The following is a 54920-nucleotide window of genomic DNA, read 5'->3' as shown; positions in this document are numbered from 1 at the left end:
CGGTCCGCGATGTAGCCAAACATCAGGTAGCCCACCGCCGTGACCAGCATGCCGCCGAACACCGCCTCCATCCCCGACGCATACAGCGCGTAGAAGCTGTAGGCCATGGCGACCAGCAACGCCGCCACGTTGCGGTGGTGCGCGTAACCGGTCACGCCGGCTTTCTGCATGATCACCAGCAACGCCGACAGCGCGGTGATGTAAGGCACGATGTTGGTCACCGCCGCCAGGCTGACCAGCTTGCCGAACTGCTCCGACGCGTTGGGAGAAATGGTCGATACCGCCATCGCGCTCTGCAGCGCAGCGTTGGCCACCAGACCGAGGATCGGCGCGCCAAGCAGCGTCACTTTACTGAACAGACGCGGGAACATGCGCCGGTCGGCGGTGACCTTGGCGGTCTGCGCCAGGGTGAACTGCCAGCCCAGCAGCGAGCCCACGCAGGCCATCACCGCCAGCGCCATGATGATGTTGCCCACCATCGGATTGAACATCTGTGCGTAGACGTAGGCGAACGGCGCGCTGGAATTGGCCAGCTCGGCATTCGGCACGATACCCATGATCACCGTTGTCGACAGCACGTAGACCACCGCCGCGCCCAGGGTGCCCAGCAGACAGGCCAGCGGCACGTTGCGCTTGGGATTCTCCACGGCGTCGGAGTTCTGTGCCGCCGACTCCATGCCGAGGAAGGCCCAGAGAGTCAGCGGGATGCTCTGGGTGATGGCGTCGTTCATGGCGATGTTGTTCGGGTTCCAGGCGGCGTCGAACACCTCTTTGTCGAACCAGAACCAGCCGATGATCGACAGCCCCGCGACCGGGATGATCACACCCCACACGGTGATCGAGCCGATCTGCCCAGTCACCTTCGGCCCGCCGAAGTTGGCCAGGGTGGTCAGCCAGATCAGCGCTACGCTGCCGATGAACAGCGGCATGGCGCCGGTGCCCAGCCAGGGAATGAAGGGCGTCAGGTATCCCACGGCAGAGATGGCGATGGCCACGTTGCCGATGGCCAGCGACAGGAAGTACAGGTAGGAGCAGAGGAAGAACGCCGACTTGCCGTGGGCCTCCTCGGTGTAGGCCGACATCCCGCCCGAGCGTGGGCAGTAGATGCCGCACTGGGCGAAGCAGTAGGCAATGGCCATCGAGCCGACGGCGGTGATGATCCACGACAGCAGGGAGATCGCCCCCAACTGGGCCATGCTGGTGGGCAGCATGATGATGCCCGAGCCCATCATGTTGACCGCGACCAGGGTGGTGAGCCCGGTCAGGGTCATTTTCTTGCCGGATGCTTCCATGAAGGCACTCTTTTGCAGGAAATATCTTCAGAAGATAGGAGCAGTCCGTCGTTGTTGCCGGTGTGCCGGGCATTAAATTTTTACTGGCGCCACCGCCGCGTTGCCGGCGGCCTCGCACCGCCGAGCCAATGCGCCAGGGTCGGGCCTCCCCTCGCGCCCCTGCTTGTTTTCCAGATCGCCGCCTGGATCTCCGGCACTGCCTCGAACAGATCGGCAACCAGGCCGTAGTCGGCGACCTGGAAGATCGGCGTCTCTTCGTCCTTGCTGATCGCAACGATCACTTTCGAATCATTCATGCCCGCCAGGTGCTGGATGGCGCTGCAGATACCGACGAAGACGGACTTGCCGGCGCCGTCGGCGAAGGCCTGACCACCCGCGAGATCCAGATGATCTGCCCGCTGGCCGCCGGACACTGGAACAAGGTGATCGCCGAGAAGATGTTCCTCTCCGCGTTCACCGCGAAGTCGCACCTGCGCAACATAAACGCCAAGCTCGGTGCGCAGGGGCGCACCGAGGTGGTGGTGAATGCCAGGGCACGGGGTTTGCTCGACTGAAAGCCCAACGTCGAGCGCCGCGCGCACGTTTCTGTGTTTTCGCATCCCGATCTTGCCGGAGACATCTATCGCGAAGAGCTCAATTGCCGAAACGGACTACTTCCCGACGCCAGCTATTAGTCCTGCCGGCATGGGAATAGCACTGCCGACCGCTCGGCGGAAAGTCCACCTGTATTTTGCAAATGGCGCGTGATCCGTGGTCCATCACTCAACCCCTGCCGCCTGGCGGCAGGGCATCGTGCAACCTGCAAAGGAGACCGCGGATGAGCGACGACCCGGAGAGTTTCTCCAGTGCCTACCAAAGCGCCCTGGTGGAGGTGGCCCTGCCAGCCTTTGCCCGCGCCAGCGAATTCGCCCGCCAGCACGGCCTGGAATGCAGCGTGGAGCTGTTGGAGGGCCGCCGCGACCTGCCGGAGTTGCGCCTGAAGGCCCGCCACTCGTGCTACGACGCCGAATGCATCTGCCGTATCAGCGCCGACCCGCAGACCCAGCGCCTGTGCCACGAGAACCGCTGCGGCGAGACCGAAGCCGACGTGCAGCAGGTGATCGGATCGCTCGCTTCACTCAACGAAATGGTGCTGGATACCCGGCTGCTGGAGTTCTTCCAGAGCTCCTTCGCCCTGCACCTGGACTACGCGTCCAGCCGGCATGCCGGGGGGTTCTGGTAGCCATCGAGCCGGTACAACGAAGCCCCTTGTCCGTCACCGGGCAAGGGGCTTTTTTACGGGGCGCGCACAGCCTTCGAGCTTCTGCTTCCGATTCCAGCTCACGAATGAAAGCCGGATTACTTATCTGGATGTAGAAAAACCTTCAGCCCTGGCTGGCGATGGCCTGGGCCAGCTGCAAGTCACTCAAGGGCGATTGCGGGTGCTCGCTTCGGTACAGGCGAAGGGCCTGCTCGAACTGAGCACCATGGATGTATCCAGCGGAGGCGACATAGGCCAGCGCGTCATCATGGGCCTGCTGATAGGCGCGCGGCGCCTGACTGCTGGACTCGCTGATAGCGGCCGTACCGAGGCTGGTGCCGACGGTGAAGTGATCGGAAGCGTTGCCCTTGCCATCCATGGCAAGGACTGGGCCGGCAATGGCCAGCAACAAAACGGCAGCGGCTTTCTTCAGCATCCGCACACCGCCGGACGCGCCGTCCAGCACATGCGTTTCTCAGGATGCCCGGTGTGTTCGTCCTCGCGTTCCTCCAGCACCTCGAATCCGTGCCGCTGGTAGAACGCCACCGCACCGGCATTGGCCGAATAGACCGCGGTTTCCAGCATCGGCAAGTGAACCTTGGCGTCGCTCAGCAGGTGCGACCCGAGCCCCTTGCCCTGGCATTCCGGGGCGACGAACAGCGCTGCCAACGCGCCGTCGTGCAGGCTGTAGAAACCAATCACGCAGCCGTCGCTCTCGACGACGCGCGAGGCGGCGGCAGGCAGGTAGACATCGCGCATGTCCTGCAAACGCTGCTGCCAGAAATCGGTATCGATGAAGTTGTGGGCCTGCTGCGAAGCTCGCAGCCAGATATCCAGCACCCGGTCCATGTCGTCATCACGAAAGTCACGGATCTGCATCGGAGTCGTCTCCCGGTCTTTTGAAGTGCTCATGGCGTGGCGGGCGGCATCCTCGCATAAGCGAACGTCCCTGCGCTCCCCCGCGCACTGCCACCAATCGTCGCACCTGCACAGCCTCCAACAACGGCAAAAAAGAGCCGGCGAGCGACCTTTGCACTCAAGCACGCTCGAAGCGAACCGTCAGGTTCCACTCATCAGAATCAGTGAACGACCGGCGGTATGCACGCTCTCTCGAAGGGACCGGCAGATCCGCCAACGCGCGGGGCAGCGCGCCCCGACGCCAATGGCGGATCGATGGCCGAATGCACAACCGGTCCCCGAATTTCAACCAGAAACAATCAAGGAGACAATCAATGGGCAGCTATCGATGGTTCCCCTCTACCCGCAACAGTGGCGTGCAGGAGCTGCAATCCCTGGTGAACGACCTGGAATCCCTGCTGACCAGCAGCCGGGACCTGACGGCAGAACAGCTCCCAGCGTTCAAGACGAGGCTTCGGGACCTGGTGGACAACAGCCGCGAAACCAGCGATCACCTGATTCAACGTAGCCGCCGAGCCATTCGGGCGGGCGGCGAGTATGCCGGTGAGCACCCCTGGCAAACCGTCGCAGTGCTGGCCACCGCCGCGGGACTGCTCGCAGCGGTCTGCGCCTTGAGCCGAAATCAGCAATGACGCCCGGACGGTGACCGGCGGCAGCTGCGCCGGTCGCCGTGCACAGCGGTACAGCCTAATCGATAAAGCTGTCGATCAGCTCCAGGCCAAGACTACGCACCCGCCTGGCGCTGCTCAGCTCGTCACCGTGAATGCCGACCACGGTGGTAGAGGGCATGTCTGCCAGCTGGCTGCTGAAGCGGATTGAATAGCGGCCACCCTCCTCCCGGTAACAAGAGAAGTTGAACAGTGGATAGGCTTCGTGGAGCACCGCCTCCACGTCCAGGCGTCGGAACTGCGTCATGGCCACCTCCTTTCCCTGGCTCAACCCTGCCCGCTGACTTGTCCGAGGGAAATGCTGGCGATTGGCCCAGGCAACGCGGTGCACCGGCAATGCCACGCGCATCGCCAGCGCTGGCGGCGCCGGTGGCGAGACGGCACCCTTCGGACCCGACGAGTGTTTCTGACGGAAGGCCTGTCAGCGTAGCGAGAAAGGCGGCGACGCACCTGGCCGTGCATTTTCCAGCCCCTTGGCAGTGCGACCGTGCATCCTGCAAGCAGCCAAAGGCCAGTACGCCGTGGCGATCTCCAGCAATAACAACCTGTTAAGCGGATGAAACAGTCGCCCCGGGCCTGGCACGGCTGATGCGAGGTTCCTGGCTCAAGCCAGGTCCTGGCTTTTGCCTACCATCGGGAGGGATCGACATGTCCAGCTGCCGCGACACTGCCATCGAACACCTGAGCCACCTGTTCAGCGACTACCGCCCACAGTTCACGACCAGGCCCGATGGCACACTGCTGATCAACCTGCGCAATGCCAGGGGCAAGCCGCTGATCTCCCGTGTTATCCAGCAGGAAGAACAGTCCAACGCCGTGTTGCTGAATAACCTTGTGGAGCGCATCCGTCGCGACCTGATGACCGTCGAAGGGCCGCTGGAGGAGGACAACGTCGACTGGTTCCTCAAGCGCATCGAAATGCAGACTTTCGTCCCGGTGAACCCGACCCACCGGCCGCGCAAGGTGGTGGTCGCCGGTGCACGTCTGCGCGCACTGGCCGGCAAGCAGGCCTGACAAGCGAGGTGAGCATGAAAACCCCCTTGGATACCCCCGACCCCGATCCCAGAGTGACCCGCGAGGAGTCACTGGAAGAACTGGTGGACATCGAACCGGAGGACAGCCGGCAGGAACCCCACCTGTCCGCCGCCCAACAGGAGGGCCTCAAGGACGGGCCGACATGAGCCGATAGGGACATGAGCCGATAAGATAGACGGCCAGCGTCGCCAAGCCGACGGAAAGTGCATTCCGGTGGCCGCCGTCAGTCCGAGCAGTCGGGCGGCCGCCGGTTCTCTTCCCAAAAGAAGGTGCGAGGGAGCGCTGTGAAGCTCGCTGTCAGCGCGCCAGGAACGGTGGCGGCGCGTCGATCACACCGGTCTCGTTGACATACTGCTTGTAGTGCTCGATCAGGGCCTCAAGCTTCGCCGGCTCGCTCTTGGCCAGATCCTGCGTTTCGCCCGGGTCGCTGGCCAGGTCGTAGAGCTGCCACGTGGCAGGGCCGACCGGCGCGGGCAAATACACAGCCTTCCAGGCGCCTTGGCGTATGGCGCGCATGCCGAACAGCTCCCAACCGGTGACAGTCTTCTCGTCGTGGGCCTGTTCTGTTTCGCCGGAGAGCCAGCCAAGCCAGGACTTGCCACGCACCTCGGCCACCTCTCGACCATGCCACTGCTTGCCCGGATGGCGCACGCCGGCCAGGTCGAGGATAGTCGGGGTGATGTCCATCACCGTGGAGAACGAATGGCTGATCTCGCCCTGGCGCTGCAGCGCCGGGTAGCGCACCAGCGCCGGCACACGAATGCCGCCCTCGGTGGTGAAGGCCTTGTACAGCCGCGACGGCGCCGTGGCCGCCTGCGCCCAGCGCGGGCCGTACCAGATGTAGGAGTTGGCGCGGCCAATATTCTCAAGGCTGTTGTCGTAGTGCTGATCGAGGAAGCTCAGCAGGTCCGGGCCAAAGCGCGGGAAGGCTTCCAGCAGCGCTCCCTCGGCGCCGTTATCTGACATGAACAGGACGAAGGTGTTGTCCAGCTCGCCCTGCTGGCGCAGGTATTCCACGACGCGGCCGACGTTCCAGTCCAGGCGCTCGACCATCGCTGCGTAGACCTCCATGGCCCTCGCCGATTTCGCCTTCTCGTCGTCGGTGAGACGCGCCCACTCCTTGCTGATCGCCAGGACCGGATGCGCCTTCACGTCGGCGTCGATCAGACCCAGTTGCTTGAGCCGCTCCAGGCGTTCCAGGCGCAGCGCCTCCGGGCCGGCGTCATAGCGCCCCCTGTACTTGTCCACCACGTCCTTGGGCGCCTGCAGCGGCCAGTGCGGCGCGGAGAACGGCAGGTAGGCGAAGAATGGTCGGTTCTGGTCGCGTTCCTTCAGGTACTGGATCAGCTTGTCGCCGAAAGCGTCGGAGGAATAGAAGTCCGCCGGCAACTCGTCGATGAATTGGTCGTCCTCGACGTACAGCGCAGGCGTGCCCTTGAGGATGCGCGGGGTGGTTTCGTCATAGGGGGGCTCGAAACCGTAATGGTTGGCCGCGCCCGGCAGCAGCGAGAAGGAGCGCTCGAAGCCGCGCGCGTGGGGTGCTTGCTCCAGTTTCAGGCCCAGGTGCCATTTGCCCGAGAGCAGGGTCTGGTAACCCGCCTCGCGCAGCAGCTCTGGCAGCGCCACCACGCGATCGTTCAGGTAGCCCTCGTAGCCCGGCTTGCCCTCCAGCTCCGGGGTTAGCGCCTCGGCCATGGTGCCGATGCCGGCGATGTGGTGGTCGGTGCCAGTGAGCAGCATCGAACGCGTTGGCGAACAGGTCGGCGCGGTGTGGAAATCGGTCAGACGCAGGCCTTCGATAGCCAGGGCGTCCAGGTGCGGCGTGGCGATCTCGCCACCGAAGGCGCCGAGGTCGGAGAAGCCGAGGTCGTCGGCGACGATGACGAGGAAGTTGGGGCGTTTGCTCATGGTCGGACTCGGTAGGTTGGCTTTTCGTAGGAGCGAACTTGCTCGCGAATATTCCAGAGTGGCCTGGTCGAAGAGCTTCGCGAGCAAGCTCGCTCCTACAAGGGTGGGTTGTTTGGATCAGCAGGCAATGAACTCGAACGGCAGGTCTTCCACCCGTTTGAGCTGAGGCGCGACATAGTCACCTTCGCCCGTCAGCTCGTGCAGCAGCGCCTCGCGTTGGCGCAGGAAGTCGTAGCCGCCGCGCTCGCGGGGATGCACCAGCGGCACTTCGACGATGCGTTTGATGCGCCCCGGCCGCGGCGCCATCACCACCACGCGGTCAGCCAGGAACAGCGCCTCCTCCACGTCGTGGGTCACCAGCACCGTGGTGATCCGCTCGCGCTGGCGGATGCGCAGCAGCTCTTCCTGCAACTGCTGACGAGTCAGCGCGTCCAGCGCGCCGAAGGGTTCGTCCAGAAGCAGAATGCGCGGGCTCGCGACCAGGCCACGGGCAATCGCCACTCGTTGTGCCATGCCGCCGGACAGCTGGTGCGGATAGGCGCGGGCGAACGCCGTCAGACCCACCAGTTGCAGGTAATCGGCAACCTTGGCGGCCTTGCCGGTCTCGCTCAGTGGTTCGTTGACCAGGCCGAGGGCGACGTTCTGCTCCACGCTCAGCCAGGGGAAAAGACGGTGCTCCTGGAAGACGATGCCCCGCTCGCCGCCGATGCCATCGATGAGCGCGCCGTCGATGCGGATCTCACCCTGGAATTCGCGATCCAGCCCCACCAGCAGGCGCAGCAGCGTGGACTTGCCACAGCCGCTGGCGCCGACGATGGCGATGAATTCGCCGTCGGCGATCTCCAGGTCGAAACGTTCGATGGCCTGCAGCTCGCGGCCATCCACGGGGAAGCTCTTGGCGACCTGGCGAAAGCTCACCAGCGCCTGGGATGCGAATGCGTTCATGCGTGTCTCCAGCGCGTCACCCGCGCTTCGATGCGCTGGCCGAGAGCGGCCAGCAAGGCTCCAGTAAGGCCGACCAGCAACATGCCGGCGCCGACCAGGTCCATGCGGAAGAGTTGTTGCGCGCCGATCATCAGGCTGCCGATGCCGCCGTCCGAAGGCATGAAGTACTCAGCGCCGATGGTTCCGAGCCAGGCATAGATCAGCGCCAGGCGCACCCCGGCGAACACCGAGGGCGCGGCACCCGGCAACACCAGCCGGCGCAGGCGTTGCCAGGGCGAAAGGCGCAACGCGATCGCCGCCTCGCTCAGCTGCGGCGGCAGGCTGGCGATGCCGCGCTGGGTCGCCAGCAGCAACGGGAAGAAGGCGGCGAGACCGACGAACACGACTTTCGCGAGTTCACCCAAGCCGAACCAGGCCGTGAGCAGTGGAACCCAGGCAAAGATCGCCACTTGCCGCAGTGCCGCGAAGGACGGGCCAAGCAGTCGTTCCGCCGGGCGCCACAAGCCCAGGCCGAGGCCGAGCAAGAAGCCCAGCGAACCGCCCAGCAGCAAGCCGGCGAGCGTGCGTTGCAGACTGGCAAGCAGTGCGACGGTCAGGCTGTTGTCCAGCAGGCCATCCCACAACGCGACAGCCACCGACGCGGGGCTGGCAAGAATCGCCGGATCGACCCATTCCAGGGTGCTCGCCGCCTGCCAGATCGCCAACAGGGCCAATGGCAGCAGCCATGGCTCAAGGCGCTCCCACCCTTGCCCCGCGCCACTACGTCGGAACTCCCCTGCGGCCTGCTGCGGCCAGTGCACCAGACGTCGGTCCAGTGCCTGGATGCCACGGTCCATAGCCGCGCCTACCAGGCCGATGACCAGGATGCAGACGAACACGATGTCGAGCATGAACAACTGGCGCGCCTGCACCATCAGGTAGCCGATACCTTCGCTGGAGGCCAGCAACTCCACCGCCAGCAAGGAGGTCCAGCCCTGCGCCAGTGCCAGGCGCACACCGGTGAGGAACGCCGGGAGCGCCGCTGGCAGGATCAGTCGCCACAGCAATAGCCTGCGCGGCAGGCGCAGCACGGCGGCGGCCTCGCGCAGACGCGGCTGGGAATCACGTACGCCGACCAGGGTGTGCAGCGTCACCGGCACGATGATGGCCTTGATCAGCACCACCAGCTTGAGCAGTTCGCCGATACCGAAGAACAGCATGAACAGCGGAATCCAGGCGAGGGTCGGAACCTGAGCCAGGGCAGTGAAGGTGGGCAGCACCAGACGCTCGGCGCGGCGGCTGAAGCCGAGCCAGGCGCCCAGTGCCAGCCCGCTGAGGATGCCGGCCAGCAGGCCCCAGAGCAGACGTTTCAGGCTGACGCCCAACTGCTGCCAGAGCTCGCCGGTCAGCAGTTCTCGTCCGGCCTGCAGCACCAGTTCGGGGGTGGGGAGGATTTGCGCGGACATCCAATGACGATGGCTGGCGGCCCACCAAAGCACCGCAATGGCCAGCGGCACCAACCACGGCAACAAGGGTTCGAAGCCACGCCAGCCTAGGGCCGCAGGCCTCAGACGGGGGTTTGGAAGAGCAAGGCGATACGGCTTAGTAATATTCTTCATTGGAATATAAATATTTATATCAATGCATTTATGAGCTAGCACGGGCCATTTAAGGGAAGGTCCCGGTGCTCATCCAATGCATTCGCCGAATATTTTTTATGCCCTACGGGCATCTTCCCTCGAGGCCCTGTGATCTCTCGCTTAGCTCGAATAATTCCTAAAAAATGCATTTTTATTATTTTGTTGATGGACAGCCTCATGTCTTTAGTGCTGGCGCCGGAGCCACATGCGCTCCCCCACTGCAGGAGGCAGGCGCCATGAAGGCCCTCACCAATCAATTGCTGTCCCTTTTCGCTGCGCCGGTGCTGGCCGGCCTGCTCGGCGCCTATCCGCTGGTCACCCAGGCCGCTGACCCGGTGAGGGAAATCCGCATCGCCGTGCCCGACGTCAGCGCCGGGCAAAACCACTCCAGCGGCGGTGTGGCGGACATCCTCTACACCCGCCAGTTGCTGGAGAAGGAATTCGCCGCCGACGGCATCCAGGTGAAATGGAGCTTCTTCAAGGGGGCGGGCCCGGTAGTCAATGAAGCATTCGCCAACGGCCAGGTGGACTTCGCCTACCTGGGCGACCTGGCGGCGATCATCGGCAAATCCAGCGGCCTGGACAGCCGTGTACTGGCCGCCACGGCGCGCGGGGTGAACCATTACCTGGGCGTGCAGCCGGGCTCGGGGATCAAGACCCTGGCTGACCTGAAGGGCAAGCGCGTGGGCATCTTCCGTGGCACCGCCAGCCAGCTGTCGTTCGACAACGCGCTTGCCAGCGCCGGCCTGACCGAGAAGGACCTGAAGGTGATCAACCTCGACTTCAGCGCCGCCCTCGCCGCGCTCGCTGCCAAGCAGATCGACGCCACCTGGGGCCTGGCCGGTCTGTTCGCCCTGCGTGACAAGGGGCTGGCGGAAATCCCGCTGAGCACCCACGACCTCGGCGGCGCCGGGACCCTGCAGGCGCTGTTGGTGGGCAACGGAGAGTTCATCGACGCCCACCCGGACATCGTCGAGCGCCTGCTCAAGGTGCAATTACAGGCCGTTCAATGGGCCAGCGCCGATGCCAACCGCGATGCCTTCATCGACCTGATATCCAAGCAGGCCAACTACCCTGCCGTGATCTTCAAGAGCGAATACCAGGGCCGCCCGCTGCTGGAGGTGCTTTCGCCCAAGCTGGACGCCGACTTCCTCGGTCGCCTGGACGCCTCGATCACGGCGGCGAAGTCCTACGGCCTGATCCGTCGCGACTTCAAGGCCGCCGACTGGGCCAACCCGGCACCACAGGATGCAGCAAGTCGGCAGCTCGCCGGGCAACCGGTGGCGGCGATTCAGTAATCCGCTTCACGATAATCCTGTCCGCGTCCGAGCGGCCTCACAGTCAGCCCCCCATCTCAGCCCCGGCACTCAAGCGCACGTCATGCACTGTGCGCTGTACACCCAACCGGCCTTCGGGCCGGTTCCTCATTCCCACGCCCCAGCCGGTAGAAGCGAGCCCGCTCGCGAACGGACGCCATGGTGACTTCAACGCCACGGGGTTCATGGCATACCCGCACCGGCATGCAACGCCCCTCCTGCGTCTTTGCGCATTTCTGATATCGCCCCACCCCGCGCCCTTCGTACCTTCTCACTGCCGGCCGCACCTGACGGCAGGCGCGTGCAACCCACAAAACAACAAGAAGGGCCACCCCATGACTTCACGCATCCAACCGTCGGCATCCGCCGGCGCCCTCCCTTGCCCGCTGCGCTCCGGCGCGCGCGGCTGACTGCCGTTCACCCCTCATCACTCACAGGCAAGGGACACTCGACATGCTCAAACAAGGCGTACTTCGCTGGCCCCAGATCGCCGGGCTCGGTATTTCACTGGTTATCGCCGGGCAGTTCTCCGGCTGGAACTACGGCCTGGCCAGCAGCGGCTGGGCCAATATGCTCGTCGCCACGCTGCTCATGGCCGTGCTCTGCGGCGGCCTGGCGCTGTGCGTATGCGAACTCTCCACAGCACGCCCCCACGCCGGCGGCGTGTTTGCCTATGCGCAGTTGGCCTTCGGGCCTTTCGTCGGCTACCTGGTCGGCGCGGCCTGTGCGCTGGCGCTGACCATTGGCACCGGCGCGGCCGCCAACTTCCTCGCCGCGTATATGGAGTCGGTGTTCGGCTTCGGCGGCTGGCCGGTGCGCATCGGCCTGTTCGCGGCGATCATCGGCATCCACATCATCGGCGTCGGCGAGGCTCTTGGGCTAACCCTGCTGGCCGGTGCCGTGGCGGCCATCGCGCTGCTGGCCTTCGGCGGTGCCATGCTGCCCCACGTGCACTGGGAAAACCTGCTGCCCAGCGCCGGCAGCGCACTGCCGGACGTGAGCGTCGGCGGCGTATTTGCCTGCGTACCCTTCGCCATCTGGATGTTCATCTGCCTGGAGCAGGTCGCCTCCGCCGCCGAGGAAGCCGCCGAACCCGGCCGCAGCATGCCGCGCGGGATCATCGCCGCCGTCGGCACCCTGCTGTTGACGGCGCTGACCGTGGTGATCAGCGCGCCGGGCGCCGCAGGGGTGGAAGTGGTCGGCAACGCGGGTGATCCGCTGTACGCCGCCATGACCCACGGTGGGCTCTACGGCGAGCGCGACTGGCTGCCGTTGCTGGTCGGCTCGGGCGCCGTGTGCGGCCTGCTGGCGACGTTCTTCTCGGTGGTGTTCTCCGCCTCCCGCCAACTATTTGCCCTGGCCCGTGACGGCTTCTTCCCCGCCGCGCTGGCCCGCACCAACCGCCGTGGCGCGCCCTATGTCGCCCTGCTGGTGCTGACCGTGATCGGCCTGCCGCTGACCCTGGTTCCGCCGGAAAAACTCCTGCTGTGCATCGTCCTGCTGCTGGGCAGCTGTCACCTGGTGCTGTTCGCCGCCTACCTGCGCCTGCACCGCACCCAACCGGGTCTGGTGCGCCCCTTCCGCCTGCGCGGCGGCCCGGTCGTGGCCAGCATCGGCATGCTGCTGACCCTGATGGTGATCGCCGCCTGCTTCCAGCTGGAAGTGGCCATGCTCAGCGCCCTGGCCCTGGTGGTCGCCGCCCTCATCCTCAACTACCTGCTGCGCGCCGCGAGCCGCGCCGGCAAGCCCCTGGAGAATGCCGAAAATGTCTGAACCCACCCTGCTGCAACGCCGCCACCAGGTCATGGGCGATGCCTCGCCGCTGTTCTACGACGAGCCGCTGGAGCTGGTGAAAGGCGACGGCGTCTGGCTCATCGACGCCGCCGGCAAGCGCTACCTGGACTGTTACAACAACGTGCCCTGCGTCGGCCATTGCCACCCCAGGGTGGTGACGGCCATGGCCGAACAGGCGGCAACGCTGAACATCCACACCCGCTACCTCAACGAGCGCGTGGTGCGCTACGCCGAGAACCTCACCGCGACTTTCGCCGAGTCGCTGGACAGCCTGATGTTCACCTGCACCGGCAGCGAGGCCAACGAACTGGCCCTGCGCATGGCGCGCTTCGCCACCGGCAACAAGGGCGTGATCGTCAGCGACTACAACTACCACGGCAACACCACCACGCTAGCGGCGGTGACCACCGCGCTGCCCAGCTCCGAGCCGTTCTCCGCCCACGCGCGGGCCGTGCCGATCCCCTGCCTCTACCATGCCGACGGCACGCCCGAGCAGGTAGCCGACCGCTATGTAGCCAAGGTCGCCGAGGCCATCGCCGAGCTGCAGGCGGCCGGCGTAGGCCTGGCGGCCATGCTGATCGACACCCTGTTCGCCAACGAAGGCATCCCGCGCCTGCCGGCCGGCTACCTGGAGCGCGTGGCGAAGCTGGTGCGCGAGGCCGGGGGGCTGCTGATCACCGACGAGGTGCAATCGGGCTTCGCCCGCACTGGCGACCACCTGTGGGGCCACCAGTCGCACCCCCTGGTGCCGGACATCGTCACCCTCGGCAAACCCATGGGCAACGGCTTCCCCCTGGCGGGCGTGGTGACCAACCGCGAGCGCGTGGAGGCCTTCGGCCGCAGCAACCTGTACTTCAACACCTTCGGCGGCTCGCCGGTGGCGGCGGCCGTCGGCCAGGCGGTGCTCGACGTGATCACCGAGCAGGACCTGCAAGGCAACGCCCGGCGCCAAGGCGCGAAGCTCAGCGCCGAGCTGCACCGTCTCGCCGAGCGCCACTCGATCATCGGCGACGTCCGTGGCCAGGGCTTGTTCTTCGCCGTGGAACTGGTGCGCGACCGCGCCAGCCGCGAGCCGGCTGGCCTCGAAGCACGACGCATCGTCAACAGCATGCGCCAGCGCGGCGTGCTGATCAGCAAGATCGGCGGTGACGACAACATCCTCAAGATTCGCCCGCCACTGGTGTTCGAGGCCGAGCACGGCGAGCTGTTCATCGACACCCTGGACCAGGTCCTGAGCGAACTCTGAGGAGCCACCATGAACGACTTTTCCAAGGTTTGTTTCGCAGAGCTTGATCACAACCAGCAGATCGCCTGCCTGCGCGACCTGGCGCTGGACGCCCTGCGCCACTGGGACGGCGACTTCGTCGGCCTGGAGCTGCTCAAGTACCGCGAGAACGCGGTGTTCTGCGCCATCCGCAGCGACGGCACGCGCAGCGCCCTTCGCGTACACCGCGGCGGCTACCACAGCGAAGCGGCGCTGCGCTCGGAACTGACCTGGATGGAGCAACTGGCCGCCGGCGGCATCGGCGTGCCGAGCATCATCCGCACCCGTAGCGGCGAACACCTCGCTGAGGTACGCAGCGCCGCCCTGGAGGAATCGCGCTTCGTCGACATGCTCGGCTGGCTGTCCGGCAGCACTTTGGGCTCCGCCGAACAGGGCCTGAGCGCCGACGGCGACATCGAGGCGCTGTTCCATCAGGCCGGCGCCGTGGCCGCGCGCATTCACCTGAATTCAGCTCAGTGGCGCCAGCCCAACGAATTCACCCGGCACGCCTGGGACGAGGAAGGCCTTGTCGGCGCCAACCCGTTCTGGGGGCGATTCTGGGAGCTGGACCTGCTCAGCGATGGGCAACGCGAGCTTCTGCAGAGAGCTCGACAGGAAGCCCGCCTCGACCTGCGCCGCTACGGCCGCAACCTGGGCAACTTCGGTATGATCCACGCCGACCTGGTGCCGGAGAACCTGCTGCTCGAAGGCGGCGAACTGCAGCTGATCGACTTCGACGATGCCGGCTTCGGCTGGCACATGTTCGAGCTGGCCACCGCGCTGTACTTCTGCCTGGACGACCCGCGCCTGGCGCAGATTCAGACGGCGCTGCTGGCCGGCTACGACTCGGTCAAGCTACTGTCCGAAGCCGACCGCGCCGCGCTGCCGCTGTTCCTTGCCCTGCGCGGCACCACCTACCTGGGCTGGGTGCACACCCGACGTAACAGCGAAACCGCCCGGGAACTGGCGCCCATGCTGATCGAGCGCGCCTGTACACTCGCCGCCGCCTACCTCGCCGGCCGCTGAAACTGGCAGAGCGCCGCAACACCCTGGCGCGCAGGCACAAGCCTGCGCGCCAGCACTGACCGATACTCGGCCTACAACCGAGGTGAACCGCAATGACCGGCATCGCCCGCCACCAGGCAACCGACTCCGATGAACTGGCCTGCGCCCTCGCCGGCTGGAGCCAGGACTACACCCAGCTCGGCCACGGCCGCCTGCAGGCGGAGCTGCTGCATGTGCAGCTGCCCGACGCCTCGCTGATCTACGAACACTCCAATCTACACCTGCACGAGAACATGGCGCCGCCCGCCGGCCACCTGGTGATCGGCATCCCGCTGAGTGCCAGTGCCGATTCGCGCTTCAACGGCCAGGCCCTGCACGACGACACCCTGCTGGTGCTCGAAGGCGGACGCGAGCTGGAAATCTGCGCCGCCGGGGAGATCCACATGCTCGGCCTGACCTTCAGCCAGCCACAGCTGGAACGCCTGCTCGGCGCCGAGGAACGCGAGCTGTTCGAGCGCGCGCTGCAGCAACGACGCCTCGAGCTTTCGCCTACCGGCGCCGGCGGCCTGCGCCGCAGCCTGTGCGACGCCCTCGCCGCCTTCGAAGGTGAGCCGTGGCGGGTGGACGACCCGCAACAGGCCGGGCACGCCGTGGCGCTGGTGCTCAGTCATGTGCTGCAGGCGCTGGAAGAAATCCTCCCCGGCAATGACCGCGAAGGCGCGCCACGCTCACTGCAGCAGCATCGCCGCCTGGTGCTGGCGGCCATCGAACGCATGCAGGCGGACCTCTCCGAGCCGCTGTCGCTGCTGGAACTGAGCCAGAGCCTGAACACCAGCCAGCGCACTTTGCAGTACTGCTTCCGGCAAATTTGCCAGAGCACACCGCAGCAGTTCTTCCTCAGCCTGCGCCTGGCCGAGGCGCGCCGCCGGCTCAAGCAGGAGCCGCAGCAGAGCATCACGCACCTGGCGCTGGACCTGGGGTTTGCCAGTTCCAGTCATTTCTCGGCGCTCTACAAGCGCCTGTACGCCGAACAACCGTCATTGATCTCGCGCTCGCGCTGATCGGCGCCACCTGTAGGAGCGAGCTTGCTCGCGAACAAACTCACCGGCAGCTCCCGCGTCAAGCGGGTTCGCGAGCAAGAGCTAGGCGCCCCCCCTCGCTCCTACAAAAGCACTATCGCCCGATCTGGCAACCACACCCAATCACTTGGCAGACAGGAGCAACGGCACAGGGCCAGCCCTTACTTAGCATCGGCAGAAGTCACATCCCCTCAATCGACAATAACGAAACGGATGCCTTCACCATGACCCACGCCGCCGTGCTGCGCCCCACCCTGCTCGCCCTGCTCATCGCCGGGGCCAGTTCCGCCAGCGCCTACCAGCTGTACGCGACCGACGACACGCACCTGAACGCCGACCTCTCGGCGACCTTCGGGCTGTTCCACAGCCAGGAACGCTACAACATGACCGGCACCCTGGATGAAGGCTCGTCCTCCTGGCAGGAAGGTTTCATCAAGTACGGTCTGAGCGGCGACCAGAAGCTGGGCGGCGCGGGCACCGCCTACGGCGCCTTCAACCTGCTCAGTTCCGGCACCTGGGGCGATGGCGATGCCGCGGGCTTCAGCGACGGTTCCGAGCGCACCACCAAGATCGAGGACGCCTACGCCGGCTGGCGTTCGGCCGGGCTGTTCCCGGTGCTGGGCGAGGATGGCATCGACCTGTCCTTCGGCCGCCAGAACATCGTGGTCGGCGATGGCTTTCTGATCGACGGCGATGCTCTGAATATGGGCAAGGGCCTGGCCGACGGCGAATACAACCGCGGCGGCGCCTACTATCTGGCGGCGCGTCGCGACTTCGACGAAACCGCCGTGCTGCGCATCGGCGGCAAGGAAGGCTGGCGCGGCGACCTGATGCGCCTGAAATCGGACAACCGCGCCCAGGCCAACTCCGAGCTGTACGTGGCAACCCTCGAACACGTCGCCCCGGAAGCCACCTTCGGCCTGACCTACATCGACGTCACCGATGTGGACGAGCGCTACGCCTCGCCCATCCAGCTCGACCGCAAGGATATGAAGACCTACAGCCTGCGCGGCACCGGCAACGCCGGCGTGGAGAACCTGTTCCTCTCCGGCGAGTACGCCTGGCAGGACAAGCGCGATGCCCAGTACACCGACGACACCGCCAACGCCTGGTACCTGGAGGCCGGCTGGACATTCTCCGACGTCACCTGGAAGCCCTATATCAGCTACCGCTTCAGCCGCTTCTCCGAAGGCTACGACACCCTCTTCTACGGCTTCAGCCGTGGCTTCGGCACCTGGTTCCAGGGCGAGGTGGCGGGCAACTACTCCGGCCCGTTCAACAACAACACCCGCGTACACAACGTCGGCGCCAAGATCACCCCGCTGGAGAACCTTTCCATCGGCGCGCAGTTCTTCGACTTCCACACCCTGGACACCGACCTGGGCAACACCGATGGCCGCGAGCTGGACCTCTACGCCGAATGGGCGATCAACGAGCACCTGGTGATCATCCCGCTGGTGGGCCTGTACCAGCCGAAGAAAAGCGCAGCCGAAGGCGGCACTCAGATCGGCAACGACAACAGCAACCTCTACAGCCAGTTGCTGTTCTCCACCACGTTCTGATCCAGGGATTCGAAGCATAAGGAAAGCCCGCCATGCCCAGCCTCCTGACGTCCATCCAGGGCCGTATCACCTGGCTGGCGGGCCTCTGCCTGATCCTCGTCGCCAGCGTCCTGATCGGTCTTTCGCTGTACCAGGCGCGGCAGGACAGTCGCACCATCCAGCACGACAGCGGCGAACTCTTCGCCGTTGCCGCGCGGCACAATCTGGAAACCCAGGGCCAGGTCCAGGCCCTGCTGATCCGCGAGCGCCTGCAGAACAACCTGCTGCTCGGTGAAGGCCTGCTGCGCACCGTGCAGACCCTGCGCGCACAACAGCATCAGGGCGTCCTCGACGCCGCGGCCCTGCGCTCCGCGCTCAACCAGGCGATGGCCGAAACCCTCGGCGCGCACCCGGAGCTGCTTGGCCTGTTCCTGGTGTTCCAGCCCGATACTCTGGATGCCGCCGACAGCCAGTTCGTAGCCCGCGAAGATCTGGGCAGCAACGAGACCGGCCGCTTCGCCCTCTACCTGCTGCAGAACGGCGGGCAAACCCAGCGGGTAATCGGCACCGAGCAGGTCCTCGGCGACATCACGCCCGGCCCCAGCGGCCAGCCCTACAACGCCTTCTTCACCTGCTCCACCGGGCATGCCCGCCCCTGCGTGCTCGACCCGTATTTCGACGACGCCTCGGGGCAGCGCCGGTTGGTCACCAGCGTTACCCTGCCGCTGCTGGAGAACGGCAAGGCCATCGCCGCCGTGGGCTTTGACATCGACCTCGCAGCCCTGCAACAAAGCAGCGCTGACGGGAGCCGCAGCCCGTTCGACGGCCAGGGTCGCATCCGCATCCTCAGCCCCAACGGCCTGATCGCCAGCGACAGTGGCGACGCCTCGAAGCTGGGGCAGAAATTCGAAGACAAAACCGTGTTCGAGGAAATCGCCGCCGGACGCTCGCAGTCCTTTGAGGACGGTGAATCCATCAGCGTGCTGCACAGCCTCGCCCCGGTGCCGGACGCCGCGCCCTGGGGCATCCTGCTCAGCGTGCCGCGCGCGGTGATGCTCGCCCCGGCTGAACGCCTCAAGGGCACGCTGGACGACCTGCGCTGGAAAAGCACTGCGCTGGAAACCGGCGTCGGCATCGCCACCGGGCTGCTCGGCATGCTGCTGGTGGCGCTCACCGCGCTCGGCATCAGCCGGCCGATCCTGCGTCTGGCGCGGATGCTGGAAGACATTGCCGACGGCGAAGGCGACCTCACCCGCCGCCTTGATTACCCGCGCCGCGACGAACTGGGCCGCCTGGCCACCGCCTTCAACCGCTTTCTCGACAAACTTCAGCCGAGCATCGCCGCCGTGCAGTCGGCGTCCCGCGAGGCACACTCCACCGCCGACCGCTCGGCGCAGATCGCCCGTCAGACCAGCGACGGCATGCAGCAACAGTTCCGCGAGATCGACATGGTCGCCACGGCGCTCCAGGAGATGTCCGCCACCGCCCAGGACTCGGCCCGCAGCGCCGCCCGCGCCGCCGACGCCGCACGCACCGCAGAGCAGGCCTGCGACGATGGCTTCCGCACGCTCAACGCCACCAACAGCGGCATCGACCTGCTCGCCGCCGGGATGAACCAGGCCATGACGGAGTTGCAGCAACTGGCGGCGAGCAACGAGCAGATCGGCTCGATCCTCGAAGTCATCTGCGGCATCGCCGCGCAGACCAACCTGCTGGCCCTCAACGCCGCCATCGAAGCGGCGCGCGCGGGCGACGCCGGGCGCGGCTTCGCTGTGGTCGCCGACGAAGTACGCGGGCTGGCCCGGCGCACCCAGGAATCGGTGGAAGAGATTCGCGAGGTGATCGAAAACCTGCAGGCGCGCGGTCAGTCAGTGACCAGCGCGATGCAAGGCAGCTTCACCCAGGCCCAGGGCAACGTCGATCAGGCGCGCCAAGCCATCGACGCGCTGCGCCGGATCGGCGAGGCGGTGAACCTGATCAGCGAAATGAACCTGCAGATCGCCAGCGCGGCGGAGGAACAGAGCAGCGTCGCCGAGGAGATCAACCGCAACATCGCCGGCATCCGCGACGTCACCCAGACTATTTCCGATCAAGCGCAACAAGCCGCCAGCGCCAGTCGTTCACTGAACGACCTGGCCAGCCGGCAGCAGGGATTGGTGGAGCAGTTCCGCGCCTGACTCAGATGTCGCTGCAGCGCGGAGTCTGGCGCAGGTACTTGACGGTGTGCTGCTGTCCCTGGGAGTCCAGGTAGACCATGGTGGCCTGGCTGACTTCGCAGCGCTCGTTGGGTTGGGAGATGCTCAGCACCTTGGCCACATCCAGCGGCATGCCGTAGTGGTAAACGGCCGCATCGTCGGCGAAAGCGCTCAAGGACAACAGCAAGGCGGGGATGGCAATGAGTGCGGAAAGAGTGGATTTCATGGCAGGAACCTCAGGGATCACGCGGGTCGCGTCGATCGTGGCCCACTGCCATAAATCTAGCCGATCGGACCTTTCCTACACAGATCGACTTCGACAATGCATTTCTGCAAATAGCGCAACAATAGTGGCTTGCTGGCGTTACTGCCCTGTGATTGTCACGCCATTTGACGGCTGATTGGCAGCATTCGCACCCCTGACACGTTTGCGGCCAACGTTTTCTCCCGCAAGAATGAACGCCATCGATTGGATCGGGAGGCGCCATGAAACGCGTGGCTATGCTGCTGTTCCCCGGCGTGCAGGCGCTGGATGTTTCCGGGCCGCTGGACGTGTTCGCCGAGGCTAATGCCTTCGTCCCTGCCGGCCAGGGCTACCAGGTGGTAACCCTCGCCGCGCCGCCCTTCCCGCTGCGCGCCTCCAACGGCCAACTGCTAGGCGCCGACTTCAGTCTCGAACAGGGTGACAGCGCGGCTGACATCCTGCTGGTGCCGGGTGGGCCGCGATTGCCAGAAGAGTCACCCGCACCCGAGTTGCTCGTGTGGTTACGCACGGCCTGTGCCATGGCGGCGCGTTACGGATCAATCTGCACCGGGGCCTTTCTGCTTGGTCATGCCGGACTGCTCGACGGCAAGCGCGTGACGACGCACTGGAGCGACGCTCGTCGGCTTGCCGAGCTGTTCCCTCAGGCGCTGGTCGAGCCGGACCGGATTCATGTGCGCGATGGTGCATTGGTGACTTCGGCCGGCGTGACCGCCGGCATCGATCTGGCACTGGCCTTGGTCGCCGAGGACCATGGCGCGGCGGTGGCGCTGTCGGTGGCGAAACGGCTGCTGGTAGTAACGCAGCGTCAGGGCGGGCAATCGCAGTTCAGCCCCTTCCTGCAGGCGCCGGCCGACGAAGGCTCACCGGTGGCGCGCATCCAGCGCTACGTGCAGGAAAACCTCGAGCAGCCGCTGGGCGTGCCGCAACTGGCTGCCGAGGTGGCGATGAGCCCACGCAGTTTCGCCCGCGTGTTCGTCCGCGAGGCGGGCGTGACGCCTGCGGAGTTCGTCCAGCGTGCCCGTATCGACGCCGCTCGCGGGTTGCTGGAAGGCAGCGATCTGGCGCTGAAAGTGATCGCATGGCGCTGCGGCTTCGGCAGCGCCGCGCGCATGCGCCTGGTGTTCGCCCAGCGTCTGGGGGTAACGCCGACGCAGTATCGCGAACAGTTCCGCCGCGAGGGTTGAGCCTCTACGCCAAAGTGTCCGGCGTGCCTCGTCGTAGGATGGTGTCGAGCGCCTCAGATCGGCGGCGCCGAGCGCAGCATCACCGACTTCAGCGCGAAGGCCGACTTGATCCCCGCTACGCCGGGAATCTGCGTCAGCGTGTTGGTGAGGAACAGCTGGTACGCCGACAGGTCCTTCACCACCACCCGCAGCATGTAGTCGGCGTCGCCGGTCATCTGGAAGCAACTCATCACCTGCGGCGCCTGGACGATGCGTTCTTCGAACCGCGCGAGGTAGTCACCGGTCTGTTTTTCCAGGGACACCGAGACGAACACGCTCATGCCACCGGACAGGCGCTCCTCGTCCAGGCGCGCGAAGTAACCCTGGATGTAGTGCTCTTCCTCCAGGCGGCGGACCCGGCGCAGTGTCGGGGTCAGCGAAAGACCGATGTTCTGCGCGAGATCGCGCCAGGAGAGCCGGCCATCGTCGGCCAGAGCGCGAAGGATTTTCAGGTCGGTGCGGTCAAGATCAGCCATTTTTCGTCGTACTACCCAGAGCTGTTTTTATAGTTCAAACACACTAATCCTGAAGCTTACAGCTAGTCAATTTGGAGCAAAAAACCAATCGGTCACACCTATACTGAAACCACAACTACAACAACCGAGGACCTCACCATGAGTGATGTCACCACCCGCCCCGCGACCCCGCGCGGCACCCGCACCGTAGCCCTACCCGGCCGGGTGCGCCCGCCAGGCATGGCTTCTTCCGTTCGCTGATCCACACCCACGATCACAACTGGAGACCCGCCATGACCGACTACGCTCCGCTCCGCCTGCACGTCCCCGAACCCACCGGGCGTCCGGGCTGCAAGACCGACTTTTCCTACCTGCACCTCTCGCCCGCCGGCGAGGTGCGCAAACCCGACATCGACGTGGAACCCGCGCAGACCACCGACCTGGCCTTCAGCCTGGTGCGCGTGCTCGACGAAGACGGCAACGCCGTCGGCCCCTGGGATCCGGACCTGAGCCACGAGCAACTGCTGCGCGGCATGCGCCTGATGCTCAAGACGCGCATCTTCGACGCGCGCATGCTCACCGCCCAGCGCCAGAAGAAGATGTCCTTCTATATGCAGTGCCTGGGTGAAGAGGCTATCGCCACCGCCCACACCATGGCCCTGCGCGATGGCGACATGACCTTCCCGACCTACCGTCAGCAAGGCATCCTGATCACCCGCGACTACCCGCTCAAGGACATGATCTGCCAGCTGCTCTCCAACGAGCAGGACCCGCTCAAGGGCCGCCAGCTGCCGATCATGTACTCCAGCCGCGAGAAGGGCTTCTTCTCCATCTCCGGCAACCTCGCCACCCAGTTCATCCAGGCCGTCGGCTGGGGCATGGCCTCGGCGATCAAGGGCGACACCAAGATCTCGTCCGCCTGGATCGGCGACGGCGCCACCGCCGAATCCGACTTCCACACCGCCCTCACCTTCGCCCACGTGTACCGCGCGCCGGTGATCCTCAACGTGGTCAACAACCAGTGGGCGATCTCCACCTTCCAGGCCATTGCCGGCGGTGAAGGCACTACTTTCGCCAACCGCGGCGTGGGCTGCGGCATCGCCTCGCTGCGGGTCGACGGCAACGACTTCCTCGCCGTCTACGCCGCCTCGCAGTGGGCCGCCGAGCGCGCCCGCCGTGGCCACGGCCCGAGCCTGATCGAGTGGGTCACCTATCGCGCCGGCCCGCACTCCACCTCGGACGATCCGTCCAAGTACCGCCCCGCCGACGACTGGACCAACTTCCCGCTGGGCGATCCCATCGCCCGCCTCAAGCAGCACCTGATCGGCCTCGGCATCTGGTCCGAGGAGCAGCAGGAAGCGCTGAAGAAGGAACTGGAAGCCGAAGTGATCGCCGCACAGAAGGAAGCCGAACGCCACGGTTCGCTGGTGGACGGCCATGTGTTCAGCGCCGCCAACCTGTTCGACGACGTTTACAAGGACCTGCCGGAACACCTGCGTCGGCAGCGCCAGGAGCTCGGGGTATGAATGCCATGAACCAGCAACACGAGAACGCCCAGGCGGTCACCAGCATGACCATGATCCAGGCGTTGCGCTCGGCCATGGACGTGATGCTCGAACGCGACGACAACGTCGTGGTGTTCGGCCAGGACGTCGGCTACTTCGGCGGCGTGTTCCGCTGCACCGAAGGCCTGCAGAAGAAATACGGTACCTCGCGGGTATTCGACGCGCCGATCTCCGAGAGCGGCATCATCGGCGCCGCCGTCGGCATGGGCGCCTACGGCCTGCGCCCGGTGGTGGAAATCCAGTTCGCCGACTATGTGTACCCGGCCACCGATCAGTTGGTTTCGGAAGCCGCGCGCATCCGCTACCGCTCGGTCAACGACTTCACCGTCCCCATGGTGGTGCGCATGCCCTGCGGCGGCGGCATCTACGGCGGGCAAACGCACAGCCAGAGCCCGGAGGCGATGTTCACCCAGGTCTGCGGCCTGCGTACCGTCATGCCGTCCAACCCGTACGACGCCAAAGGCCTGCTGATCGCCTGCATCGAGAACGACGACCCGGTGATCTTCCTCGAACCCAAGCGTCTGTATAACGGCCCGTTCGACGGCCACCACGACCGCCCGGTGACCCCCTGGTCCAAGCACCCGGCCAGCCAGGTGCCAGAGGGTTACTACAGCGTGCCGCTGGACAAGGCGGCCATCGCCCGCCCCGGCTCCGAACTGACCGTGCTGACCTACGGCACCACCGTCTACGTGGCCCAGACCGCCGCCGAGGAAACCGGCATCGATGCCGAGATCATCGACCTGCGCAGCCTCTGGCCGCTGGACCTGGACACCATCGTCGAGTCGGTGAAGAAGACCGGCCGCTGCGTCATCGTCCACGAAGCCACCCGTACCTGCGGCTATGGCGCCGAGCTGATGTCGCTGGTGCAGGAAAACTGCTTCCACCACCTCGAAGCGCCGATTGCCCGCGTCACCGGTTGGGACACGCCCTACCCGCACGCCCAGGAATGGGACTACTTCCCCGGCCCCGCCCGCGTTGGCGCGGCCTTCAAGCGCGCCATGGAGGTCTGAATGGGCACTCACGTCATCAAGATGCCGGACATCGGCGAAGGCATCGCCGAGGTCGAGCTGGTGGAGTGGCATGTCCAGGTCGGCGACGAGGTCCATGAGGACCAGCTGCTGGCCGAAGTCATGACCGACAAGGCCACCGTGGAAATTCCCTCGCCGGTGGCCGGCAAGATTCTCGCCCTGGGCGGCGTGCCCGGCCAGGTGATGGCCGTGGGCGGCGAGCTGATCCGCCTGGAGGTAGAAGGCCAGGGCAACCATCGCGAGGCCGCGCAACCCAAGCCTCATGAAGAAGCCGCGCAGCCGAAGGCGCAAGCCAAACCCGCCCCCGTCGCCGAAGCGCCCAAGCCCGCACCGCGTGCCGAGAGCAAACCCGTTGCCCCCGCCGCGCGCCCTGCCCCAATTGCAGCCCCGCGCCGCGCACCGGGCGAGAAGCCGCTGGCCTCGCCGGCGGTACGTCAGCGTGCCCGCGACCTGGGCGTGGAGCTGCAGTTCGTGCAGGGCAGCGGCCCGGCCGGGCGCATCCTGCGCGAGGACCTGGAGCACTTCGTGGAACACGGCGGCGCGACCATCGCCTCCGGCTACGCCGCGCGCCACGACGAGCACCAGATCCCGGTGATCGGCCTGCGCCGCAAAATCGCGCAGAAGATGGCCGAGGCCAAGCGGCGCATCCCGCACTTCAGCTACGTCGAGGAAATCGACGTCACTGACCTCGAAGCGCTGCGCGTGCACCTCAATGCCAAGCACGCGGCGGCACGCGGCAAGCTCACCCTGCTGCCCTTCATTGCCCGCGCCATGGTCGTCGCCCTGCGCGACTTCCCGCAGCTCAACGCGCGCTATGACGACGAAGCCGACGTGATCACACGCTACGGCGCGGTGCACCTGGGTGTCGCCACCCAGAGCGACAACGGGCTGATGGTTCCGGTGCTGCGCAACGCCGAGTCCCGCGACCTGTGGGGCAACTCCGCAGAAGTGGCGCGCCTCGCCGAAGCCGCGCGCCATGGCAAGGCCAGCCGCGAGGAGCTCTCCGGCTCGACCATCACCCTGAGCAGCCTCGGCGCCCTGGGCGGCATCGTCAGCACGCCGGTGATCAACTACCCGGAAGTGGCCATCGTCGGCGTCAACCGCATGGTCGAGCGGCCCATGGTGGTCAACGGCCAGGTGGTGGTGCGCAAGATGATGAACCTGTCCTCGTCCTTCGATCACCGGGTGGTCGATGGCATGGACGCGGCGGCCTTCATTCAGGCCGTACGCGCCCTGCTCGAACACCCCGCTACCCTGTTCATCGATTGACGGAAGCCGCTGACATGAAACAGAACCAGACTCTCGAAACCACCCTGCTGGTGATCGGTGGCGGCCCCGGCGGCTACGTCGCGGCGATCCGCGCCGGCCAGTTGGGCATCCGCACCGTGCTGGTGGAAGGCGCCGCCCTGGGCGGCACCTGCCTGAACATCGGCTGCATCCCGTCCAAGGCGCTGATCCACGCCGCCGAGGAATACCTCAAGGCCCGTGAGTTCGCCGGCAAGTCGCCGCTGGGCATCAGCGTGCAGACGCCGAGCATCGATATCCAGCGCACTGTGGAATGGAAGGACGGCATCGTCGACCGCCTGACCACCGGCGTCGCCGCGCTGCTGAAGAAGCACGGTGTCACCGTGGTCAGCGGCTGGGCGAAGATCGTCGACGGCAAGACCGTCGAGGTCGACCTTGCCGAAGGCGGCACCCAGCACATCCACACCGAGCACCTGCTGCTGGCGGCCGGTTCGAAATCCGTGGAACTGCCCTTCCTGCCGGTGGGTGGCAATGTCATCTCCTCCACCGAAGCACTGGCGCCGAAGACACTGCCCAAGCGCCTGGCGGTGGTTGGCGGCGGCTATATCGGCCTGGAGCTGGGCATCGCGTACCGCAAGCTCGGCGTGGAAGTCACGGTGGTGGAGGCGCAGCCGCGCATTCTGCCGACCTATGACGAGGAACTGACCAGGCCAGTGGCCAATTCCCTGCGCAAGCTGGGCATCGAGCTGTACCTGGGCCACAGCGTGATGGGCCTGGAGCCGGACGGCAAAGGCCTGCGCGTGCAGGACGGCGCCGGTTCGCAGCGGGTGATCGAGACCGACCAGGTACTGGTCGCCGTCGGCCGCCACCCCAACACGACCGGCTGGAACCTCGACACCCTGCGCTTGGACATGAACGGCCGCGCCGTGCAGATCGACGACCAGTGCCGCACCTCCATGCGCGATGTCTGGGCCATCGGCGATATCGCCGGCGAGCCCATGCTGGCCCACCGCGCCATGGCCCAGGGCGAGATGGTCGCCGAGATCATCGCCGGCAAGCGCCGCGCCTTCGCTCCCACGGCGATCCCGGCGGTGTGCTTCACCGATCCGGAGGTGGTGGTGGTCGGGCTGTCACCGGAACAGGCCCAGGCCGCCGGCTACGAGGTCCTGACCGCGAGCTTCCCGTTCGCCGCCAACGGCCGCGCCATGACCCTGGAATCGAGCGACGGCTTCGTCCGCGTGGTGGCTCGCAAGGACAACCACCTGATCCTTGGCTGGCAGGCCGTGGGCAAGGCGGTCTCGGAGCTGTCCACGGCCTTCGTGCAGTCGCTGGAAATGGCCGCCTGCCTGGAAGACATCGCCGGCACCATCCACGCCCACCCAACCCTCGGCGAAGCGGTGCAGGAAGCAGCGCTGCGCGCGCTGGGGCATGCCTTGCACGTCTGAAGCCTGATCTCTCCAACTGGCCTGGCCTCCAGGCTTCCCCCTCCTGACCCGCCTTCTGGCGGGTCTTTTTTTGCCGGCGGCCCGGCGCTGGGCGGTTCGCGGGCATGGCCCACTTGTATGGCGTTAGGGTAGGAACCTGTCGGGGGTGGAGGGACAAGACCCGCTTCTGCAAGCCAGACGGTAGGAGACTTCCCACCCACGCGTTCACGACAAGCGCCGATAAGGAATCCATCGGACTGGGTAGCCCCCCAGACCGACGATACCGGCAAGCCTGCGCCACTGTGAGCCCCCGACAGGCAGTTCCATCTGCAGCGTCGGAGAGCCCCATGACAAGCCAGGTTGCGGTGATCGGAATTGATGTCGCCAAGGATTCGCTGGGTGTCTCCTACAGGGAGACTTGCGCTTGTGTAGGAGCGAGCCATGCCCGCGAACGGCGGACAACGTCCGCCGCAGAGTCCTCTGCCACGTCGAATCGATCGCGGACGGAGTTCGCCCCTACGCACGTGGTCGATCACCGCACGGATTGTGGCATCGCTCTCGCACGGCACTTTTCGCACGAAAGCATCAGATAGGAGCCATTACCCGGATTTTTGCCGTTTTAACCGAGGATATCGTGACACTAACCGTTGCTCTATTGTCGCATTGACCAAATTAACCATTTGGTACATTTTGCTCCTACAGGCCTTTCTCCTTTCGGCCATACAAAAACAACGGAGCCACCCTTCATGCCCCACACCCTGCTCGTGCTCAACGGGCCGAACCTCAACCTGCTCGGCACCCGTGAGCCCACCACCTATGGTCACGAAACCCTCGATGACATCGCTGCTCTCTGTCAGCAAGCCGGCGCCGAGCACGGCCTGGAAATCGAGTTCCGCCAGACCAACCATGAAGGCCAGCTGATCGACTGGATCCACCAGGCGCGCGGACGCTGTGCGGGCATCCTGATCAACCCGGCCGCCTGGACCCACACCTCGGTGGCTATCCGCGACGCGCTCGCCGCCGTGGAGCTGCCGGTGATCGAAGTGCACCTGTCCAACGTGCACAAGCGTGAGGAGTTCCGCCATCACTCGTTCGTCTCCGCCGTCGCCGTGGGCGTCATCGCCGGGCTGGGCAGCGACGGCTATCGCGCCGGCATCCAGCACTTCGCCAAGCTGCTGAAGGGGGGAGCGCCATGAACGACTACCGCACCGTGCTGGCCGGCCTGATCGGCGCCGGCATCCAAGCCTCGCGCACCCCCGCCCTGCACGAGCGCGAGGGCGATGCCCAGGGGCTGCGCTATCTCTACCGGCTGATCGACCTGGACACCCTCGGCGTCGATGCCGGCGCCCTGCCCGACCTGCTCGCCGCCGCCGAGCGCATGGGCTACACCGGGCTGAACATCACCTTCCCTTGCAAGCAGGCGGTGATTCCGCTGCTGCATGAGCTGTCCGACGAGGCGCGCGGCATCGGCGCGGTGAATACCGTGGTGCTCCGCGATGGCCAGCGCATCGGCCATAACACCGACTGCCTGGGCTTTGCCGAAGGCTTCCGGCGCAACCTCAGCGATGCACCGCGCGAGCGCGTGGTGCAACTGGGCGCTGGTGGCGCGGGCGCAGCGGTGGCCCACGCTCTGCTCAGCGAAGGCGTGCGGCAACTGACGATCTTCGAAGTGGATTCAGCTCGCGTCCAGGCGCTGGTGGACAACCTCAACGCGCATTTCGGCGGCCAGCGCGCGCGGATCGGACACGACCTCGCCGGCGCAGTCAGCGAGGCGGACGGTTTGGTCAACACCACGCCGGTGGGCATGGCCAAACTGCCCGGCGCGCCGCTGCCGCTGGAACTGCTGCACGCGGGCTTGTGGGTGGCGGAGATCATCTACTTCCCGCTGGAGACCGAACTGCTCCGGCACGCTCGCAGCCTCGGCTGTCGCACGCTGGATGGCGGCAACATGGCGGTGTTCCAGGCGGTGAAGGCTTTCGAGCTGTTCAGTGGCGTCGAGGCGGACGCCGAGCGGATGCTGGCGCATTTCGCCGCGATGTGATGTTGCAAGCGGACCATGCCCGCGATCCGCCGGCAAGGCCGGCGCAAGTCCGGGTTCGCGAGCAAGCTCGCTCCTACGAGGAGCAAAGGTGCCCGCCTGTAGGAGCGAGCTTGCTCGCGAACAGCCGCGCTCCAATTCGAACCGGCTTACGGCTGAATAAACCGCAACACCGCCTCGATGATCATGTCCTTGTGCCGCGCCTTGATCGCCGGGTCTTCCAGCTCAACCTGGAACAGCGAGCCGACGGTATGCCGGTTGGACACGCGATAGAAGCAGAACCCGCTGATCAGCATGTGTACGTCGATGGCCTGCAGGCCCTCGCGGAACGCACCGCTGGCGGCGCCGCGCTGGAGAATGTCCTCGATGGTGCGCAGGATGTTGCTGTTCATCGAGCGGATCGCCTCGGAGCCGGCGGCGAACTGGCCGTAGTGGATGTTCTCGATGCTGACGATACGCACGAAATCGACGTTGCGGTCGTGGTGGTCGAAGGTGAAATCTACCAGCCGGCGCATCGCCTCCAGCGGCTCCAACTCGGCCAGGTGCAGAGTCTGCTCGGTGCCACGGATATCACCGTAGAGCTTCTCCAGCACCGCCTGATAGAGCTGCTCCTTGCTGCCGAAATAGTAGTAGATCATCCGCTTCGAGGTGTTCATGCGCTCGGCGATGGCATCCACCCGCGCGCCGGAAAGGCCCTGCTGGACGAACTCGACGATGGCCGCCTGGAGGATGTCCTCGCGGGTCTTCTCCGGGTTGTTCTTGCGGCCCCGGCGAGCGGTTTCGGCGGGAGTCGGCTGGATAGCGCTGTCGGTCATGGCTCGGCATCGTCTGGCAGGCGCCAGGGGCGCCTGCTGTGTGAAGGGGTGCGCGGATTATGCGCGCCGGCACCCTTCGGAGGCAAAGCGCGGCAGGGCTAGACCTTGGGCCGACGCGTCGCCCCATTGCGCGCCTGAGCCATGGCCGCCAGGCGCACAGCGACATTGGCTGCGCCATAACCGGCATAGCCGCCGCGACGCTGGATGATCTCGAAGAAGAAGCGCTCCTCGAACGGTTCGGTGTACACGTGGAACAGTTCGCCGCCGCTGGCGTCGCGGTCGTAGAGCACGTTGAAGTAGGCCAGCTCGCTAAGGAATTCGTCATCGAAGTCGAAGCGCGCGGCGAGGTCGTCGTAGTAGTTGAGCGGGATTTCCAGCAGCGGCACTCCGGCGTCCTTCGCCCGCGCCACCTCGGCAAAGATGTCTTCGCAGGCGAAGGCGATGTGATGGACGCCGGAGCCGCGATAACTGGACAGCGCATGGGAGATGGCGGTGTTGCGGTTCTCCGAGATATTCAGCGGCAACCGCACACTGCCGTTGGCGGTGCGCAGGGCGCGGCTCTTCACCAGGCCGTAGGGGTCGGGCAGCACCACTTCGTCGTCGGCCTCGAAGTCGAACAGGCCCTTGTAGAACAGCACCCAGCTGTCCAGCCCGTCCGCCGGCAACGCCATGGCCATGTGGTCGATGCGCTGCAGCTGGCCGCTGGGTTTGGCCTCAGGGTCGAGGCGGAAGTCGATGTCATAAATGGTCTGTCCGGCGGCCCGCTCTTCCACCAGATAGATCAGACTTCCGTCCGGCGCGCGCACAGCGGGAATCTCCCGCTCGTTGGGGCCGACCAGCCCGCGATACGGCTGGCCCTTGTAGGCCTGCGCACGCTCCAGCGCACTGGCGGCGTCCCGCACGCGCAAGGCGGTAGCGCACAGCGACGGGCCGTGGGCCTCAAAGAAGCTGTGGGCGAAGGAATAGGGCTCGGCGTTGAGCACGATATTGATATCGCCCTGGCGCAACAGGCTCACCGCCTTGGAGCGGTGCTCGCCGGCGCGGGCGAAACCCAGGCGCTCCAGCCAGTTGCCCAGGCGCGCACCGAGGGCTTCGTCGACGGCAAATTCGAGAAACTCCACGCCATCCAGCTGGCTGGCCGGCGGCGGCGCGAAGAGGCAGTCGAGCTGCTCCTTGGGCGCGCCTTCGCTTTCCAGCCGGGCGCGCGTCTTTTCCTCGAGGAACAGCAGCGAGCGCAGTCCATCCGCGGCGTTGGCGCGGGGCGGCGCGGCACGGAACCCGTCGTTGAAGATTTCCAGCGACAGCGGGCCGCGATAGCCGCTCTTGAGGATCGGCGCGAGGAAGCCCGGCAGGTCGAACTCGCCCTGGCCGGGGAAGTTGCGGAAGTGCCGGCTCCACTCCAGCACGTCCATGGCCAGAATCGGTGCGTCGGCCATCTGCACGAAGAAGATCTTCTCCCCCGGAATCTGCGCGATCCCGGCCGGGTCGCCCTTAAGCGAGAGGGTGTGGAAGCTATCGAGGATCACGCCCAGCGCTGGGTGATTCACTTCGTGCACCAGGTCCCAGACTTGCTGCCAGGTGTTCACGTGGCGGCCCCAGGCCAGGGCTTCGTAGCCCACGCGCAGGCCACGGGCGCCGGCACGCTCGGCGGCCAGACCAAGGTCTTCGAGGAGGAATTCACGCTCGCCCAGCGAATCGGTGGCGACGTTGCTGCACATCAGCACCAGGTCGGTACCCAGCTCCTGCATCAGGTCGAACTTGCGCTCCAGGCGGTCGAGGTTGCGCGCCAGGCGATCGCGGCGGCAACCCTCGAAGTCACGGAACGGCTGGAACAGGGTGATCGCCAGCCCCAGACCCTCGCAGACGCGGCGCACGTCGCGCGGACTGCCGCCGTAATAGAGGAGATCGTTCTCGAAGATTTCCACGCCGTCAAAGCCGGCAGCGGCGATGGCTTCGAGCTTGTCCGGCAGGGTTCCGCTCAAGGAAACGGTGGCGATCGAACGATGCATTTCTTTGACTCCTGCCGGGCGTGCTGAGGGCTTGTTGGAATCGGTCTCCGGCTGAGTCTGATTATTCTGGCGGTCCGGGTTGCCGGCAATTTAAAGTGTACTAACTGGTTAGTTTTGTGTTCGATTACCGAACCAAAGGCCGTTTATCGAATTGACGCTGTTCCGGCCGCTGATCAAGATTTAGCCACGTCGACGCAATCCGGCTGGCCGGGGATCTGCCTCAATCCCCGGCGAACTGACAGCCGCTGCGAGATGGCCTGTGTGTCATCCATAACAATTTCAAGAACGGGTAAATGCTCATGTACATCCTCCACCCTCTCCTCGCCGCCGCCATTTCCCATCTGCAAAGCACTCTGGCCCATCCGATGCCTGGGCGGTGCAGCCTACACGGACGCCATCGCGCGCACTGATTTTCGCCAGCCACCGCACGTCCTTGTGTCAGTCAACGCCGATAAGCGGCGGACCACGCGCAACGGCTGCGGCACGACAATAATTCCTGAGGCTGCGCGTCAGCCCGATAACGGATGGCTCCGATCATGATCCACACGCAATCCGCTCCCCTCGCCGCGGTCGCCCCGCATGGTTCTTCCTTCTTCGGCAAGGTGCGTGGCGCCATGGCCGTCGGCAAGGTGCGCTGGGGCATGCTCGCCCTGGTGTTCTTCGCCACCACCCTGAACTACATCGACCGCGCCGCGCTGGGCGTGATGCAGCCGGTGCTCGCCGAGAAGATGGCCTGGACGGCCATGGACTACGCCAACATCAACTTCTGGTTCCAGGTCGGCTATGCCATCGGCTTCGTGCTGCAGGGCCGGCTGATCGACCGCATCGGCGTGAAGCGCGCGTTCTTCTTCGCCGTGCTGCTGTGGAGCTTTGCCACCGGCGCCCACGGCCTGGCCAGTTCAGCAGCCGGCTTCATGGTCTGCCGCTTCATCCTCGGGCTTACGGAAGCGGCCAACTACCCGGCCTGCGTGAAGACCACGCGCCTGTGGTTCCCCGCCGGCGAGCGGGCCATGGCCACCGGCATCTTCAACGCCGGCACCAACGTCGGCGCCATGGTCACCCCCGCGCTGCTGCCGCTGATCCTCGCGGCCTGGGGCTGGCAGGCGGCGTTCCTGTGCATGAGTGCGCTGGGCTTCGTCTGGGTGGTGCTGTGGAGCCTGAAGTACTTCAATCCCGAAGAACACCCGACGGTGAAGCAGAGTGAACTGGATTACATCCAGGAAGCCGCAGAACCGCCGGCCGAGCGCGTGCCCTTTTCCGTCATTCTGCGCATGCGCGGCACCTGGGCCTTCGCAGTGGCCCTTTCGCTGACCGCCCCGGTGTTCTGGTTCTATCTCTACTGGCTGCCGCCCTTTCTCAACCAGCAATATGGCCTGGGTATCAGCGTAACCCAAATGGGCATCCCGCTGATGCTGATCTGGCTGACCGCGGATTTCGGCAGCATCGGCGGCGGCATCCTCTCGTCCTGGCTGATCGGCCGCGGCATGAAGCCGATCAACGCGCGCCTACTGTCAATGTTCATCTGCGCCTGCGCGATCATCGGCGTGGTTTTCGCCGCCAAGGCCAGCGGCCTGTGGATCGCCGTGGCTGCCATCGCTTTGGGTGTAGGGGCGCACCAGGCCTGGACGGCGAACATCTGGAGCCTGGTGATGGACTACACGCCCAAGCACATGATGAGCACGGTGTTTGGCTTCGGCGGCATGTGCGCGGCGATTGGCGGCATGTTCATGACTCAGATCGTCGGCTACATCCTCACCGTCACCCACAACAACTATGCGGTGCTGTTCACCATCATCCCCACCATGTACTTCCTGGCCCTGGCCTGGATGTACTTCATGGCCCCGCGCAAGGTGCCCGGCGCGCCGGAGTGAGGCTGACGCTGTAATGAAGAACCCCGCCAATCGGCGGGGTTCTTCGTCCTGCGCTCACTGCTTCAGCGGCGTCAGCACCGGCGCCTTCTCATCCAGCAGCATCCACACCAGCAGCTTCGCCGGCTTTTCGTTGCTGGCGTTGCGCGAGACCAGGTGCGGCGTGTTCGGCGCTTCGTACCAGGACTGGCCGGCCTGGTAGGTCACCGGCTTCTGCCCCTCCAGCTGGGAGATCACCGCGCCTTCGAGCACGTAGGCGAACACCGAACCGCTGTGCACATGGGCGCCGGAGGACTGCCCGGGCGCATAGGAGACCATGATCATCAGCCCCTTCTTGCCCGCAGCGTCGGGCAGCCTGTGCTCCTGCTGAACCTCGATCTTTTCCTGGGTGGCGTCGTGGGCGAAGAGCGGCAGGCTCAGGGCCAAGCCAAGGCCGGCGAGGAGGCATTTCAGCGAAGTGGTGGCAGGCATGGCGGCGTTCTCGACAGTGGGAAGATGAGTCCACGCTACGCCCGGCGGCCAGGAGGCCCAATAGCCAATTCGGCAGAAGTTCGAGGGGCCATTGGCGGTTACCGGCTGCTTTGTGCCAATCGGGCCGCGCAGCGGCCACAAAAAAGCCCCGCACGCTGGCGGGGCTTTCGCGGCGCAGCGGCAGATCAGCCCAACAATGCACTCAGGTCCAGCATTCCATCCTTGCGCGGCGGGCACCAGTAGTAGCCGCCGGTCAGCGGCCGGCTGAAGCGGTACAAGGCGTCGGTGATGCCGTCTTCCAGCCCGCTCATGCGGCGCAGTTGCACTTCGAAGGCATCCAGGGTGCAGCCGAAGGCGAGGAACATCAGCCCGGCGTCCTGCCCCTGGGTCCAGGGCATGGAGCGGCGCACGATGAAGGCTTCGGGTTCGAAGCTTTCCTGGGCGGTGCGCTTGACGTGGGCGGATTCCGGCGCGTCGTCCAGTTCCTCGTTGTCGCTCAGGCGACGGCCCATGATGTCGTCGCGCTCGTGCTGCGGCAGCGCCGCGAAATCCTGCAGTTGGTGACGCCACTGCTGGATCGCGGCGAAGCTGCCGCCGGCCAGGCCTGCACCACCTTCGACGATGGCCGCGGCGATGGCATCATCGTCCTGCGGGTTCTCAGTGCCATCCTCGTAGCCGGTCAGGTCGTGGCCGCTGCCATGGCGGAAGGCCTCGGTCAGGCCACCCAGCTCCAGCGCCGGCGCCAGCAGGGACTGGACTTGCTGGGTGCGCAGAAGCAGTTCGCCGCGCTCATCACCGCGCAGCCAGACCCACAGTGCATGCGGGGTGGACGGGTTGTCGACGCCCACGCCGGAGATCGCCGGAAACTCGCGAAGCCCCTCGATGCGGCGGCCCAGCGCACGCACCAGCGACTCGCCGAAGCCGACCACCGCGCGCTCGCCATCGGCGAACTGCATCAGGCGTTCCAGCGCGGCGGGCAGATCCTGCAGCGACTTCAGATCGAAGAACAGGTGGCGGGCGTGGGCGGGAACCGGGGTGGCGAGAATGCCGGGCTGGTAAAGGCTCATGACAGCGTCCTTGAACGAAAGAGCGGCGATTCTAATCGCGCCGCGCGTGAATCCAAACCGCTCTGTATCAAGGACTTGGCGATCAGTTCGCCGATCTGTCGAGCCTGCGCTTGTGCCGATGCCGCCCGTAGCGCCACACCGCCAGGCCGCCGAACACCAGCAGCACCGCGACGAACACCGGCAAACGGTACGGCCGCAGGTTGCCCAGCCATTGTTCCAGCAACTCGCCGGCCCAGTATCCGGCGCTGGCGAACAGCAGCGCCCAGCACAAGGCGCCGAGCAGGTTGATCAGCAGGAAACGCAGCGGCCCTACCCGGCTCGCCCCGATCAACAGCGGCCCGGCCAGGCGCATGCCGTAGAGAAAGCGCACCGCGAAGATCGACAGGTGCGGATAACGCTCGATCAATCCGGTGACCCGCTCGATGGCCAGGCCGCGCCTTTGCAGCCAAGGCACCGCGCGATCCCCAGCACGGCGGCCGATCCAGAAGAGCAGTTGGTCGCCCAGGGTCCCCGCCAGCGTCGCCCAGAACACCACCGGGGTGAAGCCGAGCAGCCCCTGGTGCGCCGCGATGCCCGCGAGCAGCAGCATCGATTCGCCTTCGAGCAGGCAACCGAGGAACAGCACCGGATAGCCGTAGCTGGAAAGCAGTTGGGCGAGGTCGAGATGCTCGAACATGAAGGTCCTTCGAAGGCATGCCGTGCCAAGAGCCTAGCGGCTTGGCGGATGTTCTGCTTATCGAACAATGACTGTAAAAAATAAACGACTAACTGGTCAGTCAGGATCGTTAGCAACCAATCAAATCAATCCTTTAACTACGCCATTCGTCTTGAGATGTAATTTTTTTCGCTCATGAGCAATTCAAGTGTTTGACATATTTGACGGATTTGGCAGACTGCGGCCCGTTGTCGCAACTGGTTACGTTTTTCCGGCTCCCACTGCCTGGGGCACCGGATGACCTTGGCCGCGCAACCCAACAAAAACAACTTTGTCAGTCGTGGCCCACCTGCCCGAGCTTCGTCTCGGCGGTACGGTTCCCGGCGAGCCAACGGAACGAACAAATGCTGATCTGGTTTGTAGCGGTGTATCTGGTGATCACCGTAGCTGTCGGTTTCTACGCCACCACCCGCGTGCACAACTCCTCGGACTATGCCGCCGCTGGCCGGAGCATGTCCTTCCCCCTCGTCGTGACCATGGTGTTCGCCACCTGGTTCGGCTCCGAAGCCGTGCTGGGCATTCCGGCCACCTTCCTCGAAGAAGGCTTCGCCGGGATCATCGAAGACCCCTTCGGCTCCTTCGGCTGCCTGATGCTGGTCGGCGTCGTCTTCGCCCGCCCGCTGTACCGCCTCAACTTGCTCACCATCGGTGACTTCTTCCGCAAGCGCTTCGGCCAGCACGTGGAAATCTTCACCAGTCTGGTGATCATCATCTCCTACATGGGCTGGGTCGCCGCGCAGATCACCGCGCTGGGCGTGGTCTTCAGCGTGCTCTCCGACGGTGGCCTGACCACCACCCAGGGCATGATCATCGGTACCGTCATCGTCCTGCTGCACACCCTGTTCGGCGGTATGTGGTCCGTTGCGCTGACTGACTTCCTGCAGATGATCATCATCGTCTGCGGCCTGTTCTACCTGGTCTGGCTCATCGGCGACATGGCCGGCGGCCCGGTCAACGTGATCAGCCACGCCGCCAGCGAAGGCAAGTTCACCTTCCTGCACGGCACCTCGGCCAAGGACATCGTCGCCTTCCTCGGCGCCGCGGTGACCATGATGTTCGGCTCCATCCCGCAGCAGGACGTGTATGCCCGCGTGATGTCGGCCAAGACCGAGAAGATCGCCCAGCGCGCCACCATGACCGGTGCCTGCTGCTACCTGGTCTTCTGCATGCTGCCGATCTTCCTGATCTACGCCGCCTCGATGATCGAGCCGGAGATGGTCAAGCACTGGCTGGCCGAAGACTCCCAGCAGATCCTGCCGCACCTGATCCTGGAACGTACCCCGCTGTTCGCCCAGATCATGTTCTTCGGCGCGCTGCTCTCGGCCATCATGTCCTCCGCTTCGGGCGCCCTGCTGGCCCCGTCGGTGACCCTGACCGAGAACATCGTCAAGCACTTCCTGCCCAACATGAACGACCGCCAGGCCCTGCTGGCCATGCGTTGCAGCGTACTGGCGATGACCGTCGCCACCTGCCTGTTCGCCCTGCTGTCCAACGCCAGCATCTACGAGATGGTCGGCAACGCCTACAAGGTGACCCTGGTCGCCGCCGTGGTGCCGCTGTTCTTCGGCCTGTTCTGGAAGCGCGCGACCACCCAGGGCGCCCTCACTGCCATCGCCTGCGGCCTGATCGGCTGGGTATCGCTGGAGCTGGGCCACCAGGAAGGCGACTTCTGGCCGCCGCAGCTGGTCGGCCTGATCTGCAGCGCCATCGGCATGATCGTCGGCTCCCTGGCTCCGCAGTTCAGCCAGCACCGTGGCGAGAGCGTGTCGGAGATGGCCGCCGCGGCCGCTACCAACTGATCGCGCAATAGATGAAGAAAAAGCCCCGCCTTGTGCGGGGCTTTTTTTGTGGTGATCTGGCTGAGCGTTAAGACGTGGTTTTTCGTGGGAGCGGACCTTGCCCGTGAAATCCTCCGCGGCGTACTGCTGGACCGTGGGTTTCCCACGTAACACGTAGGGCGCATAACCCGGAACGGGTTATCCGCCTATGTCACCGCGGCGGATAACGCTGGCGCGTTATCCGCCCTACGATCCTGTGCGAGCGAGCTTGCGCGCGAACGCTCTAATCCGACTGCCCCGCTACGGTAGTCATGCTCTTGCCATCCACCCGCCGCACCGGCAGGGACTCGGGGTCGAATCCGTCGATGCAGCAGGCACTCACGCTGAGCATCGCCGGGTTGCTGCGGCGCTGGTGATAGACGTAGATGCCGCACGTCCCGCAGAAATAATGCAGCGCGACACCGCTGTTCCAGCGATACAGACGCAAGCCCTGGTCGCCGCGGGTCAGGCGGAAGCTGTCCTTCGGCACGGTGGCCATCAGGGCGTTGCGCTTGCCACACAACGAGCAGTCGCAGCGCACCAGTTCGTCGAGTTCCGCGTCGAAGGCGAAGGCCACCGCGCCGCAGTGGCAGGTGCCGGTGTAATGCATGGCTGAATACTCCTTGATGGATATTCCCAGCGTAGCCGGCCAGGCAATTCGTGACTCCAGATCAACTATCCTTTGTCGTTACCCTCGTTTTTCTCAAGGGCCGACTTCCGGACAATGCCTCCCATCGCATCCCATTCGTCCGGAGCCCCACACCATGCCCCTTGCACTCCTGGCACTTACGCTCAGCGCCTTCGCCATCGGCACGACGGAGTTCGTCATCGTCGGCCTGATTCCAACCATCGCCACCGACCTCGGCGTCACCCTGCCCTCCGCAGGCCTGCTGGTCAGCCTCTACGCCCTGAGCGTCGCCATCGGCGCGCCGCTGCTCACCGCCATGACCGGGCGCATCCCGCGCAAGGCGTTGCTGGTCGGCCTGATGGCGCTGTTCACCGTCGGCAACCTGGTGGCCTGGCAGGCGCCCAGCTACGAATCGCTGATCATCGCGCGCATCCTTACCGGTCTCGCCCACGGCGTGTTCTTCTCGGTCGGCTCGATCATCGCCACCAACCTGGTGAACAAGGACAAGGCCGCCAGCGCCATCGCCACCATGTTCAGCGGCATGACCGTCGCCTTCGTCACCGGTATCCCGCTGGGCACCTTTATTGGCCAGCACCTGGGCTGGCGCGTGACCTTCCTGGTGGTCGCCGCCTTCGGCGTGGTCGCTCTGCTCGGCAGCCTGCTGTTCGTGCCTAAGAACATCCAGCACACCCCGCCGGCGCCGCTACTGCGCCAGGCCCGCGTGCTGCTGCAACCGCGTCTGCTGCTGGTCTATGCGATGACTGCCGTGGGCTACGGCGGCTCGCTGATCGCCTTCACCTTCCTCGCGCCGATCCTCCAGGACCTGGCCGGCTTCAGCCCGAACATGGTCGGCGCGGTACTCCTGGCCTACGGTGTCTCGGTGGCCATCGGCAATATCTGGGGCGGCCGCCTGGCCGACAAGCGCGGCCCGGTCAGCGCACTGAAGATCATCTTCGGCCTGCTGGCTTCGGTTCTGCTGGTGCTGACCTTCACCGCCGGCAACCCGTGGCTGGTGGTACTGACGGTGCTGGCCTGGGGCGCAGTCGCCTTCGGCAACGTGCCCGGTCTGCAGGTGTATGTCGTGCAGCAGGCCGAGCGCGTGGCGCCGGATGCCGTAGACGTCGCCGCCGGCTTCAACATCGCCGCATTCAACCTCGGCGTGGCCGGCGGATCCTGGGCGGGCGGCCTGGTCGTCAGCCACCTGGGCCTGGGTCATACGCCCTGGATCGCCGCCGTCGTCACCCTAGCCGCCTTCGGCCTGACCGCCCTGAGTGGTCGTCTGGACCGCAGCAATTCCATGGAACCCGCCGCCCCTGGCGCGGTTCCCACTCACTGATCGACCAAGGAGACTTCCCATGAGCGTTCCCGCATTCGGCCTCGGCACCTTCCGCCTCAAGGGCCAGACCGTCATCGACTCCATCCGCACCGCACTGGACCTGGGCTACCGCGCCATCGACACCGCGCAGATCTACGGCAACGAAGCCGATGTCGGCGAGGCCATCGCAGGTGCCAAGGTCAAGCGTGACGAGCTGTACCTGACCACCAAGATCTGGACCGAGAACTACGCCGCCGACAAGCTGATCCCCAGCCTCAAGGACAGCCTGCACAAGCTGCGTACCGACCGCGTCGAGCTGACCCTGATCCACTGGCCGTCGCCCGAGGGCGAAGTGCCGGTCGCCGAGTTCATGGGCGCCTTGGCCGAAGCCAAGGCCCAGGGTCTCACTGGCGAAATCGGCGTCTCCAACTTCACCATCGCGCTGATGCAGGAAGCCATTGCCGCCGTGGGCGCCGGCCAGATCGCCACCAACCAGGTCGAGCTGCACCCCTACCTGCAGAACCGCAAGGTAGTGGATTTTGCCCGCAGCCAGGGCATCCACATCACCTCCTACATGACCCTGGGCTACGGCAAGGTGCTGGGCGACGAGGCGATCATCGAGATCGCCAAGCGCCACGGCGTCACCCCGGCGCAGGTCACCCTGGCCTGGGCCATGCAGCTGGGCTACTCGGTGATCCCGTCGTCGACCAAGCGCGAGAACCTCGAAGGCAACCTGCGTGCCGTGGACCTGCGCCTGACCGACGCCGACATGGCCGCCATCGCCGCGCTGGAGCGCAACGAGCGCATCACCAGCCCGGAAAGCCTGGCCCCGGCCTGGGACTGATCCGCAGCAGACCGACAGCCGCCCCTCGGGGCGGCTTTGCCGTTTCCAAGGAGTTTTCATGAGTACAAACGACTACGCGGCATGGACCTGGACGCCCGGCGCCGGGCTCGACGGCCTCACCCTCGCCCGCCTGCCGGTGCCCACGCCGGGCCCAGATGAAGTGCTGGTGGCCAACACCGCCATCGCGCTGAACCCGGTGGACTGGAAGATGATCGACTGGGGCCGCGACGACTGGCAGCAAGGCCAGGTACCCGGCGTGGACGGCGTCGGCATCGTCATTGCGGTGGGCAGCGAAGTTAACCTGCGCGCCGGCGCCCGCGTGGCCTATCACCAGGCACTCAGCCGTGGCGGCAGCTTTGCCGAGTACACCCTGCTGCGTGCCCGGGCCATCTACCCGGTTCCGGACTCGCTGGACGACGCCACCGCCGCCAGCCTGCCCTGCCCCGGGCTCACCGCCAGGCAGGCGCTGGACAAGCTGCCGGCCTGCAACAATCGCGACGTGCTGGTGACCGGCGCCGGTGGTGCAGTCGGCTATCTGCTGGCGCAACTCGCCCTGCAACGCGGCCTGCGCGTGTGGGTGACGGCTTCGGCGACACACCGTGAGCACCTGCTACAACTGGGCATCGCCGGGGTCTTCGACTACCGCGACAGCCAATGGACCCAGCAACTGCTCGAAATTCTCGGCCCGCGCCGCCTGCACGGGATCTTCGATACCGTCAGCGGCAACCACGCCGCCAGCCTCGCCCCGCTGCTGGGCTACAACGGCCATCTGGTGTGCATCCAGGATCGCCAGGAAGGCGCTCCGCTGCCGGCTTTCAGCACCGCCATCTCGCTGCATGAAGTGGCGCTCAACAGCATTCACGCCCATGGCGAAAACCTCGACTGGCAAGAGCTGCAGGCAGGCGCGGAGCACCTGATGCAGGGCGTCGCCAGTGGCCAATTGCAGACGCCGCGAAGCAGTACTTCGACTTCGCCAAGCTGCCCGAAGCGCTGCGCCGCTTGAAGTCCGGCGCCGGCAGCGGTAAATGGATCAGTCGCCTCCCAGCACCGATGGTCATCGCCTGACCGCACCGCTGGACGATGCGTATTTTGCAGGAGCGAGCTTGCTCGCGAACCGCATTGCACTGGGGGTTGGTTCGCGAGCAAGCTCGCTCCTACTGGTTTATTCCCGTACTACAGGAGAACATCATGGATCTGGGCATCAAGGGCCGTTGGGCCGTGGTCTGCGCCGCCAGCAAGGGCCTCGGCAAAGGCTGCGCCCTGGCGCTGGCTCGCGAGGGTGTGAACCTGGCGATCAACGCCCGCGACGTCGACACCCTCGCCGCCACCGCCGCCGAACTGCGCCAGCTGGGCGTTGAAGTGCGCGAAGTGGCCGGCGACATCAGCCAGCCGGATGTGCGCGCCGCACTGATCGCCGCCTGCCCGCGGGTGGACATCCTGGTCAACAACGCCGGCGGCCCGCCGCCCGGTGATTTTCGCGACTGGGAGCGCGAAGACTGGCTGCGCGCACTGGAGCTGAACATGCTCACGCCCATCGAGCTGATCAAGACCACCATCGACGGCATGGCCGAGCGCGGCTTCGGGCGCATCGTCAATATCACCTCCGGTGCAGTGAAGGCGCCCATCGACGTGCTCGGCCTGTCCAACGGCGCGCGCAGCGGCCTGACCGGCTTCGTCGCCGGCCTCGCCCGCCAGCCGCGGGTGGCCGGCCATAACGTGACCATCAACGGCCTGCTGCCCGGCTCCTTCGATACCGACCGCCTGCGCAGCGGCCTCCATCGCGCGGCACAACTGAGCGGGCGCGACGAAGGCGAACTGGTGGAAGCCGAAAAACGGGCAATCCCCGCCGGGCGATTCGGCACTGCCGAGGAGTTCGGCACCTTCTGCGCCTTCCTCTGCAGCGCCCACGCCGGCTACCTGACCGGGCAAAACCTGCTGCTCGATGGCGGCGCCTATCCCGGCACCTTCTGATACCTCCGGGATCTGAACGCTTTTCGTAGGAGCGAGGGGGACGCCTGGTTCTTGCTCGCGAACCGGCCCCGCTGCGATGTGGTTCGCGAGCAAGCCCGCTCCTACAGTCACCCCGCCAAACCCTACAATCACCCCGCCGCTCTCGAACAGGCCTGCCGATGAAAGCCCACTCCGACGAACTCAAGACCTTCGCCACGGTGATCGACTGCGGCTCCATCACTGCCGCCGCCGAACAGCTGGGGCTCACGCCCTCGGCAGTGAGCCGGGCGTTGTCGAAGCTGGAGGAAAAGCTCGGCACCACCCTGCTCAACCGCACCACCCGGCGCATGAAGCTGACCGAGGAAGGCGAATTCTTCCTGGAGAACGCCCGCCACATCCTCGAACAGATGGACGCCCTGGAAGAGCGCCTGGCCCTGCGCCAGCAATCCCCGGCCGGGCGTCTACGGATCAACGCGGCGTCGCCCTTCATGCTGCACGCCGTGGTGCCACATATCGGCGCCTTCCGCGAGCGCTACCCGGACATAGAGCTGCAGCTCAACACCAACGACCTGAACATCGACTTGCTGGAGCAGAGTACCGACATCGCCATCCGCATCGGCCACCTCGCCGACTCCAGCCTGCACGCCCGTCCGCTGGGCAGCAGTCAGCTGAACCTGCTCGCTGCTCCCGAATACCTCGAGCGCCACGGCGCTCCGTCCGACCTGGAAGAACTGCTCGGCCACTCCCTGCTGGGCTTCACCCAGCCCGAGGCGCTGAACGTCTGGCCGATCCGCCACGCTGGCGGCGACACCCTCACGGTTACCCCGTCGCTGTCCGCCTCCAGCGGCGAAACCCTGCGCCAGCTCGCCATCGGCGGCCAGGGCATCGCCTGCCTCGCCAGCTTCATGACCTGCGACGACATCCGTGCCGGGCGCCTGGTGCGCGTATTGCCGGAGATGACCAGCGAACGCCGCCAGCCCATCCACGCGGTGTACTACCGCAACTCGCAGCTGGCGCTGCGCATCCAGTGCTTCCTCGACTTCATCCAGGAGCGTCTGGCGCAGTCGCTGCACGCCACCGGTTAAACCAAGAAATTTCCCACAGCCGGAAAACCTCGACCACACTCAACAGGGTTCGCGACGCTCCACCGAAGGGGCGTCTTCCCGCCGTGATCGAGGGCCTGGCATGTCACCCATGCTGTTGTACCTGCGCGCCATCATTCATCCTGGCCGCGATACCCTGCTGTTCGCCCTGCGCACCGTGCTCGCGGGGCTCCTGACGCTGTACCTGGCTTTCCTGCTAGACCTCGACCAGCCCAAATGGGCGACCATGACGGTGGTGATCATCAGCACCCCACTGGCCGGCATGACCCTGCAGAAAAGCTTCGCCCAGGTGATCGGCACCACCATCGGCGCCATGGTCGCGGTGGCGATCATGGCGCTGTTCCCGCAGGCGCCGTTGCCCTTCATCGTCACCCTGGCGCTGTGGCTGGCGCTCTGCACCGCCGGCGGCACCCTGATGCGCTTCACTTACTCCCACGCCTTCGTCCTCAGCGGTTTCACCGCAGTGATAGTCGCGTTGCTGGCCCAGCCGGCGCCCGAATCCACCTACACCCTGGCCATCACCCGCGTCACCGAAACCCTGCTCGGCGTTGCCTGCGTGACCCTGGTCAGCCTGTTCTTCGCCCGTCCGCAGAGCGTGGCGCGCGGCTATTTCGCCAAGGTTGACCAGTTGATCCGACTGATTGCCGTGCACGCTGCCGCGGTGATCCGTGGCGAGGAGCTGGAGGAGGACTTCCAGCAGCGGCAGAAGCAGCTGCTGGGCGAGATTGCCGCCCTGGAAATGCTGCGCCGCCACCTGTATTTCGATGCCCCGCGCCTGCGCGGTGCCGACGAACTGGTGCAACAGTTGGCTAACCAGCTGGTGCTGATGACTTCACGGCTGGCCATCCTGCGGCGCCAGCGCAAACTGATCGAAGCGCGCTTGAGCGGCCCGCTGCCCGAGTCCGTGCGGCGTCTGCGCGAGGATGAACTGGCCTGCCTCGCCGAGCTTGCCGAGTTCGGCCGTGATCTGCCCAACGCTACCCGCAAACGCATCACCCAACTGCGTCAGCGCTTCGACGCCGCCGCGCGGCAGGCGGAGGAACTGGCAGACGGCCTGCCCACTTCGCTGCGCTCCCTGGCCTGGGCGTTGCGCTTCGAGCAGGCGCGGCTGATGCAGCAGCTGGACGAGATGATCGAGCTGAGCGAGGCGATCCAGGAAGGCCGCCCCGGCAGCAGTTCCTATCCGCAGAGCCAGGCCCATGCGCTGCACCTGGACTTTCATCTCGCCGCGATGAACGCCACACGTGCCTTCGTCGCACTGTGCTGCGCCGGCTGGATATGGATCGAGACCGCTTGGGACGGCGCTCGCGCCGGAATGATCCTGATCGGTATTCTCTGCTCCCTGCTAGCCACCTTCCCGCGCCCGCTGATGGCCAGCCTGGCCTACATGCGCGGGCTGGCCATGGCGCTGGTGGCGGCGGCGCTGCTGCAGTTCCTGCTGCTGCCCAGCGTGGGTGACTTCGAGATGCTCGCGCTGTTCCTCACACCGCTGCTGTACGTGATCGCGGTGGGTCTGGCCAACCCGCAGACCGCCGGGATCGGCATCGGCCTGGGGTTGTCTACTTTCCTGCTGGTCGGCCCGCAGAACCAGGGCGCGTGGATCAACACCTCGCTGCAATGGTTCGAGTTCGCCGGCGGTTACGTCAGCGCCGGTGTGCTGGCGTTGCTGGTGTACGCCTGGGTGTTCCCCTTCGACGCCGATGCCCGCCTGCGCCGTCAATCGCGCCGCACTCGCGCCGAGGTACGCTCGGTGCTGCTGTCCAAGCCCAGCGAGGCGCGCCGCTTCCTGTTCGAGAGCCGAATGGTGGATCGCCTGGCGATCATGCTCGGATTACTGCCGGCGGCGCGCGACAGCCACTCCGGCGAGCGTTTCCAGTGCAGCCTGGCGAGCATGACCCTGGGCGTCGTGCTGCACCAACTGCGCCGCGAGAGCCTGAATCCCAACGGTCTGCCGCAAGCCCTGCGCGAGCGCCTGTCACTGCTGCTGGATGAACTCGCCGCCAGCCTCGATCAGCCGCCTGCCGCACCACTGCACCGGGTATTGCCGGCCATGCGCGAGCTGGGCAACGAGCTGGACGAATTGCAAGGCCATGGCAACTACCCCAGCGGCGATGCCATGCGCCCGGTATTCGTCAGCGGCGTGGCACTGCTGGTAGCTGCCGACCTGCTCGAACGCTTCAGTGACCTCTACGGCGAATCCGCCGCCCTCCACGATGGCCATGGGGAAGCCGCGCTGCATGCCCGTTGATATCGAACTGGGCGGCGTCTATCTGCCGCCGCTGGCCCAGGCGCTGCTGCTGGCCCTGCCGATCTTCCTGCTGCTGGACTGGAGCCTGCGCCGCCTTGGCGTCCTGCGCCTGGTCTGGCATGAGGCGCTGTTCGAAGGCGCGCTCTATGCCTGCATCTGCGCGGGCCTGATCCTGCTCATGGGAGCCCTGCACTGAATGGCCAGCCTGCGCAAAATCGTCCCGCCACTGATTACCCTGGCGGTGGTCGCGCTCGCCCTGATCCTCGGCTACTTCGCCTGGACCTACTACACCCGTGCGCCCTGGACCCGCGACGCGCGGGTACGCGCCGACGTGGTGACGCTCTCGGCGGACGTCACCGGGCGTATCGTCGAGCTGCGGGTGAAGGACAACCAGCACGTCAGCAAGGGCGAGCTGCTGCTGACCATCGACCCGGCGCGCTACGAACTGGCGGTGCTGCACGCCGACCGCGCGGTGGAGGTTGCCCGCGCTGCGCTCGGCCAGTCCCAGGCAGCCATCGCCGCCAACCAGGCGCTGTTGCAGCAGCGCCATAGCGAGGAAGTCCGCCGCCGGGCCCTGAAGGCGCGCTCGGCGATCTCCAACGAGGAATGGGAGAAAGCCCAGACCGACGTCACTGTGGCCGAGGCGCAGTTGCTGCGCGAACAGGCCAACCTGGGTCTGGCGCAAGCCAACGTGGCCCTGTCCGAAGCTGCGCAGAAGCAGGCACGCCTGGACCTGGAGCGAACCCAGGTGGTGGCGCCGGTGAACGGCTACGTGACCAACCTGCTGACTCGTGCCGGCGACTACGCCACCGCAGGCCATTCACTGGTGGCGCTGGTGGACAGTGATTCCTTCTATGTCAGCGGCTACTTCGAGGAAACCAAGCTGCCGCGCATCCGCGAAGGTGACCGGGTAGATGTGCAACTGATGAGCGGCGAGCGCTTCGACGGCCGCGTCGAGAGCATCGCCTTTGCCATCACCGACCGGGAGAATGTCGCCGGCGCGCGCCTGCTGGCCAACATCAACCCGAGCTACACTTGGGTGAAGCTCGCCCAGCGCATCCCCGTGCGCATCGCCATCGCCGCGGATTACCAGAGTCGCGCCCGCCTACGCGCAGGCACCACGGCCACCGTCAGCGTAATGGACAGCAACAATACCGAAGACCTTCGATAGGCTCGCTGCGGAACTTTAATCACCGTCTCGTCATCAATCGATCGTGTGATTGTCACCTTGCCGGGTGCAGCATGCATGCGCCCAGCCTCCCGCAATCCCGCGCGGACGCCCCGCCCGAGGATCGCCCTTGCCCCGCACTACCCTGTTCGCCGCCGCCCTCCTGGCCTGCACCACCTTCGCCCTGGTCGCCTGGCGTTCGTTGCCATCGCCACTTGAGGAGGTGCCGAGCAGCAGCCTGTTCGCGCAAAACTGGGCCCGCGGCGGGGTCGTCCTGCTGGTACGCCATATGGAACGTTGCGACCGCTCCGCCGCCGAATGCCTGGGCGCCGCCGACGGCATCACCTCCCGCGCCGCCGCCCTGGCACAGAGCATGGGCGACAGCATCGCCCGCCTGGGCCTGACTGCCACTGACATCTACAGCAGCCCGGCCAACCGCACCGTGCAGACCGCCGACCTGATGTTCGACCGCAACGTGGTGCGCCAGGACTGGCTGCTCACCTGCAAGGACGGTGACCTTGCCGAGCAGATCCGCCAGCACAAGGCCGCGCACCGCAATCTGGTGCTGGTCACCCACAGCGAATGCTTCGACCTCCTGCGCGAGAACCTGAAGGTCCGCGAGACCGATACCCCCGAGTACGGCAGCGCCCTGGTGCTGTTCGATGAGAGCGAACCGAAGCTGCGCATCGCCGGCGAAGTCGAGACCGATGAGTGGCTGAAGCTGGTGGATTCGCACAACCCGAGCTGAGGGCGCTGCCAGAAAGCGCTTTCTGTGCCATCTTCTTGCGATCGTTCCAAGGAGAGGCTCGATGCCCGCCCTGCTCACCACCCACCCGCTGTTCGCCGCCCCCGTCCTGCTGCTGATCGACCTGCTGCTCTGGCGGCTGGTCGGACCGGCCCATCCGCACTGGCGGCTGGCCGCGCGCATTTTGTGTTTCCTGCTGTTCAGCCTGCTGCTGTTCAACGCCGGGATGAACCCGCTGCGCGCCGCGCCCTGGCCGGACGACCTGCCCAGCCACATGGTCGCCACCGCCGTACAGATCTTCTGGTGGCTGTTCGCCGCGCGCTGCCTGACCGTGGTGCTGGGCTTCCTGCTGGTGCAACGCATCGGCCACGGCGGGCGGCTGCTGCAAGACGTGGTCGGCGCGCTGATCTTCCTGGTCGCCATCATCGCTGCCGCCGGCTACGTGCTGGAGCTGCCGGTGAAGGGCCTGCTGGCCACTTCCGGGGTGGTTGCCATCGTCCTCGGCCTGGCGCTGCAGAGCACGCTGAGCGACGTGTTCTCCGGCATCGTGCTCAACACCACCAAGCCCTACCAGCTTGACGACTGGATCTCCATCGACGGTATCGAGGGCAAAGTCACCGAAATCGACTGGCGCTCCACCTACCTGCAGACCTCTCAGGGCACGCTCGCGGTAGTGCCCAACTCCCTCGCCGCCAAGGCCAAGGTGCTCAACCTGAGCCGACCGGCAAACCTTTATGGGGTCAGCGTGAGCCTGACGGTCAGCCCGCACATCCGCCCACGCAAGGTGATCGAGGCCCTGGAGCAAGCCCTCGGGGGCTGCCGCGCCCTGCTGGCCAGTCCGGCACCGGCGGTCAGCGTACGCAAGTCCGCGCCGGACGGGGTGGAGTACGAAATGAGCGGTTTCGTCGCAGCCATGGGGGAGAAGCGCGAGGTGCGCAATCAACTGTTCGACCTCGCCTACCGCCATCTGCAGGCCGCCGGCATCAACCTGCTGGCCGAGGCCGACGCGCCGATGCGCGAGAGCGCCTCGCGGGCACGGGCGCTGCTGGTGCGCTCGGGCCTGTTCGACGCGCTCCGCGACGAGGAGCGCGACGAGCTGGCGAACCGCATGCAGCGCCGACCGTTCAAGCGCGGCGAAGTGCTGCTGGCGCCGGGGGATGTCAGTGACCGTCTGCAAATCATCGACTCCGGCGTGGTCAGCGTCACCCTGCCCCACGAGAGCCAGACCATCGAGGCCGGCCGCATGGGGCCGGGCGAAGTGTTCGGCGAGGCCGGTGTGCTGACCGGCTCTGCCTGGCAGGCACAGTTCACCGCCATCAGCGACGGCGCCGCCTACTACATCGACAAGGAAACCCTCGCCCCCTGCATGGAGGCGCGCCAGGAGATCGCCGAGGCCATGGGCCGTCTGCTGGACTTCCGCCAGAAGGCCAGCGCCGCGCTATTGGTGGAGCAACCCGCTGTGGTGCAGCAGCGTGGGCTGATGGCGTGGCTCAAGCAGCACGCAGGGCGCCGCTACAAGGCCTGACTCCATAGCAGATCAGGCGTCGCGGGTCAGGCGCTGACTTCCTGCAGGCAATCCAGCGGTACCCAGCCCGCCTCGCCGCTGGGGCGGACGCACCAGAGCCAGCCGCCCAGCTCACGCCCGCCTTCGAGCCGCTCACCGACCTCCACGTCGAGTTCACGGGCGGTGTAGTCCTCCATCGCCACCCCGGCACCCGGCGCGGTCATGTTGAACACCTGCGCCGGCACCCAACCCTCGCGCTGCCCGGGCGTGGAGCAGAAGTACCAGTCTTCCCAGCCCTCGGCGCCTTCATAGCGCTCGCCAACGAACAGCGGCGCGCCCTTGGCAAAGGTGATGGGCGCGGGGTATTCGCTGCGGTGACGCTGAATCACTTCGTAGTGCATGTCGATCTCCCGGTTCCCTGGACCGATCCATGCTACTCCTCACAGCGCATCGTGGAAGATCACCCCGAGGGTGAAGCGCTCGCCGGTATGCAGGCGACTGACGCCATGGCGTAGGTTGACCCGGTGATAGCCACGTACGCCGAGAACCGGCCGCTGGGCCAGGGCGAACACCACGGCATCGCCCTGCTGCAACGGCACCACGCTCGCCCGCGACTGCATACGCGGGCGCTGCTCGGTGAGGACGAACTCGCCACCCGTGAACTCCTCGCCAGGCCGCGACAGCAGGATCGCCACCTGCAGCGGGAAGGCCAATTCGCCGTAGAGGTCCTGGTGCAAGCAGTTGTAGTCACCGGCACGGTAGCGCAGCAGCAAGGGTGTCGGCCAGCGCTGGTCGGCGGCATGGCATTGGGCAAGAAAGTCGGCATGCTCCGGCGGGTACCGGATACCGGTGTCCATGCGTTCCTGCCAGGTGTTGGCGATGACCCGAAGCGGCGCATAGATGGCTTCGCGCAGTTCCTGCAGCAGCGCGGGCAAGGGGTAGGTGAAGTAGCGGTACTCGCCGAGGCCGAAGTTATGCCGGGCCATGACCACGCGGCTACGAAATGGCGCATCCCGGTCGTAGAGCGCGCGAAGCATCTCGCACTGCGCTCTATCCAGCAGGCCCGGAATCAGCGCTTGGCCGTCGGCGTCGAGTTGCCGGGTGAGTGCGGGCCAATCCAGGGCATGTAGGGTTCGGGAGAGGGACATTTTGTCGATCCGTGGTTGCAATGTTTGAGTCTAGAGCCGCCCCTCGATGCCCGCGTCCCAGCGCTGACTTTCAAACTCCACGGTAGAATCAGGCATCAACCCCGGACCGATTACTGCCATGAGCACCGAAGACCCGATCCTGCGCGACATTTCCCGCGTCACCCTGCAGCACTACCAGGACAGCGCCCACTCCTTCCGTGAGGGCACCTGGGACCACGACGTCACCCAGAACATCGCCGCGCTGCTGCGGCACATACAGGGCGAGGCGCCTTTCGCTCTGCTCGACTTCGGTTGTGGTCCGGGCCGCGATCTGTGTGCGCTGAAAGGCATTGGGCATGCGCCGGTCGGCCTCGACGGCTGCTCCGACTTCGTCGCCATGGCCCGCGAGGCCAGCGGTTGCGAGGTCTGGCAGCAGGACTTCCTTGCCCTCGACCTGCCCGCCGAGCGCTTCGACGGCATCTATGCCAACGCCAGCCTCTTCCACGTACCGCGCAGCGAGCTACCGCGCGTGTTGCGCCAACTTCATGGAGCACTGAAGCCGGGCGGCGTACTGTTCAGTTCCAATCCGCGCGGGGAGAACCAGGAAGGCTGGAACGGCGGGCGCTACGGCTCCTACCACGACCTCGCAAACTGGACGAGCCTGCTGGAGGAAGCCGGCTTCCGCGAGTTGGAGCACTACTATCGCCCCCCTGGCCTGCCGCGCGAGCAGCAGCCTTGGCTGGCGAGCGTTTGGCGCAAGGTCTGAGCGGCGAGAAGCCCGAACACCCCGCGCCGCGTCAGGCGACGCAGAGCACAATGCAGCCGCGCAGTTCCTGTCCTACGCCCCGCTCCGGGGTATTCGCCTACAGGCAAATCACGGTCAGCCTTGGCTATAGTGCTCACCCGGCCAATAGCGACGGGCCGGCGACTCAATGAGGATTCGCGCCATGGGTTACCAGATTCGCCCCGAACAGTCCGAAGACACAGCGCGCATTCGCGATTTGACCACCGCAGCCTTTGCCGAGGCTGAGCACAGCAGCGGTACCGAAGGGGCCATCGTCGACGCCTTGCGTGCAGCCGGGGCGCTGAGCGTTTCCCTGGTCGCCACGATAGAGAGCGAGGTGGTCGGCCATGTGGCGTTCTCGCCCGTCACCCTGAACGGTGTGGACCTCGGCTGGTACGGGCTGGGTCCGGTTTCGGTGCGGCCCGGCCTGCACGGCAGGGGGATCGGCGCGGCGCTGATCCGCGCCGGGCTGGAGCGTTTGAACGCCCTGGACGCGAAAGGCTGCGTGGTCCTCGGAGACCCGGCCTATTACCCGCGCTTCGGCTTCCGCCACGCCCCGGAAATCCAGTACGCGGGCGTGCCGCCGGAATACTTCATGGCCCTGTCGCTGGATGGCTCGAAAGCCTCCGGCCAAGTCGCCTACCACAGCGGATTCTCCGCCACCTGATGTCGAGAACAGTCGCCATGTCTCCATCGATCCGCACCGCATCGGTCCGCATCGCCACACCGGCGGACATCGACACCCTCTTCGACATCCGCACCAGCGTGCGGGAGAACCACCTGAGCCGTGAGCAGATGGCCGAGCTGGGCATCACGCCGCAGGTGCTGACCGAGGCGATCAAAACCGCGCCCTGCGCGTGGGTCGCCGAGATCGAGGGCGTTGCCGGCGGCTTCGCCATGGTGGATACCCAGGAAGGAGAACTCTTCGCTCTGTTCGTGCGCCCGGAGTGCGAGCGGCTGGGCATGGGCAGCCTGTTGTTGGCGGCAGCCGAGGAACAGCTGTTCCGCGAGCATGGGAACATATGGCTGGTGACCGATGGCGGCGACGGCATTCGCGCCAACGCCTTCTATCGCCGCCACGGCTGGCAACTGTCCGGGCGCGTGGACGAGCGGGATGTGCGGTACGAGAAATCACGGTCGAGCGCAACGTAGGATGGCGTGCCCATCCTACAAACGCGCGCCACGAATGGGGGCCGCACGCCCCCCATACGCTGCAGCGGTATCAGAGCAGTGACTTACCCTGGCTCAGGACCTTGTCGCACACCTGCTTGGTGACCTTCTCCTTGATGCCGCTACCGGACAGGTCGAGGCTCTTGCCGTCGCTGCCGGTGAGGATGCCCTTGGCGCCATCCTTGTAGCCGCTGTCGCTGGTGGTGGTATTGCCCGGCAGCTTGCCCAGTAGCTTGTCCTTCACCTGCGTAGCGGCATTGGCATTGAGGTAATTGTTCTTCGCGCAGTACTCCAACAACCCGGCGACGTTGCTACTGCTGGAAGACGCGGACGGCAGGCTGCCCAGGCCCCCGAGCTGGCCGGCGACATCGCCGAGGGAGGCGGCCTGGGCCAGCGAGCAGGGCAACAAGGCGGCGGCAAGGGCGGCGGGAATCAGTTTGCGGGCAATCATTGGGCTCTCCTATTCATGGGACTCTCCCGGTTGCGCATGACGTGACGGGACGCCACTGCGAGTGTAGACATCCCCTGCAACTCAGTAGCCCACCGACTTCAGCACCTCATCCACGTCGCGGCTCGGCGGCCGGCCGAGGAACATCAGCAACTGGTCGGTTCGGTTGGTGAAGAAGCCGTCCACGCCGGCCTTGGTGAGCGTGTCGAAGTCCACCGAGTCATCGACCGTGTAGGCATGCACGAACAGGCCACGTTCATGGGCGGCCTGGTTCATCCACGGCTGCACCAGGTCCATGTAGCTCTGGTCGCCGCGGGCGGTCAGGGTCGCCGAGGGCCCTGTACCCAGCGCGCCATGGGCCTTGGCCCAGTCCAGCCAGGCGAAGAATTCTTCCTTGGACTTCACCTCCTGCCGGGCATAGAAATCCGCTTTGATCTTCTCGCCGGACTGGGCGAAGGTGGTCGGGCTCTTCGCCGCCATGTAGCCATCGCCGGTCCAGAGCAGCAGGATCTTGGGCACCTTCGGCATGCTCTTCTGCAGCAGTTCGAGGCTGCTCTTCTCGAAGGTCTGCAGGACGATCTTGCCTTGCGGCTCGCCCTGCGCATCGAGCCAGCCGCGGCTCTCAAGCGCTTTGCGCAGGTCCTCCTCGATACCGGGGAACTGCCCCGGCGCCTTGGTTTCCAGGTACAGGCCGGGGGTTTCGCCACCGCCTTCGGCAATGTCGATCAGCTCGTCCAGGGTAAGGATGCGCAGCCCCGCGTACTTGGAACGGGCGCGCTCGGGATAGCTGATGTTGAACCAGCTGCCGGCGTCCAGGCGCTTGAGCTCGGCCAGGGTGAACTTGCTTACCGGGTCCTTCTCGCGGCCGGGAAAGACCTTGGCGATGTTGGTGGTGCGCTCCAGGGTGTCGTCGTGCACGGCCACCAGCACGCCGTCGCTGGTGCGCTGCAGGTCCGCCTCCAGATAGTCCGCGCCCAGCTCACGGGCGGCGAGATAGGCCGGCGCGGTTTCTTCGGGGGCGTCGTGGGAAGCGCCACGGTGGGCGATCACCGTCGGCCAGGGAACGCCGGCGGCCGCGCTCAGGGCGCGGCCGGGAGACTCCTCGGCGCTGGCGGTGAAACTGGCGGCGGCCAGCGCGATGGTGCCCAGTACAGCGGTGATGCGACGGCGCATGTGCGAAACCCCTTTCGATGGGTAACGGATAAGCGGCCCAGTCTGCCGGCAGCCTGTGAAGATCTTGCGACGGCCGGCTCCCTCACGAACGACAAGGCCCGCGGACAATCGCTCGTCCGCGGGCCCTTGGCTCCTGCCTGTCCGATCAGCGCGGCAGGTCGAAGCGGTCCAGGTTCATCACCTTGGTCCAGGCCTTGACGAAGTCATGGACGAACTTGCGTTCGCCGTCCGAGCAACCATAGACCTCCGACAGCGCCCGCAGCTGAGAGTTTGAACCCAGTAGCAGGTCGATGCGGCTGCCGGTCCACTTCGGCTCGCCCGTCTTGCGGTCACGACCTTCGAACTCGGTGTTGTCCGCCGAAGTCGGCTTCCACACGGTGCCCATGTCCAGCAGATTGACGAAGAAGTCGTTGCTGAGGGTGCCGGGACGCGAGGTGAAAACGCCATTCTGCGAGCCGCCGGTGTTGGCGCCCAGCACGCGCAGGCCGCCGATCAGCGCGGTCACTTCCGGCCCGGTAAGAGTCAGCAGTTGGGCCTTGTCGATCAGCAGCGCTTCGGCCGGCACGGCGAACTTCGACTTCTGGAAGTTGCGGAAGCCATCGGCGACCGGCTCCAGCATGCCCACCGAGTGCACGTCGGTCTGTTCCTGGCTGGCGTCCATGCGGCCCGGCGCAAACGGCACGCTGACCTTGTGGCCACCCTTGCGCGCCGCCTCTTCCACACCGGCATCGCCGGCCAGGACGATCAGGTCGGCCAGGGATATCTTCTTGCCGCCAGCAGCGGAAGCGTTGAACTCGGTCTGGATTTCCTCCAGCACGCCGAGCACCTTGGCCAGCTGTTCGGGCTGGTTCACCGGCCAGTCTTTCTGTGGGGCGAGGCGGATGCGCGC

The 54920-nt window shown here is 65.8% G+C and carries 54 protein-coding genes and 2 pseudogenes (2 of these 56 cut by a window edge); 35 read left to right on the top strand and 21 right to left on the bottom strand.

Going from position 1 to position 54920, the window contains the following annotated elements:
• A protein-coding gene (gene potE / locus ACIPK7_RS16340) for a putrescine-ornithine antiporter (protein WP_401088907.1) crosses the window boundary here: on the bottom strand, positions 1-1292 show its 5' portion. Its footprint begins 46 nt before the window's first position; the window shows 1292 of its 1338 coding nt (coding positions 1-1292); the start codon lies at positions 1290-1292; its stop codon lies beyond the left edge, outside the window.
• Positions 1293-1465: 173 nt separating this feature from the next.
• Positions 1466-1630, bottom strand: a pseudogene (locus tag ACIPK7_RS16335) (electron transfer flavoprotein subunit alpha/FixB family protein); the annotation flags it as partial.
• Between ACIPK7_RS16335 and ACIPK7_RS16330 the strand changes: the two are divergent.
• A complete protein-coding gene (locus tag ACIPK7_RS16330; protein ID WP_401088905.1) occupies positions 1598-1846 on the top strand; it encodes a response regulator transcription factor in 249 nt (82 codons plus the stop codon). The pseudogene ACIPK7_RS16335 and the gene ACIPK7_RS16330 overlap by 33 nt on opposite strands.
• 263 nt (positions 1847-2109) lie before the next feature.
• Complete coding sequence (locus ACIPK7_RS16325) at positions 2110-2514, top strand: hypothetical protein (RefSeq protein WP_192432564.1); 405 nt, start codon at positions 2110-2112, stop codon at positions 2512-2514.
• A gap of 142 nt (positions 2515-2656) precedes the next feature.
• Here ACIPK7_RS16325 and ACIPK7_RS16320 read toward each other — a convergent pair whose 3' ends face one another.
• The gene (locus ACIPK7_RS16320) at positions 2657-2968 is read right to left on the bottom strand and encodes a DUF2388 domain-containing protein (RefSeq protein WP_401088903.1); all 312 of its coding nucleotides are present in this window, start codon (positions 2966-2968) and stop codon (positions 2657-2659) included.
• The gene (locus ACIPK7_RS16315) at positions 2962-3411 is read right to left on the bottom strand and encodes a GNAT family N-acetyltransferase (RefSeq protein ID WP_401088901.1); all 450 of its coding nucleotides are present in this window, start codon (positions 3409-3411) and stop codon (positions 2962-2964) included. Before ACIPK7_RS16315 ends, ACIPK7_RS16320 begins: the two co-directional genes overlap by 7 nt.
• Positions 3412-3764: 353 nt before the next feature.
• Between ACIPK7_RS16315 and ACIPK7_RS16310 the strand changes: the two genes are divergently transcribed.
• Positions 3765-4082, top strand: a complete 318-nt coding sequence (locus ACIPK7_RS16310) for a YqjD family protein (RefSeq protein ID WP_401088899.1) — start codon at positions 3765-3767, stop codon at positions 4080-4082.
• Positions 4083-4137: 55 nt separating this feature from the next.
• Here the strand turns inward: ACIPK7_RS16310 and ACIPK7_RS16305 are convergent, their stop codons facing one another.
• Positions 4138-4365, bottom strand: a complete 228-nt coding sequence (locus tag ACIPK7_RS16305) for a hypothetical protein (RefSeq protein ID WP_401088897.1) — start codon at positions 4363-4365, stop codon at positions 4138-4140.
• A 401-nt stretch (positions 4366-4766) separates the two neighbouring features.
• On the opposite strand from ACIPK7_RS16305, the gene ACIPK7_RS16300 reads away from it, so the two are divergent.
• Both ACIPK7_RS16300 and ACIPK7_RS16295 read left to right on the top strand, forming a co-directional pair.
• Positions 4767-5132 (top strand): DUF3509 domain-containing protein, encoded by a 366-nt coding sequence (locus ACIPK7_RS16300; RefSeq protein ID WP_401088895.1) that lies wholly within the window; start codon positions 4767-4769, stop codon positions 5130-5132.
• 14 nt (positions 5133-5146) lie between these two features.
• Complete coding sequence (locus ACIPK7_RS16295; protein WP_401088893.1) at positions 5147-5299, top strand: hypothetical protein; 153 nt, start codon at positions 5147-5149, stop codon at positions 5297-5299.
• 151 nt (positions 5300-5450) lie between these two features.
• On the opposite strand, the gene ACIPK7_RS16290 is transcribed toward ACIPK7_RS16295, so the two are convergent.
• The 3 genes from ACIPK7_RS16290 to ACIPK7_RS16280 all read right to left on the bottom strand — a co-directional run bounded on the left by ACIPK7_RS16290 (position 5451) and on the right by ACIPK7_RS16280 (position 9604).
• Positions 5451-7061, bottom strand: a complete 1611-nt coding sequence (locus ACIPK7_RS16290; RefSeq protein WP_401088891.1) for an arylsulfatase — start codon at positions 7059-7061, stop codon at positions 5451-5453.
• A 117-nt stretch (positions 7062-7178) separates the two neighbouring features.
• Positions 7179-8006, bottom strand: coding sequence for an ABC transporter ATP-binding protein (locus tag ACIPK7_RS16285; protein WP_192432570.1), 828 nt, complete (start codon positions 8004-8006; stop codon positions 7179-7181).
• Positions 8003-9604: an ABC transporter permease gene (locus ACIPK7_RS16280; RefSeq protein ID WP_401088889.1), complete on the bottom strand. Its 1602-nt coding sequence runs from the start codon at positions 9602-9604 to the stop codon at positions 8003-8005. Before ACIPK7_RS16280 ends, ACIPK7_RS16285 begins: the two co-directional genes overlap by 4 nt.
• Positions 9605-9861: 257 nt before the next feature.
• On the opposite strand from ACIPK7_RS16280, the gene ACIPK7_RS16275 reads away from it, so the two are divergent.
• The 8 genes and pseudogenes from ACIPK7_RS16275 to ACIPK7_RS16240 all read left to right on the top strand — a co-directional run bounded on the left by ACIPK7_RS16275 (position 9862) and on the right by ACIPK7_RS16240 (position 19801).
• Positions 9862-10923: an ABC transporter substrate-binding protein gene (locus ACIPK7_RS16275; RefSeq protein WP_192432571.1), complete on the top strand. Its 1062-nt coding sequence runs from the start codon at positions 9862-9864 to the stop codon at positions 10921-10923.
• Between the two features lie 471 nt (positions 10924-11394).
• Positions 11395-12714, top strand: a complete 1320-nt coding sequence (locus ACIPK7_RS16270; protein WP_401088887.1) for an amino acid permease — start codon at positions 11395-11397, stop codon at positions 12712-12714.
• Complete coding sequence (locus ACIPK7_RS16265; RefSeq protein WP_401088885.1) at positions 12707-13981, top strand: aspartate aminotransferase family protein; 1275 nt, start codon at positions 12707-12709, stop codon at positions 13979-13981. Before ACIPK7_RS16270 ends, ACIPK7_RS16265 begins: the two co-directional genes overlap by 8 nt.
• 9 nt (positions 13982-13990) lie before the next feature.
• Complete coding sequence (locus ACIPK7_RS16260) at positions 13991-15025, top strand: phosphotransferase enzyme family protein (RefSeq protein ID WP_401088883.1); 1035 nt, start codon at positions 13991-13993, stop codon at positions 15023-15025.
• A gap of 92 nt (positions 15026-15117) precedes the next feature.
• A complete protein-coding gene (locus ACIPK7_RS16255) occupies positions 15118-16065 on the top strand; it encodes a helix-turn-helix domain-containing protein (protein WP_192432575.1) in 948 nt (315 codons plus the stop codon).
• A gap of 242 nt (positions 16066-16307) precedes the next feature.
• A complete protein-coding gene (locus ACIPK7_RS16250; RefSeq protein ID WP_192432576.1) occupies positions 16308-17645 on the top strand; it encodes a hypothetical protein in 1338 nt (445 codons plus the stop codon).
• A 32-nt stretch (positions 17646-17677) separates the two neighbouring features.
• Positions 17678-18943 (top strand): annotated as a pseudogene (locus tag ACIPK7_RS16245) (HAMP domain-containing protein); the annotation flags it as partial.
• A 102-nt stretch (positions 18944-19045) separates the two neighbouring features.
• The gene (locus tag ACIPK7_RS16240) at positions 19046-19801 is read left to right on the top strand and encodes a methyl-accepting chemotaxis protein (RefSeq protein ID WP_401088995.1); all 756 of its coding nucleotides are present in this window, start codon (positions 19046-19048) and stop codon (positions 19799-19801) included.
• A gap of 1 nt (position 19802) precedes the next feature.
• On the opposite strand, the gene ACIPK7_RS16235 is transcribed toward ACIPK7_RS16240, so the two are convergent.
• Positions 19803-20045, bottom strand: coding sequence for a DUF2790 domain-containing protein (locus ACIPK7_RS16235; protein WP_401088881.1), 243 nt, complete (start codon positions 20043-20045; stop codon positions 19803-19805).
• A gap of 260 nt (positions 20046-20305) precedes the next feature.
• Here ACIPK7_RS16235 and ACIPK7_RS16230 point away from each other — a divergent pair, with 260 nt between their 5' ends.
• Positions 20306-21268, top strand: coding sequence for a GlxA family transcriptional regulator (locus ACIPK7_RS16230; protein ID WP_401088879.1), 963 nt, complete (start codon positions 20306-20308; stop codon positions 21266-21268).
• 53 nt (positions 21269-21321) lie between these two features.
• On the opposite strand, the gene ACIPK7_RS16225 is transcribed toward ACIPK7_RS16230, so the two are convergent.
• On the bottom strand, positions 21322-21783 hold the full coding sequence (locus ACIPK7_RS16225; RefSeq protein WP_024762520.1) for an Lrp/AsnC family transcriptional regulator: 462 nt from the start codon (positions 21781-21783) through the stop codon (positions 21322-21324).
• A 272-nt stretch (positions 21784-22055) separates the two neighbouring features.
• Between ACIPK7_RS16225 and ACIPK7_RS16220 the strand changes: the two genes are divergently transcribed.
• From ACIPK7_RS16220 to ACIPK7_RS16195, 6 genes are all read left to right on the top strand, one after another.
• Positions 22056-23288 (top strand): 3-methyl-2-oxobutanoate dehydrogenase (2-methylpropanoyl-transferring) subunit alpha, encoded by a 1233-nt coding sequence (locus tag ACIPK7_RS16220; RefSeq protein WP_401088877.1) that lies wholly within the window; start codon positions 22056-22058, stop codon positions 23286-23288.
• A complete protein-coding gene (locus ACIPK7_RS16215) occupies positions 23285-24337 on the top strand; it encodes an alpha-ketoacid dehydrogenase subunit beta (RefSeq protein WP_081519779.1) in 1053 nt (350 codons plus the stop codon). The genes ACIPK7_RS16220 and ACIPK7_RS16215 overlap by 4 nt, the downstream gene beginning before the upstream one ends.
• Positions 24338-25624 (top strand): dihydrolipoamide acetyltransferase family protein, encoded by a 1287-nt coding sequence (locus ACIPK7_RS16210; RefSeq protein WP_401088875.1) that lies wholly within the window; start codon positions 24338-24340, stop codon positions 25622-25624.
• 14 nt (positions 25625-25638) lie between these two features.
• Complete coding sequence (gene lpdA, locus ACIPK7_RS16205; protein WP_401088873.1) at positions 25639-27045, top strand: dihydrolipoyl dehydrogenase; 1407 nt, start codon at positions 25639-25641, stop codon at positions 27043-27045.
• Positions 27046-27770: 725 nt separating this feature from the next.
• The gene (gene aroQ, locus ACIPK7_RS16200) at positions 27771-28220 is read left to right on the top strand and encodes a type II 3-dehydroquinate dehydratase (RefSeq protein ID WP_192432582.1); all 450 of its coding nucleotides are present in this window, start codon (positions 27771-27773) and stop codon (positions 28218-28220) included.
• The gene (locus ACIPK7_RS16195) at positions 28217-29065 is read left to right on the top strand and encodes a shikimate dehydrogenase (RefSeq protein ID WP_192432583.1); all 849 of its coding nucleotides are present in this window, start codon (positions 28217-28219) and stop codon (positions 29063-29065) included. The genes aroQ and ACIPK7_RS16195 overlap by 4 nt, the downstream gene beginning before the upstream one ends.
• 146 nt (positions 29066-29211) lie before the next feature.
• Here the strand turns inward: ACIPK7_RS16195 and ACIPK7_RS16190 are convergent, their stop codons facing one another.
• Both ACIPK7_RS16190 and quiC read right to left on the bottom strand, forming a co-directional pair.
• Positions 29212-29877: a TetR/AcrR family transcriptional regulator gene (locus ACIPK7_RS16190; protein WP_401088870.1), complete on the bottom strand. Its 666-nt coding sequence runs from the start codon at positions 29875-29877 to the stop codon at positions 29212-29214.
• A gap of 98 nt (positions 29878-29975) precedes the next feature.
• Positions 29976-31886, bottom strand: coding sequence for a 3-dehydroshikimate dehydratase QuiC (gene quiC / locus ACIPK7_RS16185; RefSeq protein WP_401088868.1), 1911 nt, complete (start codon positions 31884-31886; stop codon positions 29976-29978).
• Between the two features lie 536 nt (positions 31887-32422).
• Here quiC and ACIPK7_RS16180 point away from each other — a divergent pair.
• Entirely contained in the window at positions 32423-33757 is a 1335-nt protein-coding gene (locus tag ACIPK7_RS16180; protein WP_192432586.1) for an MFS transporter, read from the top strand.
• Between the two features lie 54 nt (positions 33758-33811).
• Here ACIPK7_RS16180 and ACIPK7_RS16175 read toward each other — a convergent pair whose 3' ends face one another.
• The 3 genes from ACIPK7_RS16175 to ACIPK7_RS16165 form a co-directional block, all read right to left on the bottom strand.
• Entirely contained in the window at positions 33812-34225 is a 414-nt protein-coding gene (locus tag ACIPK7_RS16175; RefSeq protein WP_192432587.1) for a cupin domain-containing protein, read from the bottom strand.
• A 185-nt stretch (positions 34226-34410) separates the two neighbouring features.
• Positions 34411-35292 (bottom strand): Dyp-type peroxidase, encoded by an 882-nt coding sequence (locus ACIPK7_RS16170; protein ID WP_192432588.1) that lies wholly within the window; start codon positions 35290-35292, stop codon positions 34411-34413.
• Positions 35293-35374: 82 nt separating this feature from the next.
• Positions 35375-35968, bottom strand: coding sequence for a DedA family protein (locus tag ACIPK7_RS16165; RefSeq protein ID WP_192432589.1), 594 nt, complete (start codon positions 35966-35968; stop codon positions 35375-35377).
• Positions 35969-36351: 383 nt separating this feature from the next.
• Between ACIPK7_RS16165 and ACIPK7_RS16160 the strand changes: the two genes are divergently transcribed.
• Entirely contained in the window at positions 36352-37806 is a 1455-nt protein-coding gene (locus tag ACIPK7_RS16160; RefSeq protein ID WP_401088865.1) for a sodium:solute symporter family protein, read from the top strand.
• Between the two features lie 262 nt (positions 37807-38068).
• Here the strand turns inward: ACIPK7_RS16160 and ACIPK7_RS16155 are convergent, their stop codons facing one another.
• Positions 38069-38434 (bottom strand): GFA family protein, encoded by a 366-nt coding sequence (locus ACIPK7_RS16155; protein ID WP_401088864.1) that lies wholly within the window; start codon positions 38432-38434, stop codon positions 38069-38071.
• Between the two features lie 154 nt (positions 38435-38588).
• Here ACIPK7_RS16155 and ACIPK7_RS16150 point away from each other — a divergent pair, with 154 nt between their 5' ends.
• From ACIPK7_RS16150 to ACIPK7_RS16105, 10 genes are all read left to right on the top strand, one after another.
• Complete coding sequence (locus ACIPK7_RS16150) at positions 38589-39788, top strand: MFS transporter (protein WP_401088862.1); 1200 nt, start codon at positions 38589-38591, stop codon at positions 39786-39788.
• Positions 39789-39807: 19 nt separating this feature from the next.
• On the top strand, positions 39808-40611 hold the full coding sequence (gene dkgB / locus ACIPK7_RS16145; protein ID WP_401088860.1) for a 2,5-didehydrogluconate reductase DkgB: 804 nt from the start codon (positions 39808-39810) through the stop codon (positions 40609-40611).
• A 58-nt stretch (positions 40612-40669) separates the two neighbouring features.
• The gene (locus tag ACIPK7_RS16140) at positions 40670-41614 is read left to right on the top strand and encodes a zinc-binding dehydrogenase (RefSeq protein WP_401088858.1); all 945 of its coding nucleotides are present in this window, start codon (positions 40670-40672) and stop codon (positions 41612-41614) included.
• A gap of 185 nt (positions 41615-41799) precedes the next feature.
• On the top strand, positions 41800-42582 hold the full coding sequence (locus tag ACIPK7_RS16135; protein WP_401088856.1) for an SDR family oxidoreductase: 783 nt from the start codon (positions 41800-41802) through the stop codon (positions 42580-42582).
• Positions 42583-42740: 158 nt separating this feature from the next.
• Entirely contained in the window at positions 42741-43646 is a 906-nt protein-coding gene (locus tag ACIPK7_RS16130) for a LysR family transcriptional regulator (protein ID WP_192432595.1), read from the top strand.
• A gap of 100 nt (positions 43647-43746) precedes the next feature.
• Positions 43747-45912, top strand: a complete 2166-nt coding sequence (locus tag ACIPK7_RS16125) for an FUSC family protein (protein WP_401088855.1) — start codon at positions 43747-43749, stop codon at positions 45910-45912.
• Positions 45902-46108 (top strand): DUF1656 domain-containing protein, encoded by a 207-nt coding sequence (locus tag ACIPK7_RS16120; RefSeq protein WP_045207441.1) that lies wholly within the window; start codon positions 45902-45904, stop codon positions 46106-46108. The genes ACIPK7_RS16125 and ACIPK7_RS16120 overlap by 11 nt, the downstream gene beginning before the upstream one ends.
• Positions 46109-47083 (top strand): HlyD family efflux transporter periplasmic adaptor subunit, encoded by a 975-nt coding sequence (locus ACIPK7_RS16115; protein WP_401088853.1) that lies wholly within the window; start codon positions 46109-46111, stop codon positions 47081-47083.
• 127 nt (positions 47084-47210) lie between these two features.
• Complete coding sequence (locus ACIPK7_RS16110) at positions 47211-47828, top strand: histidine phosphatase family protein (protein ID WP_192432597.1); 618 nt, start codon at positions 47211-47213, stop codon at positions 47826-47828.
• Between the two features lie 61 nt (positions 47829-47889).
• Positions 47890-49350 carry a mechanosensitive ion channel family protein gene (locus tag ACIPK7_RS16105; RefSeq protein WP_192432598.1) on the top strand — a complete coding sequence of 487 codons (1461 nt, stop codon included), beginning with the start codon at positions 47890-47892 and terminating at the stop codon, positions 49348-49350.
• Positions 49351-49376: 26 nt separating this feature from the next.
• On the opposite strand, the gene ACIPK7_RS16100 is transcribed toward ACIPK7_RS16105, so the two are convergent.
• Both ACIPK7_RS16100 and ACIPK7_RS16095 read right to left on the bottom strand, forming a co-directional pair.
• On the bottom strand, positions 49377-49730 hold the full coding sequence (locus tag ACIPK7_RS16100; RefSeq protein ID WP_192432599.1) for an SH3 domain-containing protein: 354 nt from the start codon (positions 49728-49730) through the stop codon (positions 49377-49379).
• Between the two features lie 39 nt (positions 49731-49769).
• Positions 49770-50477: a 2OG-Fe(II) oxygenase gene (locus ACIPK7_RS16095; protein ID WP_401088850.1), complete on the bottom strand. Its 708-nt coding sequence runs from the start codon at positions 50475-50477 to the stop codon at positions 49770-49772.
• Between the two features lie 118 nt (positions 50478-50595).
• Between ACIPK7_RS16095 and ACIPK7_RS16090 the strand changes: the two genes are divergently transcribed.
• From ACIPK7_RS16090 to ACIPK7_RS16080, 3 genes are all read left to right on the top strand, one after another.
• On the top strand, positions 50596-51222 hold the full coding sequence (locus ACIPK7_RS16090) for a class I SAM-dependent methyltransferase (RefSeq protein WP_401088848.1): 627 nt from the start codon (positions 50596-50598) through the stop codon (positions 51220-51222).
• 181 nt (positions 51223-51403) lie between these two features.
• Entirely contained in the window at positions 51404-51907 is a 504-nt protein-coding gene (locus tag ACIPK7_RS16085; RefSeq protein ID WP_401088847.1) for a GNAT family N-acetyltransferase, read from the top strand.
• 17 nt (positions 51908-51924) lie between these two features.
• The gene (locus ACIPK7_RS16080) at positions 51925-52392 is read left to right on the top strand and encodes an N-acetyltransferase (protein ID WP_192432603.1); all 468 of its coding nucleotides are present in this window, start codon (positions 51925-51927) and stop codon (positions 52390-52392) included.
• 70 nt (positions 52393-52462) lie between these two features.
• On the opposite strand, the gene ACIPK7_RS16075 is transcribed toward ACIPK7_RS16080, so the two are convergent.
• The 3 genes from ACIPK7_RS16075 to katG all read right to left on the bottom strand — a co-directional run.
• On the bottom strand, positions 52463-52861 hold the full coding sequence (locus tag ACIPK7_RS16075; protein ID WP_401088845.1) for a DUF2501 domain-containing protein: 399 nt from the start codon (positions 52859-52861) through the stop codon (positions 52463-52465).
• Positions 52862-52942: 81 nt separating this feature from the next.
• Entirely contained in the window at positions 52943-54031 is a 1089-nt protein-coding gene (locus ACIPK7_RS16070) for a glycerophosphodiester phosphodiesterase (RefSeq protein ID WP_192432605.1), read from the bottom strand.
• A 145-nt stretch (positions 54032-54176) separates the two neighbouring features.
• A protein-coding gene (gene katG / locus ACIPK7_RS16065) for a catalase/peroxidase HPI (protein WP_401088843.1) crosses the window boundary here: on the bottom strand, positions 54177-54920 show its 3' end. It continues 1449 nt past the right edge of the window; 744 of the gene's 2193 nt are visible here — the last part of the coding sequence; its start codon lies off the right edge, out of view; it ends in the stop codon at positions 54177-54179.

The sequence above is a fragment of the Pseudomonas sp. NPDC086581 genome (assembly GCF_044746165.1).
In the GTDB taxonomy this organism is placed as follows: Bacteria; Pseudomonadota; Gammaproteobacteria; order Pseudomonadales; family Pseudomonadaceae; genus Pseudomonas.
Note: the sequence above shows the minus strand (reverse complement) of the source record. Positions and strands in the feature narration are given on the sequence as shown.

Excerpts from the sequence above, each read along its gene's own strand:
- ACIPK7_RS16325 (WP_192432564.1), top strand. The coding sequence starts at position 2,110 with ATGAGCGACGACCCGGAGAGTTTCTCCAGTGCCTACCAAAGCGCCCTG.
- ACIPK7_RS16320 (WP_401088903.1), bottom strand. The coding sequence starts at position 2,968 with ATGCTGAAGAAAGCCGCTGCCGTTTTGTTGCTGGCCATTGCCGGCCCA.
- ACIPK7_RS16315 (WP_401088901.1), bottom strand. The coding sequence starts at position 3,411 with ATGCAGATCCGTGACTTTCGTGATGACGACATGGACCGGGTGCTGGAT.
- ACIPK7_RS16310 (WP_401088899.1), top strand. The coding sequence starts at position 3,765 with ATGGGCAGCTATCGATGGTTCCCCTCTACCCGCAACAGTGGCGTGCAG.
- ACIPK7_RS16305 (WP_401088897.1), bottom strand. The coding sequence starts at position 4,365 with ATGACGCAGTTCCGACGCCTGGACGTGGAGGCGGTGCTCCACGAAGCC.
- ACIPK7_RS16300 (WP_401088895.1), top strand. The coding sequence starts at position 4,767 with ATGTCCAGCTGCCGCGACACTGCCATCGAACACCTGAGCCACCTGTTC.
- ACIPK7_RS16295 (WP_401088893.1), top strand. The coding sequence starts at position 5,147 with ATGAAAACCCCCTTGGATACCCCCGACCCCGATCCCAGAGTGACCCGC.
- ACIPK7_RS16290 (WP_401088891.1), bottom strand. The coding sequence starts at position 7,061 with ATGAGCAAACGCCCCAACTTCCTCGTCATCGTCGCCGACGACCTCGGC.
- ACIPK7_RS16285 (WP_192432570.1), bottom strand. The coding sequence starts at position 8,006 with ATGAACGCATTCGCATCCCAGGCGCTGGTGAGCTTTCGCCAGGTCGCC.
- ACIPK7_RS16280 (WP_401088889.1), bottom strand. The coding sequence starts at position 9,604 with ATGAAGAATATTACTAAGCCGTATCGCCTTGCTCTTCCAAACCCCCGT.
- ACIPK7_RS16275 (WP_192432571.1), top strand. The coding sequence starts at position 9,862 with ATGAAGGCCCTCACCAATCAATTGCTGTCCCTTTTCGCTGCGCCGGTG.
- ACIPK7_RS16270 (WP_401088887.1), top strand. The coding sequence starts at position 11,395 with ATGCTCAAACAAGGCGTACTTCGCTGGCCCCAGATCGCCGGGCTCGGT.
- ACIPK7_RS16265 (WP_401088885.1), top strand. The coding sequence starts at position 12,707 with ATGTCTGAACCCACCCTGCTGCAACGCCGCCACCAGGTCATGGGCGAT.
- ACIPK7_RS16260 (WP_401088883.1), top strand. The coding sequence starts at position 13,991 with ATGAACGACTTTTCCAAGGTTTGTTTCGCAGAGCTTGATCACAACCAG.
- ACIPK7_RS16255 (WP_192432575.1), top strand. The coding sequence starts at position 15,118 with ATGACCGGCATCGCCCGCCACCAGGCAACCGACTCCGATGAACTGGCC.
- ACIPK7_RS16250 (WP_192432576.1), top strand. The coding sequence starts at position 16,308 with ATGACCCACGCCGCCGTGCTGCGCCCCACCCTGCTCGCCCTGCTCATC.
- ACIPK7_RS16240 (WP_401088995.1), top strand. The coding sequence starts at position 19,046 with ATGCAGCAACAGTTCCGCGAGATCGACATGGTCGCCACGGCGCTCCAG.
- ACIPK7_RS16235 (WP_401088881.1), bottom strand. The coding sequence starts at position 20,045 with ATGAAATCCACTCTTTCCGCACTCATTGCCATCCCCGCCTTGCTGTTG.
- ACIPK7_RS16230 (WP_401088879.1), top strand. The coding sequence starts at position 20,306 with ATGAAACGCGTGGCTATGCTGCTGTTCCCCGGCGTGCAGGCGCTGGAT.
- ACIPK7_RS16225 (WP_024762520.1), bottom strand. The coding sequence starts at position 21,783 with ATGGCTGATCTTGACCGCACCGACCTGAAAATCCTTCGCGCTCTGGCC.
- ACIPK7_RS16220 (WP_401088877.1), top strand. The coding sequence starts at position 22,056 with ATGACCGACTACGCTCCGCTCCGCCTGCACGTCCCCGAACCCACCGGG.
- ACIPK7_RS16215 (WP_081519779.1), top strand. The coding sequence starts at position 23,285 with ATGAATGCCATGAACCAGCAACACGAGAACGCCCAGGCGGTCACCAGC.
- ACIPK7_RS16210 (WP_401088875.1), top strand. The coding sequence starts at position 24,338 with ATGGGCACTCACGTCATCAAGATGCCGGACATCGGCGAAGGCATCGCC.
- lpdA (WP_401088873.1), top strand. The coding sequence starts at position 25,639 with ATGAAACAGAACCAGACTCTCGAAACCACCCTGCTGGTGATCGGTGGC.
- aroQ (WP_192432582.1), top strand. The coding sequence starts at position 27,771 with ATGCCCCACACCCTGCTCGTGCTCAACGGGCCGAACCTCAACCTGCTC.
- ACIPK7_RS16195 (WP_192432583.1), top strand. The coding sequence starts at position 28,217 with ATGAACGACTACCGCACCGTGCTGGCCGGCCTGATCGGCGCCGGCATC.
- ACIPK7_RS16190 (WP_401088870.1), bottom strand. The coding sequence starts at position 29,877 with ATGACCGACAGCGCTATCCAGCCGACTCCCGCCGAAACCGCTCGCCGG.
- quiC (WP_401088868.1), bottom strand. The coding sequence starts at position 31,886 with ATGCATCGTTCGATCGCCACCGTTTCCTTGAGCGGAACCCTGCCGGAC.
- ACIPK7_RS16180 (WP_192432586.1), top strand. The coding sequence starts at position 32,423 with ATGATCCACACGCAATCCGCTCCCCTCGCCGCGGTCGCCCCGCATGGT.
- ACIPK7_RS16175 (WP_192432587.1), bottom strand. The coding sequence starts at position 34,225 with ATGCCTGCCACCACTTCGCTGAAATGCCTCCTCGCCGGCCTTGGCTTG.
- ACIPK7_RS16170 (WP_192432588.1), bottom strand. The coding sequence starts at position 35,292 with ATGAGCCTTTACCAGCCCGGCATTCTCGCCACCCCGGTTCCCGCCCAC.
- ACIPK7_RS16165 (WP_192432589.1), bottom strand. The coding sequence starts at position 35,968 with ATGTTCGAGCATCTCGACCTCGCCCAACTGCTTTCCAGCTACGGCTAT.
- ACIPK7_RS16160 (WP_401088865.1), top strand. The coding sequence starts at position 36,352 with ATGCTGATCTGGTTTGTAGCGGTGTATCTGGTGATCACCGTAGCTGTC.
- ACIPK7_RS16155 (WP_401088864.1), bottom strand. The coding sequence starts at position 38,434 with ATGCATTACACCGGCACCTGCCACTGCGGCGCGGTGGCCTTCGCCTTC.
- ACIPK7_RS16150 (WP_401088862.1), top strand. The coding sequence starts at position 38,589 with ATGCCCCTTGCACTCCTGGCACTTACGCTCAGCGCCTTCGCCATCGGC.
- dkgB (WP_401088860.1), top strand. The coding sequence starts at position 39,808 with ATGAGCGTTCCCGCATTCGGCCTCGGCACCTTCCGCCTCAAGGGCCAG.
- ACIPK7_RS16140 (WP_401088858.1), top strand. The coding sequence starts at position 40,670 with ATGAGTACAAACGACTACGCGGCATGGACCTGGACGCCCGGCGCCGGG.
- ACIPK7_RS16135 (WP_401088856.1), top strand. The coding sequence starts at position 41,800 with ATGGATCTGGGCATCAAGGGCCGTTGGGCCGTGGTCTGCGCCGCCAGC.
- ACIPK7_RS16130 (WP_192432595.1), top strand. The coding sequence starts at position 42,741 with ATGAAAGCCCACTCCGACGAACTCAAGACCTTCGCCACGGTGATCGAC.
- ACIPK7_RS16125 (WP_401088855.1), top strand. The coding sequence starts at position 43,747 with ATGTCACCCATGCTGTTGTACCTGCGCGCCATCATTCATCCTGGCCGC.
- ACIPK7_RS16120 (WP_045207441.1), top strand. The coding sequence starts at position 45,902 with ATGCCCGTTGATATCGAACTGGGCGGCGTCTATCTGCCGCCGCTGGCC.
- ACIPK7_RS16115 (WP_401088853.1), top strand. The coding sequence starts at position 46,109 with ATGGCCAGCCTGCGCAAAATCGTCCCGCCACTGATTACCCTGGCGGTG.
- ACIPK7_RS16105 (WP_192432598.1), top strand. The coding sequence starts at position 47,890 with ATGCCCGCCCTGCTCACCACCCACCCGCTGTTCGCCGCCCCCGTCCTG.
- ACIPK7_RS16100 (WP_192432599.1), bottom strand. The coding sequence starts at position 49,730 with ATGCACTACGAAGTGATTCAGCGTCACCGCAGCGAATACCCCGCGCCC.
- ACIPK7_RS16095 (WP_401088850.1), bottom strand. The coding sequence starts at position 50,477 with ATGTCCCTCTCCCGAACCCTACATGCCCTGGATTGGCCCGCACTCACC.
- ACIPK7_RS16090 (WP_401088848.1), top strand. The coding sequence starts at position 50,596 with ATGAGCACCGAAGACCCGATCCTGCGCGACATTTCCCGCGTCACCCTG.
- ACIPK7_RS16085 (WP_401088847.1), top strand. The coding sequence starts at position 51,404 with ATGGGTTACCAGATTCGCCCCGAACAGTCCGAAGACACAGCGCGCATT.
- ACIPK7_RS16080 (WP_192432603.1), top strand. The coding sequence starts at position 51,925 with ATGTCTCCATCGATCCGCACCGCATCGGTCCGCATCGCCACACCGGCG.
- ACIPK7_RS16075 (WP_401088845.1), bottom strand. The coding sequence starts at position 52,861 with ATGATTGCCCGCAAACTGATTCCCGCCGCCCTTGCCGCCGCCTTGTTG.
- ACIPK7_RS16070 (WP_192432605.1), bottom strand. The coding sequence starts at position 54,031 with ATGCGCCGTCGCATCACCGCTGTACTGGGCACCATCGCGCTGGCCGCC.